Below are 46,570 nucleotides of genomic sequence, written 5' to 3'. Positions count from 1 at the left end.
GTTAATGAATTGAAGATTCGTGGCTCGTGGGGACGGCTGGGTAATCAGAATATTCCCGGCGGGAATTACCCATTCATGTCATCGCTCCAATTCGGATCTTATGCACTTAACAAACAGATTGTCAACGTAGTAGCACTTAATACGTTAGCTAATTCTGAAATTTCGTGGGAAACCACCGAGATGAGCGATATTGGTCTGGATGCTACACTATTTTCAAAGCTGTCGATCACCGCTGATTACTATTACAAGCAAACCCGCGATATCCTGCTCCGGCTTGATGTTCCGGCCATCATTGGCCTGGGTGCCCCGTTTCAAAACGCGGGTATCGTTGAGAATAAAGGCTGGGAATTGGGCATCAATTACAAAGGGGTAGTCAATACGTTTCGGTATGATGTAGGATTCAATATTTCGGACGTAAAAAATACGGTGGTCGATTTACGGGGCGTAAACCTGACTGGCCTGACGGTTAACCGGGAAGGCTATCCCATCAATTCGTTATACGGCCTACAATCGGAAGGTTATTTTCAGACCACCGACGAAGTTGCCAGCCATGCTCAGCAGTTTGGCGTAATCAAACCCGGCGATCTTAAGTACAAAGATCAGAACGGCGATGGCATTATTAATAACGATGATAACGTCGTATTTGGCAGCACCATTCCCCGTTTCACCTACGGAACAACCCTGAATGGCTACTACAAAGGTTTTAGCTTAAACATTGTGCTACAGGGCGTTGGCAAAGCCGATGGTTATCTGAATGAGCAGGGCATCATGCCATTTTTCCTGGGCGGTACGGTGCAGGAACAGCACAAAGACCACTGGACTCCGGAGAATACGAATGCGGCATTTCCCCGCCTGGCGTTCAGCGAAGCCAATAACGAGAAGAACTCCAGTTTCTGGATGCGAAATGCCGCTTACCTGCGTCTGAAAAACATTCAGCTGGGTTACACGCTCCCGACTGCGCTGACCCAACGGGCCGGTATCAAAACCGCCAGGGTATTTGCCAACGGCCAGAACCTGCTCACCTGGGATAAGTTCTGGGACGGCTACGATGTCGAATCACCAGTGGGTACAGGACGCAGTTATCCGCAGGTCAAAATGATCAGCTTTGGTATCGATGTTAGCTTTTAAAACCGGCTGTCCTAAACCTTTTTTAACGAAATCATCACAATGAAAAAAATACACTACTTGCTTTTGTGCGCTTGCCTACTGCTGAGCACAACCTCCTGCGAGGACTACCTGGAGCGTTATCCGCTGGAAGGCCCCGCCGATCAGTCGTATTTTGCCAACGCCAGCGAGTTGGAACTAGCCGTCAATGGCTGCTACAAAGGCATGACCTTCTCCCCCAGCGATGGCATGTCGACTCAGCTTTTGCTCGACGACTGCACCGATATTGGCTGGGACCGGAACAATAGCACCTTACAGCAGATCGGCAAAGGCAGCCACGATAGCAACAACGGTTTTTCGAAATCGGTCTGGACCGAATCCTATAAAATTATTGGTCGCTGTAATTTCATCCTGGATAATATAAAGAAGCTGGATGGCAAAATGGACGCGGTTCTGTACGCCCGTTATCAGGCCGAAGCCCGTTTTGTGCGTGCCTATATGTATGGGTACCTGATCGAGTTATTTGGTGGTGTTCCGCTGGTTACCAAAACGTTGGGCTTATCTGATGCTCAGGTTCCGAAGAGTACTAAAACCGAATGCGCGACTTTTGTCATGAATGAACTGGACGAAGCGGCAAAAGCTTTACCCACCAGCTACGACGCTAAGAACACAGGCCGGGCTACCAAAGGGGCAGCGTTGGCAGCCAAAGCCCGGACGGCTTTATACAACGAAAAATGGGAGGTTGCCTCTACAGCCGCCAAAGCCGTAATGGATCTGAATATCAACAAACTGCACCCAAATTACGGCGAGTTGTTTTCGTACAAAGGCCAAACCTCCAGTGAAATTATGTTTGCGTTGCAGTATCTGAAAGGAACACTGACTCACAGTACACCCCAAAATTTCCTGTCGCGAAATGCGCAGGGAGCCTCCAACAAAGTGCCGGGCCAAACGCTGATCGACTCCTATGAGTGTGCGGACGGGCTATCGATTGACAAATCGCCCCTCTACAATCCTAAAGATCCGTTCAAAAACCGCGATCCACGACTGGACTTTACGGTAGCCGTACCGGGTTCCAACTATTTCAACTTCAAGTTCGAAACCCACAAAGACAGCGTTAAAACGATCAACTACGCCACCGGCGCACGGGTCGACAATCAGGATGCCATTCACGCGTTTGCCACCTATACCGGCTATTGCTGGCGGAAATACACCGACCTGACCGATAAGGACGACCGGAGCAATTCAGAGATCAATACCATTCTAATCCGCTATGCCGAAGTGTTATTGATCTACGCCGAAGCTAAAATCGAAGCCAACCAGATCGATCAGTCGGTCTATGATGCCATCAATGCCGTGCGGCAACGACCTACGGTGAACATGCCCGCCATCAAATCGGGTAAAAGTCAGGAGGAACTTCGGTCAATTATCCGCAAGGAACGAAAGTATGAACTGGCCAATGAAGGCTTTCGCTTAATGGACATCCGTCGCTGGAAACTAGCGGACAAATTGCTGAATGGTAATTTCCTGGGCCGCATTCCGAAGGGATTACTGGCCACGGCACCGGTTATCGATGCCAATGGAACGCCCGATTACAGCACGGTTCCCAACAAAGCCGACATGCGGGTAGTCGAAGTTCGCATTTTCAAACCCGAGCGGGACTATCTGTGGCCGATTCCGTATATCGAAACCGTGACCAACAAGGCCCTTGTACAAAACCCTGGCTATTAATAGATTCTGTTTATTCTAATCGTGGTAATCGTGGTGTCAGTTTCTTAAAACTGACAGGCGAGGTTTCTCAAAACCGAGTGCATTAACCAGTTTGACAGATTAGGTTTTAAGAAACCTAATCTGTCAGTTTTGAGAAACTGACACCACTCCAGAACACAACAACAGAATTCTCAGAATCAAATTTTGATCTTAAATCTTCGTTGCCGTAAAATGCCCACAACCCGACGAAAATTCCTGAAACTATCCAGCCTGAGCGGAATTGCCCTCACCGCAGGACTCCCTGAATGGCAAGCGAGCCGAACAAGACCACTCGCCGAAAATGAATACGACCTCATCATTGTGGGTGGTACGCCCGGCGGCATTATGGCAGCCGTGGCCGCTTCCCGGCTAGGCAAGAAATCATTGATTCTGGAGCGGACAGCCCACATCGGTGGGTTACCCGCCAACGGCCTGGGGGCTACGGATATTGCCACGCGGGGTGCCACTGGTGGGCTATTCATTGAGTTTGTCCAACGCATTAAAGCGCACTATGTCGAGAAATACGGTGCCGATTCGCAGCAGGCGAAAGACTGTTCGGATGGCTACCATTTCGAACCATCGGTAGCGGCCAAAATCTTCGATGGGTTCCTGAAAGACAGCCCCAATGCAACCGTCTTGACCATGCGCCAATTCGACTTTGAGCCCGAGAATCTGACGATTCAGAACAATCGGATTCAGGGCATTCGGGTAACGGATCGAAATACGAAAAAGACGGAAACCTACAAAGGGCGCTTTTTTATCGACGCCACCTACGAAGGCGATCTGATTGCGGCTGCGGGTGTACCGTTTTTTCTGGGACGCGAGGGCAAATCTGATTATAACGAAGTCGGTGCCGGACGAGTCTATAAATACTGGGCAGGGCCGGAAGGGCCAGGTTCAACATTCCAGGGCGATAACGCCGTTCAATCCTACAACTACCGCCTTTGCGTGACCAACGACCCGAAAATTCGGGTCAAGATTCAGAAACCGGCTCGGTACAACCGCGAGGAGTATGTGTCGATGATTGGCGATGTGACAACGGGGAATTACACCGGTGTGGCCATGACGAAAGTGACCGATGCCCAGAAGGCTGAAAATCTGCGCCGGGCCAAAGCCGGTCTACCCCCCGACGTACCCGGTATGCCCAAAGGCATTGCCTGGCTGACGAACATGGTGAAACTCCCCAATGGCAAAAACGACGGCAACAACCAGCACCATTCGTTTCTTTCGACCGATTTGCCGGAAGAAAACTGGCCCTATCCAACCTCCGGCTGGGAATGGCGCGACCGCTTTGCCCAACGGCTTCGGGAGTATACCGAAGGCCTGTTCTACTTCGCGCAGAACGACCCCGAACTCCCGGACTGGTTCCGGAAAGAATGTTCCGAATGGGGTTGGGCCAAGGACGAATACACCGACAATGGCCATTTTCCCCGGCAGCTTTACGTTCGGGAAGGCCGCCGGATGAAGGGTAAATACATCTTCAAAGCGCAGGACGCCCAACCCGTCAAACCCGGTGAACGCCCTCCCCTCCACGCCGATAGCATCACGGCCAGCCACTACGCCCTCGATTCGCACGCGGTTCGAAAACGGGAAGCAGGCCGGATTCATCTGGATGGGTTCATCAGTTATCCGTCCGCCGTGTACACCGTACCCTTTCGGGTAATTGTGCCCGATTCGCCACTGGAAAATCTGCTGGCTCCGGTTCCGGCATCGGCCACGCACATTGGTTTCTCCACGCTTCGGATGGAGCCTTGCTGGATGGCGCTGGGTCAGGCCGCTGGAACGGCTGCGGCCCTGTGCGTACAAAAATCGCAATCGGTGCATGCGTTAGCCATTCCCGAATTGCAAAAAGCGCTGCTTCAGCAAAAAGCAATTCTGGTCTATACCAAAGGCATGACAACCACCGATCCGAATTTCGACGCCAACCAGTTGGCTGCCTTACATGGGAAATGAGTTATTGGCTATTGGTTATTAGTCGTTCGACAAATCTCTAATAATCAGCAATTAATAGCTAATAACGAATCACTAATAACCAATAACTATGCGATACACACTCACCATTTGTCTTAGTCTCTTACTAACGTGCTCAACTCTTGCCCAGCAGCAGGTCGACATCTGCGTATATGGTGGCACATCGGGCGGGGTCATAGCGGCTTATACCGCCCGGAAAGCCGGGAAAACCGTGCTCCTGATCGAACCCGGCAAGCACCTGGGGGGCATGACCTCCGGCGGGTTGGGCCTGACGGACATTGGCAACAAATACGCCATTACGGGCATCTCCCGCGATTATTATCGACGCATTGGTCAGCATTACGGTAAGTTTGAACAGTGGATCTTTGAGCCGCATGTTGCCGAAGATCTGTTCAAGGATTACGTCAGGCGCGGCAATGTCGATGTATTGTTTTCTCACCGGCTGTCGAGTGTGAAGAAAACCAGTGGCCAGATTCAGGAAATCGTTCTGGAAAATTCGGATAAACCGTCGGCCAAACGGACCATTCGGGCCAGGATGTTTATCGACTGTTCGTACGAAGGTGATCTGATGGCCAAAGCCGGGGTCTCCTATACGGTTGGCCGGGAAGATAATTCCAAGTACAATGAAACCATCAGTGGGGTGCAGTTGATGACCGGCCACCAGCTTCCCGATGGGATCGACCCCTACAAAACGCCCGGCAATCCGTCATCGGGTCTGGTTTGGGGCGTCAGTCCGGCAAAGCTGGAGCCTAATGGAACGGGCGATGGAAAGGCCCAGGCCTATAATTATCGTATTTGCCTCTCGTCTGACCCAGCCAATCAGGTCCCGATCACGCGTCCGGCGAGCTATGATTCCACCCACTACGAATTGCTCGTACGCCTGATGGCGGCCCAGCCCCAGAAACAATCGCTCAACGACTATTTCATCTGGAGTGGCATGCCCAACAAAAAAACCGACATCAACAATCGGAATGGTTTTTCGACTGATATGATCGGGATGAATTATGAGTATCCCGATGGAAGCTACGACAAACGGGCACAAATCATCCGCGATCATGAGCTGTACACCAAGGGCTTACTGTATTTCGTCGGGCATGATTCCCGCGTACCCCAGGCGCTTCGGGAGCAAATGCTGAAGTGGGGTTACCCCAAAGATGAGTATACCGATACGGGCAACTGGTCATCGCAACTTTATATCCGGGAAGCGCGTCGGATGGTAGGCGCTTATGTGATGACGCAGGCGAATTGCCAGGGGAAAGAAGTCGTGACAGACGGGGTTGGCATGGCGGCTTATACGATGGATTCGCACAATATTCAGCGCATCGTGATCGAGAAAGACGGTAAGAAAATGGCCAAAAATGAAGGCAACGTAGAAGTTGGTGGGTTTGGTCCGTACCCCATCTCCTACCGGGCGCTGATTCCCAAAGAAAGCGAATGTCGGAATTTGCTGGTGCCGGTTTGTTTATCGGCGTCGCACATTGCGTACGGGTCGATTCGGATGGAGCCGGTGTTCATGGTGCTGGGTCAGTCGACAGCGTTGGCGGCAGTGATGGCAATCGACGCAAAAACCAGTGTACAAAAAGTGGATATTGCGAAACTGCAACAGGAGCTAAAAGCCAACCCACTGGGTGATGGTAGCACGCCTGAAATTCTGGTCGATAATGAAAACCAGACCCTGACGACGGTAACCGGTCCGTGGCGTGTCGAGAGCAAAAGCAAAGGCGGGTACGGCCCGTCCTACCTGATTTATGAAGGTCAGGGGGGCGAAGCAGCTTCCGTCCGCTTTAAACCAGACATTGTAAAAGCGGGCAACTACAAGATTTACGCCTACTTCCCCCGATTAGCCAAAACGGCCTCCGAGTTGGGCATTACGGTATCGGACGGAAAAACGAGCAAATCCCATCCGATCAAACCCGCCGATATTGTTGTGGTTGGGCAAACATCCGGCGAATGGGTTTCGCTGGGCGAGTATGCGCTACCCAAAGGCCAGACCTCATCGGTCGATATAGCCGTCAAGCAAGCCGATGGCCCGACAGTGGCCGATGCCGTTTTATTCGTTCCGGCGTTCTAACGTCTGGTTTATTTTCAATTAATGATAACGTGCTATTTTACAGGATCAGGTAGAATGGCGATTCTTACTTTACGATGTCAAGTTTGAACAGGATTATCAACCTCAAACCAGATAATGTACTCGATACTGAACTCCTGCGTACAAATGCCCAAAAAGTACCCCAGCATGTCAGTAGTATACGAATTCACTTCCCGAATAGCTGTTTACGGTGATTAACACCCCAGGCATGCAGTTCCATCATCACCCGTTTTAGCGTACGTGAATACTCCGTAGCGACATATTCAATTAAAACAGGCGAGCTGTCATGGACGATTCGCTGGATCAGCTGATGCTCCTCCATATCTTTCAATTCTTTGGAAAGAACCTTGGGATTGATTTTGGGAATACTTGCCTGTATTTCCGTAAAACGCCGGTTTCCCTGCATGACGGACGTCAGGATCAGCACTTTCCATTTGCCGCTTATCACATCCAGCGCATCACGGATGGGCAGCATCTGGCCAATACAATCAATAGTCTTTGTGTCACCCTCTGTTAAAATCATGCTGTCGCTTACGTTCAGGTAACTGCCGCATCGGCAGTCTGACTACTTTTTCAAAAGTAAAAGTACTGACCTTTGCCAGACCAACCAACTATGTATTAATCAGTATGGCAAGTCAGCAAAGGCCCTCCAAAACTCTTTCTATTGCCTTGTGGATCGTCCAGGCACTACTGGCCCTCGTCTTCATAGGCACGGGATTAGTTAAGTTAGTAACCCCTGTTGCTACGGTGGCCAGGATGTGGCCATGGGCAGGCGAATACCCGAACCTGCTTCGGTTGACAGGCCTCTTCGATTTAATGGGCGGCATCGGTGTCGTTTTGCCCACACTTACCCGTATCAGGCCAGGATTGACAGTACTGGCGGCATTGGGTTGCGCTGCACTCATGGGAAGCGCCATTGTCTTTCATGTATCTCGTGGCGAGGGAGCCAACACACCGTTCAACGTTGTCATGCTGGTACTTGCTCTTTTCGTTTTCTGGGGACGCCGGATGAAGGCCCCGATAAACACCCAGGACTGAATAAGACTAAGGGTTTGTGATTGATAAGGCGGCTTGACTGGCTACTTCTTCCGTTTCATCGAACTACGCATTGAGAATTGTTGCTGGAGGGATGACCTTTGAGCAGGTCAATAAACCCTCAAACACAACAAATACAATGGACTTTACGTACCCGCACACGATTAAGAACTGCATTGGAGAGCAGCTAATTTTCCAGAAAGTAGTGCATGAACCGGATGGCGACCGGCTTATTGTTGAAAATTTTGTGGCACCCGGCAGTGGCCCACCTATGCATGTGCATTGGCTACAGGATGAATGTCTGACGGTCGTTAGCGGACGGATCGGCTACCAGGTTGAAGGGCAAACCGAACAGTTTGCGGGAGAGGGAGAAACCGTTCTGTTCAAACGTGGTGTACCCCATCGCTTCTGGAACGCGGGTTCCCAAACCCTTCACTGCACAGGCTGGATCAATCCGGCTAACTCGGTTGTGTTCTACCTGTCGGCCATCTATGCGGCTCAAAACAAATCGGGGAAGGCACAGCCAGAAACCTTCGACGCGGCTTATCTGCTGACGCGCTATGCGAGTGAATATGACATGCGGGGAATCCCTGGTTTTGTCCGAAAAGTTATCATTCCACTAACCTATCAGCTTGGCCGGGTGCTGGGTAAGTACGCACATTTCGAGGGTGCCCCGGAGCCATTGCGCGTCGGTGACAATGGCTAAGAAGTAGTAGATTATGGCATTTGTTTGTTTAGCTACGTACGTAAATTGGCAATTGCCATACTGTCTTAATTTAGCCGAACACTAATGAGCAAATCCAACCCACCCGCCTATTTAGCACGAACCGGCGACAGCCAGAATGTACCGTTTAATGGAGCCGAAGTCTCCCTGATTGCCTCCCGTAGTCAAACCGGAGAGTTGATTGAAGTGGCGGAGGTTTTAGCCCCGAAAGGCTTTAAGTTACCGCCCCATAAGCATACAAAAACGCATAAAAGTCTCTTTGTGCGCTCGGGCGAATTACTCCTGTCTTTCCCGGATAAAACCTATCACCTCAGGGAAGGCGATTTTGGGCATATCCCTAAAGGGATAGCTCACCAGATTGAATGCATCGCCCCGGCAACCAAAACGTTGTACTTTTCGGGGCCAGGTGGTTTGGTTTCGCTAGTCACCGAATTATCGCAACGAGAAAAAAACGGAGATGAGTCTGTCTTTACTGTTTCCTCAACCGTAGATTTTCAGCTGGTTAATGGCTTTGACCCTACGCTTCCCGTTGAGCAGGTTACTTCTGTAGAGCGGCCCGATGGCCCCATACCCTACGTCATTCGGAAAGGCGGGGGCGAGCATTTGATCGTGGAAGATCAATTACAAACCTTTCTGGTCAGGCAAAACAATACAGAAGGTCAGTTTCTGGTTGTTTTAACCGAAGGGCCCAAAGGACACGCCATTATTCAGCACTATCATAAGCTCCATACCGAATGCTTTTTTTCGCTGGAAGGGAGTATGACCATGTGGAATGAAGGACAGACGGTATCACTGAATCCCGGTGATTTTTTGCATGTTCCCCCTTACACAAAGCACTCCTACCGGCTGGATAGTCCGTACACCAAATTTATTGGGATGTTGAGTCCGGGTTTGTTTGAGCCCTTCTTCGATGCCCTATGTACACCGTACCCGGCCCAAACCCTACCCGATAAACCGGGTCCTGCCCGATTCGACCGGTTATTAAAGACGTACGGTAGCCTGGATTTATATTTTGTGTCGCCCCCACCCGATAACTCCATGAATCCCCTACAGGCAACCATGGTTCGGTTTTCCTTTTGGCTGGCCGGTAAACTCGCATCAAAAAAATAAGGAAAGCGCTTAGCAACCAATGGAAAATCAGCCCTACCGACTCCATAAAGACCTCTCCTACCTGCCGAATGGTCATGAACGTCAACGCCTGGATTTGTATCTGCCTCTGGCAGGAAGTTCATTTCCGCTGATCATCTGGTTCCATGGCGGGGGATTCGTTCGGGGTGCCAAAGAGCCCAGTCAGAAAAATCAGATTCCGTTAGACTACCTGGAAAAAGGGTTTGCCATAGCTGCCGTGGGCTATCGACTGAGTCCCGACACTCGTTTCCCGGGGGCTATTCATGATGCGAAGGCGGCCGTTAGCTGGTTAAGGCAACAGGCGGAGGTATATCAATTAGATAGCCAGCGATTTGTAGCCTGGGGGCATTCAGCGGGTGGTTACTTAAGCACGATGGTTGGCCTTACAGCCTGGTGCCAGCACCTGCTGGGCGTGGACTACATCCCCCAGCAAGCGCAGGTTTCAGCGGTAATCGATGAATCGGGGCCCATTAACTTTTTGACCATGGATGATCAGAAACTGGACGATGGGTTACCACATAATACGCCGGACTCACCGGAATCTCTATTCATGGGCAACCCAATTCAAGAGATACCCGAATTAGTCAAAACCGCGAATCCGATTCAGTACCTGAATGCCGCCTTTGTGCCCCGGTTTCTGGTGGTTCACGGAAATCAGGACAAACATGTGCCCTACCAGCAAAGTGTGGAACTGGTCGATGCGCTAAACCAATGCGGTGCATCGGTGGCTTGGCAACTGCTCGACGCTGTGGGCCATTTTGATATTGACCGGACTAAGAATACGTCGCTGATCGATTCATTTCTGGGAAAGCGCTGAGTTTTGCTAATGCTGATAGAGTAGTGCATATATCATCAGATTGGGCTTGGGCGTATTATAAAAAAATGGTGTGGATAGAAGTCAAAAGCGTGCAGACTCGCTACTTTTCTAATGCATCAAAGGTGGTCTGTTATCAGTCTATGCGCTTTCATATTCGGGGCAGATGTCGTCGAATTCGGGACAGTTTGGGCGCGGGAAGGGAAAAAGTACAGGAATTAGGCGATTTTCTTCTGGTAGGTAATGAACTCGGGCCAAACTAGTTGTTGGGCTTTATGACCCAATGTCCTAGACAGGGGCTGTTATGGGCGCCTTCCTTTACGATGAAAACCCATTGGTAGCCCGATCCCACTGAGATGAGCGAACCGTAGACAGCGTCAGTATCCTGTAATGATTCAGGCGGTGCATCAGTCACTGGATCGGCAGGTTGCTGGGGGAATGATTTACTCAATCGGCTGGCCTGCAAAACCGATGAACAGGCTACTAAACTGCTGAACGAAGCCAGTAGTAGCGAACGAGACAGTACACTAAAGGATGTTTTCATGGTTGAAAGGGGTACAAAAAGAGGTTGGGTAATACTAAACGTACATCGGAAGGGAAATAACAAACGTCGTCCCTTCTCCTTCCTGACTTTCCACCGTCAGGCTTCCTGCGTGTCCCTTAGTGATAATGTCATAGCTCAATGACAAGCCTAGCCCCGTTCCTTCGCCCGTGGGCTTGGTGGTAAAAAAGGGCTGAAAAATCTTGGCTTTGACCGATTCGGGCATGCCCATGCCGTTGTCGCTGACACGGATTTCGATCCGGGGGGCGTCCACTCCCGTGACACGTGCGCCTATCACGCCCGTTCCCATCACACGCGTTCTCATGATATTCGTTCCCACGACACCCGCGCCCGTTCCCAGCCCGTTGGACTGGGCTATAGATGTGACCCCTTCAGGGCGGTTCGACGGTTCGACTTTTTGGCGGATGAGTTGGGTGCTGATGATTAGTGTGGACTGGTAGTCAGGTGGGGCAGCTTTCTGTTTTTCTTTAACGGCGTAAAAGGCGTTGTTGTAGAGGTTCAGCAACACCCGCCCGATCTCTTGTGGCAAAACTTCTATTCGAGGTAAGTCCGGGTCGAAATCCGTTTTCAGTTCGAAGGTCAACTCTTTGTCTTTACCCCGCAAACTCTGGTAGGCAACCTTGAGGTATTCATCGGCCAGGGCGTTGAGGTTGGTGAGTTGCTTATTCCCGGTTTCGGTACGGGAGTGTTCTAACATGCCGCGTACAATGGCCGAGGCACGACCGCCGTGGTGCGCGATTTTCTGAAGGTTTTGTTTCAAGTCGACCAGGATTTCAGTTTCCAGTTCGGTGTCTCGGTCGGGTTTTAGTTGTTCCTCTTCGAGTTCAATGACTAGCTCGGCACTCACTTCCGAGAAGTTGTTAACGAAGTTGAGGGGATTCTGAATCTCGTGGGCAATGCCTGCCGTTAACTCCCCCAGGCTGGCCATCTTCTCTTTTTGGATGAGTTGGGTTTGGGTGGCTCTGAGTTCTATAAGGGCGTTTTCGGCTTTGGTACGTTGGGTATTGATTTCCTCTTTCTGCTGGTGCAAAACGAGATTGGCTTTTTGTTTCTGAGCATACCCATACACAATGAGGCTCAGCAAAGTCAGCAGCAATCCAACGCCACCCAGCAGATAGGTTCGTTGCTGTTTCTGCTGTTGGAGCTGGACGGCTGATAGCTGCTGCTCATAGCGGAGGGCCGTTTCTTTTTTGTCGAAATCATATTGAAGAGTGGCTGCCGCAATATTGCCGGTGTTTTGCTGGTTGATGATCAGCTCTTTTGTTTTGATAAAGTCCTGATAACTGGCTAAAGCGGCCTGTGGATCACCCAGTGCGTCCTGTATCTGACTCTGGGTTTGATAGGCTCGATATAAGGCTATTAAATCGCCCCGTTCTTTGGCCAGCACTACGGCACTGTCGGCATAGGCGTTGGCTTTTTGTAACGTATGAGCTTTATCACTTCTTAGTAGCGTCGTTAAGAAGGTGGCGTTGCTGTCAATAGCAATTTTCAAATACAGTTTACCAAGGTTGTTATAACTTCTTACTAATATTTGTTTATTTCTATTGGCTTTACTCAGCTTCAGCCCTCTTTGCAGATAGGTGAGCGCTTTGGGATAATCGGCTAAGTTGAGATAGGCCTGTCCCACGTTGTCGAAGTTGTATTCACTGGCCGGACCTTGAACCCTGCTTAGTTTCAACGATTTTAGCTGGTAGTCCAGCGCTTTGGCATACTTACCTTGCTCGCTGTATACTTCACCTATAAGATTTAACCAAAGTACCACTCCGCTTTTATTTCCTAATTCCTCATGACCTTTCAGGGCTTTTTCATAATAGGTTAAGGCCTGCGGATAATTGGCCAGGTTAGAATAAAGGTAACCTATATTGCCTTTTATGCCAACAATCTGGCTTTTGTCTTTTATTTCTTCCGCTATTTTCAAGCCACTCAAGTAAGCCGTCAGGGCTGGAGGATTATCAGACTTAATTGCGTAAATATTTCCAAGAACTTTATACGCGACTACCATGCCTTTTTTCCACATCAACTGCCTGGCCAGCGTCAAGGCTTGATTAGCATAGTTGATACTTTCGTTAAAGTTACTGTTACTATAACCATAATAAGCATAGCTTATATCGATGAGGAGATTGACGCGATTGGTGTCGGGTTTAGCACGGGGCAATTCGGCCAGTAGCGAATCCAGCAGAGCTTGGCCTGCTTTGGGTTGGGCAAAGGCGGGAGCTACGGTTATAGTGCATAGCAGGCAAATCAGTTCAAGTCGGGACATGGGTGGAGGTTACGTTACAGGAAGTGATCTGGCCTTTTTGAATCGAGTGCTTTAGTTGGGCAAAGATGGGTTCCTCACGACCGATGCCCTGTCAGATTGGGGGCAGATGTCGTCGGATTTGGGGCATTCTGGCAATGGAAATGAAAAAAGTGCGAATCAGGCCTTTGTCACGCAGTTGGCCATGAATTCGGTCGGCGTTTGCTGGTAGAATTCATTAAAGACAGTCGTGAAATGAGAAGGTGTGTTGAAACCAACCAGGTAGGCCGTTTCGGTCACGGTATAGCCCGCACCCAGCAACTTGACGGCTTTCTGTAGGCGAAACTGACGGATCAGCTCGGTTGGCGAGCTTTGAATCCGGTGCTTCAACTGGCGATACAGCGTTTTTCGATTTATACCCAGTTGGTCGGCCAGCCAGGCAACATTGACCGAGGGATCTTCCAGATTTCGCTCAAGCAGACCATAAATCCGCTTGAGAAAAGCAGTTGGGCTTCGGCTAGGTGGCATACGGCCAGCAGCCATCACCAACGACGGGCGATCGTGATGGCCAGTTTTCAGTCGACGAATCATTTTTGTAAACTGAGTTAGTTGGTGGCCGGTTTTACGTCAAGCAAGTCCACCTCAAAAACAAGGGTACTGTTGGGGTAAAACCAAGAACTATTCGTCGCTATATTGTAGGCGTACAAAGACGGAATAACCAGCTTGATTTTGCTCCCAACCCGACACAAGGGTAGGCCAAGCTGGAACCCTTTGATTAATTTGGAGAGTGGATACGTGGCAGGCTTGTCGAGTTGCTGCATAAACAAAGCCTTGTTATGAAACAGATACCCATTAAGGAACACGACAATAGAATCTGTCAGGCTGACCTGTTTGCCCGTGCCTTCCCGCATGATGGCGTAATATATACCGTCTTTATAGGTAAGCTTTTCTGATTTACCTTCGACAATGGCGTTCTCAATCTGCTTCGTTTCCCGCTTGTACTGCTCATCGCTGTCAACGTAAGCATCCTTGAAGGTAATTACGGGTGCTGGCATAGCGGTACTCAACAGATTTTTCCAGCTACGATTGGTCCGCCGGAGCCATACCTCTGTGAATCGGGCTACTGAATCCGTTTCGTCGTTACCTGAAGCAAAGGTGGCTGGGTTTTTAAGGGTAGTGCGTTGTCCGTTAAGCAGGCAACTACCAATTAGTTTCCACTTATTCTCGTCCGGTAGAAACAGGTAGCCTGAGTACAGCATTTTTTTGTCAGTCGTGTCAGAAAGGGCTACTATCAGCATGAGTTGATAGGTAGTATTGGGCTTCCAGGCAAAATTCCAGGATAGTTCTCCCCGGCCTGATTCCTGTACATTGATTCCTTTGGCTACAACCTGCGCGCCAACCGGAAAGCTAAAGGAAACGTTTTTCTGTTGACCGCTGCCCTTTAATGAGAGAGTGCCTAAGGTGGATCGAAGGCCAACTTCAAGAGGTTTGCGACTCTGAAAACCGCCAACTGATACTTTTGCCAGTAAATGGCTGATTTCAACACTGTCTGGCTGGGGATACTCAGTCACTGACGGGTTGGGCTGCGATTGGGCCACCAATTCTGTAGTTAGAAAGGTGAGCAGACAGAGGGTAGCGAGTGTGAATGATTTCATTGGGTTTGTGGCCACAATGGTCAGCACTAAACTGGTCTGCCTGATTAATCGGGGAATGAACATGGTGATTTGGGAATAACTAGTGATTTGAGGGTAAGAGGATGCGAAATGAGCGTCAACGCTATTGATTGGGCTTAACGACCCAATTTCCGAGGCCAGGACAGGCACTTAGTGGCTTACCAGACCTTAATCCGCTGGTCAGGAGCCTTGTACATTTTATCGCCCGGTTGCACATTGAAGGCTTTGTACCAGGCATCAATGTTGCTCAGCGGGCCATTGCAGCGGTATTGAGTGGGTGCGTGGGGGTCGACCAGTATCTGCTGAGCCTGGGTTTCGGGTAGTATATTTCTACGCCAAACCTGCGCCCATGACAAAAAGAACCGCTGGTCGGGGGTGAATCCATCAATCTCGGTTTTACCTTGACCCTGTTTGGTTTTCTTAAAGGCATCATAGGCAATGGCCAAACCGCCGAGGTCGGCGAGGTTTTCGCCCAGCGTCAGTTGCCCGTTCACTTTCAGCGAATCCAGTACCTTAAATCCAAAGAACTGCTCTTTCACTTTATCGGCGCGTTGCTTGAAATTGGTCGCATCATCTGTTGTCCACCAGTCGCGCAGAGTACCGTCGGCATCGTATTGGCGGCCCTGATCGTCGAAGCCATGCGTCATTTCGTGGCCAATTACAGTACAAATACCGCCGTAGTTAATAGCGTCGTCGGCTTCGGCATCGAAGAACGGGAACTGCAAAATAGCCGCCGGGAATGCAATCTCATTTTTTACCGGGTTGTAGTAGGCGTTTACCGTGGGTGGAGTCATGCCCCATTCCGTTTTGTCTACGGCCTTCCCAAATCGGTTAAAATTGTCTTTATACCACCACTTATCGGCGGCCTTCATATTGCCGTAGAAATCGTCGCGCCGGATGGTTACACCGTCGTAGTTTTTCCATTTATCGGGGTAGCCAATCTTGCGTTTGAATGAGGTGAGTTTGGTCAGTGCACGTTTTTTGGTGTCAATGCTCATCCAGTCGAGTGAGTTGATGTGCTCTTTAAATGACGCTTCGAGGTTATCGATCAGTACGAGAATCCGTTGTTTGGCTTCCGGCTTAAAGTACTGTTGTACATAGAGTTGGCCTAACAGGTCACCCAATGATCCGTCGATCAGCATACTCATGCGCTGCCAGCGGGGCGTTAGTTCTTTCTGTCCCGACAGCACTTTGTTGAATGCAAAGTTTTGGTTCACAAACGAATTGCTCAGATATGGAGCTGCGTTTTTAAGCAGATTCCAGCGCATATACGTTTTCATATCCTCAACCGACGTAGCGGTCAGCAAACTATCCATAGAGCGGTAGAATGCAGGGTTTTGTACGAGCACTGTGTCTTGTCCACGAATACCCATTTTAGGCATCAAGTCACTCCAGTTTATACCGGGAGTCTGCTTCGAGAAATCGGCCACCGTCAGTTTGTTATACGTTTTGATTGGATCACGCAATTCCACTCGGGCCATTTGCGCGTTGGCCAGTGCCGTTTCAAGCCGTATAATCAGGTCAGCGTTTTGCGAAGCCTTGCTGGGTTGCTCGCCAATCAGGCCAAATAGTTTAGTCAGGTAATCGCGGTAGGCCTCCCGGACTTTCTGGCTACGCGGGTCGTTTTTGAGGTAATAATCACGGTCGGGCAGCGTAGTACCTCCCTGAACAAATTGACCTATATATTTGGTGACGTTTCGGCTATCCTGGTCCACAAAAAAAGGAAATAGCATACTGTTACCCTGAGTGCGCTGGTAGGCAATTTCGTTCAGTACATCGGCTTTGCTATGCACCTGTTCTACGCGGGCAAGATCGGACTTGATTGGATCGAAGCCTTTTTGCTCAATAGCGATACTATCCATCCCGCTGGCGTAGAAATCGCCCACCATCTGGTATAACCGTCCTTTTTTGGTGTTTTGAGTAGCCTCTTCGAGCAGTGACTTCATGGCATCGAGGCTTTTCTCACGTAAGACGTTGAGGCTACCCCAACTGGTTTTTGAAGCCGGTATGAGGTTTTTCTTTAACCATTCGCCGTTGGCATACTGGTAAAAATCATCGCCGGGTTTCACGGCGAGGTTCATATTCTGCCGGTTGATGAAGGGCGTTTTCGGTACTGGGGGTTTAGGGTCAGGTCGGATTGCGTTTGGCTGGGATACGCTTGGCTGGGGCAGTGGTTTAGCTAGTTTGCCTGGTGGGGGCGTAGCGGCCATCAGGCAACTCATTAACATGACCGAAGTAAGGAACGTAAGTTGTTTGTTCATTGGAAAATCTGGAATGAGTCGGCAAGTTTTGCCAGCTCAAAAGTCTCTCAATATCTGCGGATCCCCTGTCAGATTGGGGGCAGATGTCGTCAGATTCGGGGCATTTTGGGCGCAGAAAGGGAAAAATGCAGGAATCAGGCATTTTTGCGAACTGGAATCGTTATGGTAAACTCGGTGAACTGGCCAGGCACACTGTCTACCCTTAATTCTCCACCATGCCCTTTGGTGACAATATCGTAGCTTAGGCTTAGCCCCAGGCCGGTGCCTTCGCCAGTGGGCTTGGTGGTGAAGAAAGGCTGAAATATTTTGGATTTGACTGATTCGGGGATGCCCATGCCATTGTCGCTGACGCGTATTTCGGTTTGCCCGTTGACTTGAGTGGTGCTGACCGTAACTGTGGGCTGATAGCCTGACGGGGCCATTTTCTGTTTTTGATTTATAGCGTAAAAGGCGTTGTTGTAGAGGTTCAACAACACCCGCCCTAGCTCCTGAGGCACTACTTCAATCAAGCCTCACTTAGTCGAGAAATCCGTTATTAGATCGGCGTTAAAGTCTTTGTTCTTCACTCGTAAGCCCTGATAAGCCAGCTTGAGGTATTCATCGGCTAACGCATTCAGATCAGTGGGACGTCTTTCGCCGGTTTCGGTACGTGAGTGTTCCAACATGCCGCGTACAATGGCCGAGGCCCGCCCGCCATGTTGGGTAATCTTCTGGAGGTTTTCTTTTAAATCGACCAGGAGTTCGGCTTCCAGGTCGGTGTCTCGGTCGGGTTTTAGTTGCTCCTCTTCGAGTTCGGTGACCAGCTCGGCACTCACTTCGGAGAAGTTGTTGACGAAGTTCAAGGGGTTCTGAATCTCGTGGGCGATACCGGCAGTTAGCTCACCCAACGAGGCCATTTTCTCTTTCTGGATGAGTTGAGTTTGAGTGGCGCGAAGTTCAGCCAGGGCGTTTTCGGCTTTGGTACGCTGCTCGTGGATTTCATCGCGCTGGCGTTGGAGCAGGGCATTGGCCCGTTGTTTCTGCCGGTTATTGCGGTACAGCACTAGTGCTATGGCTCCCAGAACGGCTAACAGCCCGATGAAGATGTAGCTGCGGACGGTGCTGCGGTATTCGGCTTTGGCGGCTTCGATTTCCTGGGCCTGTTGTTTTTCGTCAAACGTCAGCGACAGTAACTGCTTCATTCTGTCCTGACTATAGAGACTGTCTTTGGCGGCCACCGCAATCTCATAGTACCGCAGGGTTTCTGCGTCGTTTTTGCCTTTGTAAAGTTTGGTTAGTAATTGGCTGCTTTTCAGAACGGCTTTGGGAGATGCACTTTTTTGGCCATATAGCAAGGACAGTTTGGCATAGTGAAGGACAGAGTCTTTTTGAGCAGTTTTCTGATAAAACGTTGCCAGTCGATAATAAACCTCATTCAAGTGTGTATAGTTATCCTGTTCAATACAGATCGCAATGCTTTGTTTGTAGAGGGAAAAGGCTTGGTCAGGCTTGTTTTTAGCCAAGGCCACATCGCCTAATAGAAAAAGGATATGAACAAACGATGCCGTATTGTCAATTTTAGCCAAGGGCAACGCCTGATTTAGATAGACACTTGCGGAATCCAATTGCTTCAATTGATAAAAACACTCTCCAATGTTTGCAAGCATAGTAGGTTTCAAAGTCCCGCGTTCGGGTTGCGCTATGGTCTTATACAAGGCATAACATTCCTGCATTAACGCCAAGCCTTTTCGCCATTCACCCTGTAGCATGTAGGTGTCAGCGATGTTATTTAAGCTAACGACTACCCTATAGGTATTTTTCAATCGACTATAAAGTTCTTTAGCCTGGTTATACGCTTTTAACGATTTAGTATAATCGCCCCACTGGTCGAATGCTAACGCAATACCAGTAAGTGATCGTGCTTGGCCTTTTGGGTAGTTAAGTCTGCTGGCAAGTTCGTAGGCTTGTTGAGCTAACAGGTAAGTAGTATCTGGTTTGTTGAGATAATACTGAAAGGCTAATGCACTGAGTACGTTTACCCGCGTGGTATCGTTGGCCGTAACAGGTAGCCTGCTGAGTTTTCTCAGCAGGCTGTCTCGTACAACAACAGATTGCGCCAGAGCGTCACCAATCGTTAGTCCGCATAACAGGCAAATCAGTACAAGTCGGGGCATGGGGTGGCAGTCAAATGAGGAGTAACGGCCTGACTTTTGTGGGTCGAGTCGTTTGATCGGTTAAAGGTGCCCCCTTTCCCACCCATACACGTTCAGATTGGGGGCAGATGTCGTCGGATTCGGGGCATTTTAGGCGCAGAAAGGGGGAAAATGCAGAAATCAGGCGTTTTTCACGCGGCTGGCAATGAATTCGGAAGGCGTTTGCTGGTAGAACTCTTTAAACACAATGGTGAAATGAGAAGGTGAATTGAAGCCGACCAAATCGGCGGTTTCGGCTACATTGTTCCCCAATCCCAGCAATTCGGTCGCTTTCCGAAGTCGATACTGACGAATTAGATCGGCGGGGGATAATTGGATGAGTTGCTGCACTTTTCGGTACAGCGTCTTTCGGTTCATGGCCAGTTGGTCGGCCAGCCAGTCGACACTGATCGAGGGATCGTCCAGATGCTGTTCCAACAGGGCATAAATCCGCAACAGAAACGGATCGGCTATCACTTCCTGGGCTTTTACATTGGACACGGGGCTACTGACAGGCAAAGCAAACTGCTGCCGATAGTGCTCACCCAGTTTCTGCTGACGGGAAACCAGATTACGCAGGCGTAGATGCAGTTCGTCCAGACTAAAGGGCTTGGACAGGTAATCGTCGGCTCCCTGCTGTAGCCCGTCAATCCGGCTCTGGGGGGCCGTTTTAGCCGTTAACATCACGACCGCAATATGGTCGGTATCGGCATGGCTCTTGATCAGGCGGGTGAGTTCAATCCCATCCCGTCGGGGCATCATCACATCGGTCAGCACCATATCGGGTAGTTCGGTTTGAACGAGCGCCCAGCCAGCTTCTCCATCTACTGCCTGGAGCACATGGTACAACGATGCCAGCTCCCCCATCAGGAATTCCCGCAACTCGTCATTATCTTCTACGATCAGAATACTCGGAAGCGAAGTCCCCTTCACAGCAAGCGAATTACTAAGGCGGGGGGGCAGTGACGTTCGTTGATCGAGGGTCTCAAGTTTAGGAGTTACCAATCTAATTTTAGGGATCTCGCCCGTTGCTGCCGATACAGGCTGCACAGGAAGTAGCAGGTGAAACGTAGTTCCCACTGTCAACTGACTCTCTACGGTAATGGAGCCACCCAGTAAGCCAACGAGCTCGTGAACCAGCGCCAGCCCAATACCTGTACCTTCATAAGCGCGGGTACTGGAGGTATCGGCCTGATAAAATCGGTCGAAAATATGGGGAAGCTGCTCTGGCGCAATCCCGATCCCCGAATCGACCAGCCGGATAGCCAGCGCATTCATCTCACTGCCTGTCCAAACGGGCGTACCCGTAAGCGTTACCTGGCCACCGGCGTCGGTGAACTTGAGCGCATTCGACAACAGATTGGTCAGAATTTTTTCCCACTTATCGGCATCGAATACGTACTCCTGAGCCGGTAAACCAGCCACCTCACACGTGAGGGTTACCCCTTTTTGCTCCGCCATCCGCTGGAATACGCCAACAATCGGGTCAATAAACTCCAATACGTTCCCCTGCATAAGCGAAACAGCCATGTAGTTCCCTTCCAGCTTAGACAAGTCTAAAAGCTGGTTGATGAGCCGCAGCAGTTGCTCGGCATTACGGTGAACCAGCGTCAGCATCGGTCTATCAAACCGATTTTCCTGAAGCAGTTTTTCCACCGGCGATAGAATCAGGGATAAAGGCGTCCGAAACTCATGGGTAATATTGGAAAAGAAACGAGTCTTCAGTTCATCGACAGCTTTGAGTTGCTCAGCCTCCCTCCGATTGAGCTCAAGCTCCTGTCGTTGCCGGAGTCGATTGGTATAAAACCGGATGTAGCCCCAAATAGCCCCTCCGGCCAACAACACATACAGCCCATACGCCCACCAGGTAGCCCACCAGGGAGGCATAACGATCACCTGAACCGACGCTTCATTTTTGGTCCAGAATCCACTGCTATTAGCGGCTTTTACCCGAAAAGTGTAGGTGCCTGGCGCCAGACTGGTATAGGTAGCTACGCGCCGGTTTCCAGTCTGAACCCAGTTCGGATTGACCCCAACGAGTTGGTAGGCATACTGGTTTTGACCGGGCTGCTCATAGGCCAGAGCCGAAAACCCAATCGACAGCATGGTCTCGTCGTGTTTCAGGCGAATTATGTTGTCAGTGATGACTCGGGGCTTATCCATGACGGTCAGGTCGGTGATATAAACCGGGAACGGGCGGGTATCCGTCAGAATTTGATTGGGATTGAATTGAACGATGCCGTTCTCGGTCCCAAAAATCAGTTGGTTGGCTTGCCGAAAGACGGCGTTATGCTTGAAGTCATTACTGGGCAATCCATCCGAAACCTCATAACTATGAATGGCTCGGGTTATGGGGTCAACCTGACAAAGTCCCTCATTGGTACTCAGCCAGAGTTTGCCCGTCCCATCACTGGTAATACCGACAATGCTGGTTCCCGGTATGCCCTCTTCGCGAGAGATTACCGAAAAGATACCCGTCCGCCAGTTAAACCAGTGCAAACCGCCCAGATGGGTACCAATCCAGATGGTACCTTCCTTGTCTTCGTGAATGGACAGCACGTCGTTGGTGGTCAGTTTGCCTTTACCCCCCGCCATATAGCGAATAAGCTGACCCGTTTTCGGATTCAGCCGACAGATACCCAACCGGTTAACCAATATCCACACCTCTCCGAACTGGCTTACCATAAGCCCATAAATTGCCTTATCGGGAATGCCGCCCGTATCACCGGGCTTGTATTTATAATAGGTGTACTGATGCGTGCGCGTGTTGAACGAGGCCACACCGCCATCCCCCCCGATCCAGAGATTGTCTGCTGGCTTACCATCAAGATACTGAAGATCAATAAATTGGGCCGGAATGTCGGATGGATACCGGGTGTACTGACCAGATGTCTGATTGAGGTGATATAGCCCGTCGTTAGTACCGAACCAGATGCCATCCGCCCCGTCGGACAGGAAACTAGTTACGGGATTTGTATGGGTTCCAACCCATCCCAGCTTGTCCATCTGGATACGGTCGAGCTGCTGCCGATTAGGCGATAGTCGGTAAACAGTGGATAAGTTGCTAAACCAGAGCTGTCCCCGCTTGTCCCTGAATACCGCGTTGGCTCTGTTCTCAGGCATTGTGGCCATGCGCTCATTTGGCCTTACCCGATACGTCTGAAACGGTTTTGTGTTGACCGCCTGCCGGTCAATTCCGTTATCGGTCCCTACCCAGAGCATGCCCGCCCGGTCGTGGTATACAGCCTGCGCGTTGCTGCTGCCAAGTCCCTTCAACAGGTTTGGATCGGTCTGGTACGTAACAACTTTATCCGTAGTGGGATCAATTCCCTGAAGGCCATTGGTGGTACCCACCCACACAATCCCCGACGAATCCCGATGGATTGTATTTCGCCAGATATACGGGTTAAGCTGTCCCCCCGGATTATAGGGAACCGGGTGCCAGGGCTGGTGACGAAGGTCCAGTTTAAACAGACTGTACCCCGCCGTGGCCGCACCAATCCAGAGTACGTCTTCTTTATCGAGGTAAAACGAAAGAAACGAAGGCTGAGGGCCTGCCAGCTCAGGAACCGGTACCAGCGTATAACGCCCGGTTGCCCGATCAAGGAGGTACAGACCCTGATGGGAGGCTACCCAAAACCGATGCTGTCGATCTTCAAATGCCGTTTTAATCGGCATTTCCGCTTTGGGTGAAGGATATAATCTGAAGTTATGGCGCGCAGGATCATAGCTGGCCAGCCCTGCAAACGTCCCGATCCAGAGCAGGTTCCGGCTATCTTTATAAATGGTAATCTGGTTATTCCATTGATTGGCCCTTGCCGCTTTAATAGGATGTGGCGTAACAAGCCCGGTTTTCGTGTTTAGTTCATGCAAGCCTCCCCCTTCCGTAACCGCCCACAACTGGTTGGAATCGCCCTCGCACAAGCTCGTAATGATACTATTTTGGAAACTATGGGCTGGCTGTTGGGGATTGGGTTGAAAGACGGTAAAGGTAGCGCCGTCGTATTTAGTCAGGCCTTCGTGGGTGCCAAACCACATGTAGCCAGCCCGATCCTGAAGAATACAGTTTATTGAATTACTGGATAAGCCGTCTTTAATCGATAGATGTTCAAACTGATTAGCGATGGGGTATTGAGGAGACTTCTTTTGATACCTATCTGGAGAAGGATAGGACTGAGCTAGTGCCTGCATAAGTGGAATGAGCAGGAACGCTAGAAAGTATGGGCGCATTCTAAATGTTAATAGTAGGTTAAGCTTCTCTAAAACTAAGTATATTTACTTAACTACCACCTGCGTTCATATTTATTTATTAATATTCTATAATTTATCCAATATAACCCTAAAAAATATACCTTTTTCGATATATAGCGTACTTAAAATATAGCGTATATGGGACTGTTCGTGTAGTGAATACCCTCGCCAAATTTGAATGGCTGTTACGTCAGCTACAATTGATACGGTAAACGTTTCCCCAAAAAGCCTTTTCCTCAATAAGCTTTCGGCATCTGTTCAGGAGAAATTGGCTCCGCTGCTGCTGCCAATGCCATTGGCTGAGCTTTCGAATGATTCCAGTGTAATCCAGAATTCCGGCCACGAAGCCATAGTATCCTCATTATCAACGAAATGAAAAATATCATTCTGTTAGTACAAGCATTTATTATCACAGTAGTAATCAGTTGGGGCTGTCAAAAACCCCTGTCAACGAGTAGTACACATCCTTCAAAAAACAGCTCGATGGGGATTCCCGAATTTCACCAGCGGGTTGGTTTACCAAACTTCTTTCAGAGAATTAATGAAGGGCAGGACGTTAAGGTAGCCTACTTTGGAGGCAGCATCACCGAAGCGGGCGACGGTTGGCGGAGCCTTACCTTTAACTGGCTCCGCATCAACTACCCCCATACACCGTTCACCGAAATCAACGCAGCGATTGGCGGTACGGGCTCTAACCTGGGCGTCTTCAGACTGGAACGCGACGTGCTGGCCCAGAAGCCCGATCTGGTCTTCGTGGAATTTGCCGTCAATGATTTCGGGCGGACTACCCCGCAAATTCAGCAGTCCATGGAGGGAATCGTTCGGAAAATCTGGAAAGCAAACCCTACTACCGACATCTGTTTTGTGTATACCGTAGCCGAAAACGTATTACCCGATCTGCTGGCGGGCAAATTTCAGGCATCAGCCCAGGCCATGGAAGCCATAGCCGAGCACTACCAAATTCCCTCTATTCACATGGGCGTGGAAGTAGCCCGGCTGTATAAAGAAGGCAAGCTGGTGTTTACCGGGAAGCCAGACGAAAATCCCGGAAAAATTGTGTTTACAACGGACAAAACGCACCCCTTGTCCCGGTCAGGCCACCCCATTTACGCGAGTGTGGTACGAGGCCATTTTGAGGAAATGCAACGAGTTTCTGGTGCAAAACCCCATGCGCTACCAATCCCGCTGGTTGCCGATAATTGGGAAGGCGCTCAGTTAATTTCCCTCTCTGAACTGCCTTCCTCAGCGCATTGGCAGAAACTCCCGGCGGAGAACGAGCTTGCCCGATCGGTTTCTAAATTCATGCCAGCCCTCTACAAAGCATCGTCGCCAGATGCGGTCCTGCGCATTAAATTCAAGGGAACCACCCTAGGATTTTATGATGTGGTAGGGCCGGGCGTAGGGATTCTGGATGTAACACTGGACGGAGACAAAAAGGAAGTTCAACGCTTCGACCAGTATTCTCACTATTACCGAAAATTTAGCTTTTACCTGGAAGGACTACCGGATATAACCCATGAAGTAACCATCCACGTATCGGGAAAAGCATTCGACAAAGCAAGTATTCTCCAAAAGCGAAACATCAAAATCGACGACCCCAGCCGCTATGCCGAAACGAGCTGGTATCTCAGCAATTTACTACTGGTGGGTACGTTAGAATCCATTCAATGGAATTGAGTGTGGTTCCTTAAAGGGCTACATACGCCATATCTTGGAGATATGGCGTATGTAGCCCTTTAAGGAACCACACAATAACTAACTCATTTTTAATAAATTATCACCAAACCCAATACTCCTCCTCATGCTTTCACCTGCACAGCTCTTTCCAGTATCGCTTAGCCGATTTAGCCGAAACTGCTCGGTAATTATCGGGCTGGCAGGCCTTCTTATTGTCCTTCCTGGCTACCGAAAACCCGCAAAATTCCCACAGGCGGTGGTGCAAAATGCCGAGGTGCGGCACTCCGATGTGATCATTTACGGCGGTACATCGGCGGCTGTGATTGCGGCTGTCCAGGTGAAGAAAATGGGTAAATCAGTTATTGTAGTTTCGCCCGATAAACACCTGGGCGGACTGTCGGCGGGTGGGCTTGGCTTTACGGACACGGGCAACAAAGAAGTTATTGGCGGCCTATCCCGCGAGTTTTATCAGCGACTCTACCAGCACTACCAAAACGACAAATCCTGGCCGTGGCAGCAACGAAGTGAGTATGGTAACAAAGGTCAGGGAACGCCCGCTATTGACGGCACCAACCGAACCATGTGGATTTTTGAACCCCATGCTGCCGAGCAGGTATTCGAGGACTTTGTGAAGGAAAATAAGCTGACCATTTATCGCGACGAATGGCTGGACCGCTCGGCAACGGGCATTCAGAAACAGGACGGTGCCATTCGTTCGTTCCGAACACTAAGTGGTACGGTATACGAAGGAAGTGTATTCATCGATGCCACCTACGAAGGCGACCTGATGGCGGCTGCGGGTGTTCGTTACCACGTGGGTCGGGAGGCCAACAGCGTGTATAATGAGACCCATAATGGTGTGCAGGTAGGTATTTTTCAGCACGGCCACTTTTTCAAAAAAGATATCAGCCCTTACAAGGTGGCGGGCGATGCAAAAAGTGGACTCCTGCCCGAAGTATCGGCTGATGAACCAGGCCCGAACGGCACAAGCGACCACAAAATTCAGGCCTATTGTTTCCGTATGTGTCTGAGCAATCATCCTGACAACCGGGTTCCATTTGCTAAGCCTGCGGGCTACGACCCCAATCGCTATGAACTGCTGGCACGTGTTTATGCCTCGGGCTGGCGCGAAACCTTCGATAAGTACGATCCCATCCCCAATCGTAAAACTGACACCAACAACCACGGCCCGTTCAGTACCGATTACATCGGCAAAAATTACGATTACCCCGATGCTACCTACGAACGCCGGAAGGCGATTATTCGGGATCATGAACTATATCAGAAAGGGTTGCTCTATTTTTTGCAGAACGACACACGCGTACCAGTCGATGTCCACGAAGCCATGCAGCAATGGGGATTACCTAAGGATGAGTTCAAAGACAATGGCGGCTGGCCGCACCAACTCTATATCCGCGAAGCCCGCCGGATGCTGGGTGAGTTTGTTATGACCGAAGCAGACGCACTTGGGAAAACCAATGTACCAAATCCGGTGGGCATGGGCTCCTATGCGCTGGATGCTCATAATTCCCAGCGATTCGTAAAAAAGGACGGCTTTGTCCAGAATGAGGGCGACATCGGCGTTCATCCCGACAAGCCTTATTCCATTGCGTATGGCTCTATTCTGCCGAAGGCAGCGGAATGTACTAACCTGCTGGTACCGGTTTGTGTATCGAGTTCACACATTGCCTACGGTTCCATCCGCATGGAGCCCGTGTTTATGATTCTGGGCCAATCGGCCGCAACAGCCGCAGTGCTGGCCATTGACGGTAAGACTTCCGTTCAACAAGTCCCTTATGATAAATTGAAAGAGGTGTTGCTCAAAGAAGGTCAACGGCTTACTTTGTGAAGAAATCAAGTATTATTAACCACAGAGCGGTCCGCCGTTGCGGCACAGAGTACACAGGGATTGAAAAATTAATAATAAAGAACCTGTTTAAACTTATTTTCTTATAGCTCTAAGCTTTTGCTTAACCGCAGAGAACGCTAAAACAACTCCGCAGAGGTCTCAAAGAAATTCACTCAACTACTTCGCGCACTTTGCGGAGTTACCTTTGCGTTCTTTGCGGTTAAATTGAAAAGTTTAAACAGACTCAACTATTCATATCCGCACTGGTGATCCAGTCTGTGTTCTCTGTGCCGCAACGGCGGACCGCTCTGTGGTTAATAATTTCACCAAACAACTATGCAAATTCACTCCCATTTCTGCCGTACCATGAAATTCAGTTTTTCTATTTTCCTACTGACAGTAGCTGGTACGGTTACAGCTCAACAAATTATCCCCTTGTATTCAGGAGCCATCCCGAACGCTACGTCGTATACGATGAAGGAAATAGCGTCGGAAAAAGACGGTAAAGTTTCCTGGTACCAAAAAGTGTCGAAACCCACAATGACTATCTTTTTGCCTCCTAAAGAAACAGCCAGTGGCGCGGGGGTGGTTATTTTTCCGGGTGGGGGTTATTCGGGGGAAAGCTACGAGGGAGAAGGCATTTTAATCGCTGAAACCTTTGTCAAACATGGGGTTGCTGCCTTTGTGGTAAAATACCGGTTACCCAGTGACTCGATCATGGTCGATAAAAGTATTGGCCCGCTCCAGGATGCCCAGCGAGCCATAAAAGTAGTGCGGGAGCGAGCAACAGAATGGGGCCTTAAACCCGACAAAATAGGGATCATGGGGTTCTCGGCGGGTGGCCATCTGGCGTCTACCGCCGGAACGAAATTCGGTGAACCGCTTATCGACAATACCAACAAAACCAGCTTGCGACCCGATTTTATGATTCTCATTTATCCCGTCATTTCCATGAACGAGACCCTGAGTCATAAAGGGTCAAGAACGAATCTGCTAGGGGCCAAACCAACTGCCGGGCAAATAGAACGATTCTCCAATGAACTGCACGTAACCAATCAAACCCCGCCCACCTACCTCACCCATACCGGTGATGACAAAGTTGTGGATGTAGACAATAGCCTAACGTTTTATGAAGCCCTCCGCCACCATAACGTACCCACCGAGCTGCACCTATACCCCACCGGCGACCACGGCTTCATCCTAAAACTCCCCACCGAAGAATGGATGCAACCCCTGTTTGTCTGGATGGTCAAAAACAGCTGGGCAACCCGGTGATCTCCCCTAAAAATAAGCAGACCGAACTGACGTCAGCCTAATGCTGGGCCGTGAATTGATACCCTCCCGAGCCAGCTTCCAGCTGTAAATACCCGTCTTTAAACTCCTTTACGGTAATACCTGGGCTCATCTTTATTGCTTTCTTGTTGACCAGAACGGTAGCTGGATTTGTGGTCGGGATGAACACACTGGCAACGGTATTTACGGGTACTTTAATGGTCAGCGTAACCGTTTTCCCGGACTTTTTCCAGGCTGATTCAATAGGCCCGTTGATCGAGTGATAGGTAGCTTTTACGTAAGTCAGGCCCATGTTGGCTATTTCCGGTCTGATCGTGAATGTTCTGTACCCGGCTTCCCCAACTTTGAGGCCTGCCGCATTACCAAACAACCATTCATTTACCGCGCCAAAAGCGTAGTGGTTGAACGAGTTCATACCGGCATTATTTTCAAACCCTTTTCCCTTGATATAGCTGTTCCAGCGCTCCCAGATTGTATTGGCTCCATTAACCACTTCAAATCCCCAGGATGGGTATTCTGTGCTCAGCAGTAATGTATAGGCTTCATTGCTATGCCCCGTACTTGATAACGCTGGCAATAAGGGCTTTACGCCCAGAAAGCCCGTTGAGAGTTTATTATTGTTTGCCTTAATGAGATCAACCAGCCAGTTGCCTGCCTGCTGGTACTGATCAGGTTTGAGCATATGCATGTAAATGGCATTGGCATAAGCCGTTTGAGTATGCCCCTCAAAGCCCATTTCCCCATCTACATAGCCGTTTCCATCGCCGTAGGCCGCGCTATTCGTTTTGAACTTCCCGGTTGCGTCGGTATAGTGCGCTAAACAGGCCTGTTTAACCTTGCTAAAAATGGCTTCGTAATACGCCGATTCCTCCTGCTTACCAATCGCCTTGGCCATGTCGGCCATCATGGAAGCCACATAGCCATAATAGAGAGTTGCCAATAGATCGGGGGGTGTTTTTTTACCAACAGAGAGCCAGTCGCCAAATCCACCTTTCGGTGAAATATCCTCGAAACTGGCCTCTTTATAGACGTACTGGCCCTTGCTCTTGTCCTCCATAAACTTCAGATAGGCAACCATATTTGGCCAGAACTCCCGAATCACACGCGTATCTCCATACGTTTTGTAAATCGTATAAGGACAAATGATACCAGCCTCCGACCAGCCCGGCGAGTACGTATCCGTTTTCCGAACGTTGGGTGCGGGCGCATAAATCGGGTACGACTTATCAGCGCGTTGGGCATCATTCAGGTCGACCAGCCATTTTGTAAAAAAGGCTGAGATGTCGTTGTTGAAGGTGGCGGATTGAATATAAGCCTGCGCATCGCCTGTCCAGCCGAGCCGTTCATCCCGCTGTGGGCAATCTGTAGGCACATCGAAATAGTTGGACCGTTGCGTCCAGACAATATTTTGGTAGAGTTTATTCACCAGTTTGTTATCTGTTTCGAAAGCACCGGTTTCGGGGGTGGCCGACGTTAACACGATACCCGTAATGGCATCCAGGCTGGGGGCTGTTCTGAACCCGGATACTTCCACGTACTGAAACCCGTGATAGGTGAATTTAGGCGTCCAGGTTTCACCCTGTTTGGCTCCTTTCAGTATGTAGGTGTCGGTGGCTCTGGCTTTCCGAAGGTTTTCCGTCATGATGTCTCCATTCGGGAATAACACCTCGCCAAACCGCAGTCGAATGGTATCGCCTTTATTTCCTTTTACCTTAAGTTGTACGATGCCGGCAAAATTCTGGCCCAGGTCAAAAAGGTATTTCCCGCCTGATTTTGGCGTAACGGATTTAGCTTTTAACGCCTGAAAAACCTGAATTGGATTACCAGGATAAGCGTCAAGCCGACGGTCTGCCTTATCGGGAAAAATGCGGCTCGTCTTCCAGTTCGAATCGTCAAATCCAGCTTTACTCCAATTGTCAAACTCCAGATTGGCGTTATAGGTTTCGCCATTCAGGATATCCGCTTCAATGATCGGTCCGTGATTCGTTTTCCAGCTTTGGTCGGTCGCAATCGTTTGTTTTTCGCCGTTGGTATACTCAATGTCCAGTTGGGCTTTCAGCAGGGGAACAGTACCATAGAAATTTTTCACGACCGGGTTCCCCACCAGCAACGCATAACCCAGATACCCAGCGTACCAGCCATCCGAAATAATGGCTCCAAAGGCATTTTCGCCCGCTTTTACGTCGGCCGTGACATCATACATCTGGTAATAGACTCGCTTGGTATAATCGGTCCAGCCGGGCGTAAAGTAGTCGTTTCCAATGCGCTTGCCGTTGATCTGAAATTCGTACAAACCTAAGGCCGTCACGTACAATCTCGCTCGTTTAATGGGGCCTTTTAGTTTCGCTTCTTTCCTGAAAAAAGGGGCTGGTGGCAAGTGATAGATTTTCCCTTTCCCCAAGGCAGTCAGGTCATTACCTATCCATTCGGCCTGCCAGTCAGATTTGTTCAGCAGACCCATTTCCCAGCTTGCGGTTGCACTCCATGGGCCAGGCTGGCCGCTTTTATCCCAACTCCGGACTTTCCAATAACACCTTGTTCGAGAGGAAAGGGGCTTTCCGGCATAGTCGATTTGATTGGTGGCATTCCCAGGCACTTTCGCTGAATTCCACAGATCGGCCTTGTCGGAAGCCAGCAAGTTCGGTGATGACGCGACCATGATCTGATAGGCCGTTTGTCGTTGACCGCTTACAGTAGAGGTTAGCTCCCAGCTTAAACGTGGCTTCTGGGCGTCAGTTACTGGATGTGGTTTATATTCCGTCCGCAGGTTAACTGGCTTTATATCCGATGAACTGGCAACCGATTGACTACAGGCGATGGTCATACTAAAAATCATCAGGGCAACGACCTGGGCAATAGACGGGCTAACTTTCATGGAGCAGGTAGTGATTTGAGTAGAAAGACCTTTTCCGGTAAAGTCTAACGGGGCAATGCTCCACGAGCAGGCTATTTCAACATGTTGCTTAAACTTTTGTTACGTATCGTACTACGGTCCACGGTCCGGCAAACGTTTACGATCAAGCCTGTTTTTTCAAGAAATACGTTATCCGATCAATATAAAAATATACTTGTGGTCTTTACCCATTCGTAAACTCATCGTCTAGTCCGTTGGATACGACAACTGGTTATCGGGATTTAGCTCCTCAGGAGCTGTGGCAACGCTTCAAAGCCGGCGACGAACGGGCTCTGGGAGAACTAGCGCGGAAGCACTACCCGAGCCTGTATAACTATGGCCTTCGCTTGACTACGGATTCCGAACTGGTTTGGGACACGATTCAGGATCTGTTTCTGGAATTGTGGGACCGTCGGGAAGCGGTGGGCGACGCTGTTTTCGTAAAAACCTACCTCTTAAAAGCCCTTCGCTACAAATTATTAAAAATTCGGGGGCATCATCCCTCCATTCATCTGGATGAGTCAGAACCGGCGCACATGCCATTTACGGGCTCAATCGAGGAAGAAATTATTGATAATGAGCTGCACTCCGAACAGGAACGCCTGTTACGCCAGTTAATGGCAACCCTGACCAAGCGCCAGCAGGAAGTGCTCTATCTGCGCTTCTACCAGAATTTAGACAACCACGAAATTGCCCAGATTATGGGCATGGAGCGACAAAGTGTGGCCAATCTGTTGCACCGAACGTTCAAAGAACTCCGGAGCCAATGGTCGTCTGATTTGCTCCTTTACCTATTGGTCTTTGTTCTGCCGAAACGATAGTTGACAGAAATTGCACTATAGGCGAAAAAATTTTTCCTTTTTTTTGAGTATTACCAAATGAAGAATAGCACTATAGGAGTAAAGGTCCTCCTCTGCTAGTTGCTTCGTTATGAATTACAGGATTTACAACGCCGAAGACTTTTTGTTCGACGAGTCATTTCGCCAGTGGGCAAGTGGAAGCGCTCCCCAGTCGGCTGCTTTTTGGGAGCAGTGGCTGGTACAAAATCCAGATCGGGCGGAGGTGGTCAAACAGGCCCAGGAGCTTGTCCGTGCCCTGAATGAGCACTACCGTGATGACGCCACCGATGCCCGCTTTACCAGTGAGCTCAACCGGCTGATGCAACTGGCGACCGAACATCGGGATGCCGAGCTGGAAACCCCAGTCATTCCCCTTCAGCAACAATCCTGGTGGCGATGGGCTGCGGCTGCGTCCATTATTCTGGTGGCAGGTCTGGCAATCTGGCTCTACAGGTATACAACTACCTCAACGTCAAGCCCCGAATCGTATGCTCACCTAACGAAAACGGCCTCCCTGCCACTTCAGGAAAAAGTCAATACCAGCAACCAGCCCATCAATGTCCTGCTCTGCGATGGAAGTCTCATCACCCTGCGGCCAAAGAGCCGGGTAAGTTATCCGAAACACTTCGCCAAGACCAGCCGGACAGTTTACCTGAACGGGGAAGCGTTCTTCGACGTGGCTAAAAATCCAGCGAAACCGTTCCTGATCTATGCGAACCAAACCGTAACCAAAGTACTGGGCACCAGCTTTTTGGTTCGGGCTTTTGAAGAAGAAAAGGCGGTAACGGTAACGGTGCGAACCGGGCGTGTATCGGTGTACACGCGACAGGATTTTGAAAAAGCGCAGCAGTCAGGTTTGCGACGGATAGAGGGAATCATTCTGACGCCCAACCAGCAAATGACGTATAATCTGGAGGAGAAACATCTACTGAAGGCACTGGTAGAGAAACCAACCGCACTCATGCCCGAAGCCGTCAGTCGCGAGCAGGTGTTTGAAGATGCTCCTGTTACAAAAGTCTTTGCCACCATTGAACGAACCTATGGTGTGAAATTAATTTACAATGAGGATGATCTGTCGGCTTGCCTGGTCAATCTCACCTTTTTAAATGAAAATCTGCTGGAGCGGCTGGATATAATCTGCCAGACTATCGGGGCCTCGTATGAGGTACTGGATGGGCAGATCGTCATCAGCAGCAAAGGCTGCAAATAACCCATTGCCAAGACAGTGGATAATGGATAATGGATAATGGATAATGAATAATGAATAATGAATAATGTAAAATGAACAATGTAATTACCTCCTGGACTCACCATTGCCCATTATTCATTAACCATTATCCATTATCCATTGGCCATTATCCATTTACTTATTTAATTCCTAAGCCCACTTTTCTACCAATCGCCTATGCCGCAATAAACCGCTTTTAATAAAAAAAGTCAGTGATGATTCCGGCATCACTGACTTCACTCACACCCTTGTTCGATACCCTCATCCAGGATGAGGCAGGGGGTTTTTTGTCCATTTCTAAATCCAAACAGTCAAAAAACAAGTAAAAGTATGAAAGAACTTCGACAACCGCTTAGCCTGTTGCGCAGCCTTATGAAATTTACTGTCTATCAGTTACTAGTGGTGGCTCTTGTAGCCGGTCTGGCAACCGCCCGACCGGTTGACGCGCAGAAAGTCATGGATCAGCGCATTACGCTCCGCGCCGATAACCTGACGTTAAAAACCGTCCTGAATCAACTGGGACGCCAGGCCGACGTACGCTTTGCCTACCGGTCAGCTTTGGTTCAGTTGAATGACCGGGTATCGCTGAGTGCAACGAACCAACCTTTGGTGGCTGTATTGGATAATCTATTAAGAGCCCACCAACTTACGTATCAGGTAAAAGGTCGGCAGATTATTCTCAATCAGGAACCCCCACCACCAATCATTGAATTACCTTATAATACAGACCTAAACTCTACCGACCGGAATCTGTCAGGAACCGTTTCGGACGAAGGTGGAAACCGACTCCCCGGTGTGAGTATTGTGGTGAAAGGCACCAACCGGGGTACCACCACCGATGCCAATGGCCAGTTCCGGATGACCTTACTCACGGGCGATGATGTACTGGTCTTCAGTTTTGTGGGCTACCTATCCCAGGAAATTACGGTAGGTAATCAGACCGCAGTCAATGTCAGTTTAGCCGTCGACACCAAAAACCTCAACGAGGTGGTGGTAGTTGGGTATGGTACGCAGAAACGGTCGGACCTGACCGGGTCTATTTCTTCCGTAAAAGCAGAAGAAGTGAAGAACCTGCCCGTTCGGAGTGTGAATGAAGCCTTACAGGGCCGGGCTGCGGGTGTTCAGGTAACCCGGAATGATGGCTCGCCAGGTGCCAGTTCCGATATTGTGATCCGGGGGGTTGGCTCCATTGGTGGCATGTCCCCGCTGTATATCGTCGATGGCATCCGAATGTCGGCGGGCAACAACTTCAACCTTCAGGATGTCGAGTCCATTGAGATTCTGAAAGATGCCAGCGCTGCTGCCATTTACGGTGCTCAGGCTGCTGGTGGTGTTGTGCTCGTGACCACCAAGCGCGGAACCAGTGTCGATAAAATGAAGATCAACTTCAATGCCTATTATGGCGTTCGGCAGCCCCGTAATCTGTATAAAATGCTGAATACGGCTGATTACATCACGGCAAAAAAAGCCTTTGGCGTGAACACAAGTGGCTGGGGCGACCCCAGCACATTGCCCGATAATGACTGGGCAAAGGACTTGTTCACCAACGGATCGGATCAGAGTTATTCCTTATCGTTATCAGGAGCTACGACCAAAACCAATTATTATGTTTCGGCCAATTACCAGCGGGAAGGAGGCACCCTGATTGACAACTGGTTTGAGCGGTACGGAATTCGGTCGAATGCCGACTTCAGGATCAATAAGAAACTGAAAGTAGGCGAAACGCTCTATGCCTGGAAAACCGGAACCAATCCCGTTGTTACCAGTACGTTCCCCTTCCGCTCTGCCCCAGTCGTTCCTATCTACGATCCTACCAATTCGTTTGGGGGCTGGGCTAAAACAGGCACCTTTTTCACTGGTCCCAATCTCGTAGGGCAGGAATACCAGAACCATATGCAGAATGAAACCTACGCATTGGAAGGCAACCTGTATGCCGATTGGGAAATTCTGAAAGGGCTGAATCTTCGTTCCACCTTTGGGGCGTCAATCTATAACGTACACAACTACCGATTTACGGAAGCCTACGACTACGGTACCGTTGCCAATCGCAACGCCTTTTTGAGCCGGGACATCAACAGTCAGCAAAACCTGACGGCCAACTTTGTCCTGACGTACGCCAAAACCGTTGGTGAGCATGAGTTTAAGGTATTGGCGGGTTATGAAGCGTATAAATCCGATTTGAGTACGCTACATGCCGAAGCCCAGAGCTTCCCCTACGTTACTTATAACCTGGCTCTGAGCAGCAACCCAAGCAGCTACGTAGCCGCCGGTGCCGAGTTACCTCAAACCCGGTTGCTTTCCCAATTTGGGCGGATCAACTACACCTATGCCAACAAGTACCTGCTAACGGCCACCGTCCGTCGGGATGGTTCGGACCGATTCGGGCCAGCCAATAAATTCGGCGTTTTCCCGTCGGTGTCGGTCGGTTGGAAACTGAACGAGGAGGCCTTTATCCGGGATAATCTGACCTACGTTTCGAACCTGAAGCTCCGGGCCAGTTACGGAAAGCTGGGAAGCACCAGCAACATTCCCCAATATACATACCAGAATTCCTACGGCGGAACGGGTGGCACAACCAGCATGGGTCTGCCTGATGGTTCCCGTTTCAAAGGCTATGCCCTGACCGCTCAACTGGCGAATCAGGACATCAAATGGGAGTCTGTGCTTCAAACGGATATTGGTCTGGATATTGGCCTGTTGAATAACGCCCTGAATATTACTGCCGACTGGTACAGCCGCCAGACAAACGACATGATTTACCAGGTTCCGGTTGCCATGTCGGCTGGTTTTGGTAGTACCACCGTGTTCACCAATATTGGGCAGATGAGCAATAAAGGGCTTGAGCTGGCGGTCGATTATCGGGGCAAAAAAGGTGCATTCACCTACGGCATTGCCGCCAATGCATCGTTTAACCGAAATCTGGTCAAGAAGCTGGATGGCACCAACAACAACCCGATCAACGACGGCCCCGCCGGCGATTACCTGGAAAGTGTTGTGTCTCGCACCCAGGCAGGACAGCCTTTGGGTCAGTTTTATGGTTACAAAACCGATGGAATTTTCCAGACCAATGCCGAGGTACAAGCCCTGAACCAAAAAGCGCAGGAAGCTGCGGCAGCAACGGGTGGCGCCACCACGGGCGTTTATTATCAGGCAGCTGCCACCGGAGCGGGCGACCTGAAATTCCAGGATTTGAATGGTGATGGTCGGATTACCTCCGCAGATAAAACCTTCATTGGCAATCCCTGGCCCAAAATGACCTATGGGGTTACGCTGAACATGGCCTGGAAAGGACTGGATTTTTCGGCACTGTTTCAGGGCATTGCGGGTGTGGATGTGTTCAATGCCAACAAATACTACACCTCGATTTTCGTGGGTGACTACAACACCACCCGCGACATTTTCAATACGTCTTACTTCAATGGCAATGGGCTTACCAACCTGCCTCGCGTAGGGTACACGGATGCGTCGGGCAACTACGTTCGCGATCCGAATGCCAACTATACGCGCATTTCGGATTACGCCGTCGAAAACGGAGCCTTCCTCAAACTGCGTACCATTCAGATTGGGTACACGCTTCCGGCTTCGCTGATGAAACAGTGGAAAATGTCGGGCATTCGGGTGTATGCGCAAGGGCAAAACCTGCTGACATTCACCAAGTATTCAGGGCTTGACCCGGAAGTAGTAGGACGCAGCAGCGGCTCAAATGCAGCCTCTACCGGCCGGGGAATCGATACAATTTACTCCTATCCGCGCACGACGCTTATCTCCATGGGCATTGATGTGACTTTCTAACCTCATTTACTGGCTTCAGTAATACAAAACGATATTCGATCATGAAAATAGTAGTCAAACTTTCCCTTTTTGTCGTACTCCTGAGTCTGGCGGCCTGTAAAGAGAGTTTTGTGAATGTAGACAATCCCGGCGCTATTTCGACCGCCAGTTACCCCGGCACAATCGCTGACCTGGAACAACTCCTGGCAGGTGCTTATTCAACCCAACATGCCCCGAATTTATACGGGCATAACATGCTGGCCAAAAACACCTACCTCTGGGACCATACTACGGATTTAAGCTGGCAGGGAACCACCACCTGGATTCAACTGGCGCAGAATAACTCGCAGGTCAATGATAGTTTCCTGCAAGGGACCTGGCAGGATTTATGGCGGGGTGTCCAACGCTGTAACACCTTGCTGGCGGGTATTGAAACCTTCAGTGCCAAAGCGAATGCTGCCGATGCCGCATCAGCAAATCTGATTAAGGGACAGACCCTTTACCTGCGCGCCTGGTATTACTTCTATCTAACTTCTCAGTGGGGCGAGAGCTTCCTAGTGGATGGGCAGGGGGGCGATAAAATGGGCGTACCTATTATCACCAAAACATCTAGTAGCCTCCCCGAAACACAGGTGGCACGGGCTACAGTCAAACAGTGCTGGGATTTCATTATTTCGGATCTGAAAGCCGCCGAAACGATATTAAACGGAAAAACCTGGACTGGCGCTACGGATAAATACAAAGTGGGCGGCTGGGGCGTCAAAGCGTTTCTGGGTAAAGTGTATGTGTACACGCAGGACTGGGCCAATGCAAAAACGTACCTGGCGGATGTAGTCACCAACAGCGGCAAGTCGCTGGTGCCGTTCGACACTTATAAAACCATGTTCAACGCCCAAAGTGAGTTCAACTCCGAATCATTGATTGAGCTTAATCTGAATATTGACATGACCTACCGGGGTACAGACGATCGATCAATGGGGTCCAGTATCGGGATGGTGATTGCGCCAACCTTTGTTGGGCCAACGGGCGGACAGGCCGCATCGGCCTGGTCCAACGTGTTTCCACATGCCAAAAACATAGCCCGGTTTGGCTTTAATCTGGGGCATTATTTCCCGGCGGGAACCGCCACAGCCAACATCGCCAATGTCGACAAGTCGTACATCACGAAATCGGTGGCGGCCCGAACCAACAAAACCGTGGACCCTCGCTTGTGGGTGTCCTGCCTGCAACCCTACGTCGATTCAATGATTGTACTCGGCGTTAAGCAGCCCATTTCGCACTATCTGGACATTTCGGAAATCGATATGGAAGCCTGGAGTTTCCGAAAATACATTAATCTGGCAGGTACAGAAGGCGAGGTAAACATGGCCAACGGCGACAATATTCTCTGGCTCAGGCTGGCGGACATCTACCTGCTATATGCCGAAACCCTGACCCATACCGGCGACAATGCCACCGCGCTGGAATATGTCAATAAAGTCCGACGGCGAGCGTATGGCTATGCCGTCAATACGGCTTCAGCAGTCGATTATAAAACCCTGACCGATCAGACCAGCGCACCCGACGCAGTACTCAAAAACGACCCACTCAAGTATGAACGATGGGCCGAACTGTTTGGCGAAGGCCATTGGTGGTTCGATGTCTGTCGATGGAAAATCGGCGATAAAGAAGCCGCCTATTACCAGCGGGTTCGTGGGGGTGCCATTCAATGGGAACCAACGGATTACGCCCAACCCATCCCGATCAATGAGATCACCTCAAACGTTAGTATGAAGCAAAATCCGGGTTATTAAGGTTAATTGTCATTTGATGGTCATTGCTGGTCATTTGTAGTCATTGACAGTCATTAATTGAGAATTTATCACCTGTCAGAATTTTACCGCAAATGACCACCAAGACAATCAATGACCACTAATGACAATCAAATGACCACTAATGACTATACTCCTTATGAAGCAGGCATTCGTAATTCTTGGCGTTCTGCTCGGCCTGACCAGCGCTGTTCGTTTGGCTCCATTTCCTCAGGCAGATATCTCCAATGGGGTGATTCAGGCGAAGCTCTACCTTCCCGATCCGGCGCAGGGCTATTATCAGGGCACTCGGTTTGACTGGTCGGGTGTTTTTGCCAGTCTTGATTACAACGGACATAGCTATTTCGGCCAGTGGTTCGATAAATACGATCCAAAACTACACGACGCCATCAGCGGCCCCGTTGAAGAGTTTACACCGATTGGGTATGAAACGGCTAAACCGGGGGAGGATTTTCTGAAGATTGGGGTGGGTTCACTTCGAAAAGCAGCTGATGCACCTTACCGATTTGCTACGCCTTACGAGACCATAAATCCCGGAAAATGGAGTGTTGCCCAAAAAGGTAAAGATGCCATCGAGTTTACCCACGAGCTGACCGACGCTGCGGGTTACTCATACCGCTATCGCAAAACGGTAAAACTGGTCCCCGGCAAACCAACCCTAGTACTCGAGCATTCGTTAACGAACACCGGCAGCAAACCTATTGAAACAACAGTTTACGATCATAATTTTTATGTGATCGACAAGCAGACAACGGGTCCCGATTTTTTCGTAACGTTTCCCTTTCCGTTGCAGACCAAAGGCACACCCAGAGGCATGGGCACCCTGTTTGAAACACGCACGAATCAGATTACCTACCTGCGCGAACTTGCCAAAGGGGAAACCACGCATTGCTACCTGACCGGTTTCGGCGACACGGCTAAAGACTATGACATACGGATCGAAAACCGAAAAACCGGCGCTGGTGTGCGCATCACGTGTGATCAGCCCATCGTACAACTGGCTTACTGGTCAATGCCCATTGCAGTGTGCCCGGAACCTTACATCCAGATCAAAGCCGAACCGGGAAAGGAGTTTAGCTGGAAAATTCAGTATGACTATTACACGAAGTAGTCAAGGGTGGTCAATAAAAGGCCCTAAATTATTTTTTGTCATCCCGAAGAATGAGGGATCTCAAGCGTCAGGAAACTAGAGATCCCTCATTCTTCGGGATGACAAATTCCATCAAATAGAACTACGTACATGACATTTTTTATTCCATGAAGTACATCATCTATCTCGGATCGATTGGGGTATTAGGGTTGCTGTTCGCGGCCATTAGCCCTAATCAAGACGAGACCTATACCGATCAGCCGGGGAATGTCGACTGGGTTCATTATGGGGGCAATAAGGCGGGAAATCGTTATTCACCTCTTACCCAGATCAATCTCGACAACGTTAACCAATTACAGGTAGCCTGGACGTTTGACGCGGCTGGACTCGACGGGAAAACCGGCCGTCAGCCCGAAATTCAGTGCCAGCCGATTGTGGTCAACGGCGTTCTCTATGGCACCACACCGAAGCTTACGTTATTTGCGGTGAGAGCTAATACGGGTGAGAAACTCTGGGCATTTGACCCCTTCAGCAACAAACAAGCCCGCTTTAACCCAAACCGGGGAGTTCTTTATTGGGCAGATGGACCCGACAAACGGATTCTGTTTACCGCAGGCCCTACCCTCTTCGCCATTAATGCGCTAACGGGCGAACCGGTTGCGCAGTTCGGCAAAAACGGGGAGGTCGACTTACGGGAAGGCATGCTGAATGACCCAGCGTTTGATCTTAAAAAACTATCCGTTACGGTAACCAGTCCGGGCGTTATTCACAAGGATTTGCTGGTCATGGGATGCACGGTTTCCGAATATGGCGATGCAGCACCGGGTCATGTGCGCGCTTTCGATATCCGTACGGGCCAGATTCGCTGGACGTTCCATACCATTCCGCAACCGGGAGAAGCGGGGTATGAAACCTGGCCTAAAGATGCCTACAAAAAAATAGGAGGAGCCAACAACTGGGCGGGTATGGTGCTTGACGAAAAACGAGGCATGGTCTACTTAGGCACTGGTTCGCCAGCAGTCGATTTTTACGGAGGAAGTCGGGCCGGGCAAAATCTGTATGCTGATTGCATCCTCGCCCTGAATGCCGAAACGGGCAAGATGAAGTGGTATTACCAGACCGTGCATCACGACCTCTGGGATCGGGACCTACCCTGCCAACCCAATCTGGTTACGGTAAAGCACAACGGCAAATTAGTCGATGCCGTTGAACAATCCACCAAAGATGGCCTGGTGTATGTGCTTGATCGTGATACGGGCGCGTCCCTCTTCCCTGTCGATGAAAGGTCAGTTCCCACCTCCGGCCTTCCGGGCGAACAGCCCTGGCCCACCCAACGCTTTCCGTTAAAACCCGCACCCTTTGCCCGGCAGGTATTCACCGAAGCCGACATTACCGACTGTACTCCCGAAGCGCATGCCTTCGTGAAAGAGCGATTCCAGAAAACGCGGTCTGGCAGTAAGTTTATGCCGCCGAGCCTGGAAGGTACGCTGTTTTTCGGTATTGGCGGTGGCGCAGAATGGGGTGGCAATGCGGCCGACCCCGATGGCATCCTGTACCAGAATTCCAACGAAATGGTCTGGGATTTAACGATGATGGATCTGGCCGCACGAAACGCCGAGATTGCCTCAAAAGGAAAATCGTTATATCAGGCTAATTGTGCCGCCTGCCACGGGGTCGACCGGAAAGGGAGCGGTCAGGCCTACCCTAGCCTGGTCGATATTGGCAAACGACTAACGGGGCAGGATATTCAGGCTATTCTAAAAACGGGTCGGGGACGGATGCCCTCCTTCGAGCATATTTCCGAGCAGGACCGCAGTACACTTGTCCGCTTTCTGCTCAACACCGAAACTAAAGCCAGTGAAACGGGCGATCAGCATAGCGCCGGGGCGCCTACAGCTGTTGTACAGAAAGCGGAATTCCCGTACATCCCGCCCTATATCAATAATGGCTGGACGCGCTTCGTAGACCCCGATGGTTACCCTGCCGTGAAACCACCCTGGGGCACGCTCAACGCCATTGACCTGAACACGGGCGAATACCTCTGGAAAGTTCCGCTGGGTGAGTTTCCCGAATTAACCAAAAAGGGAATACCACTTACGGGCACCGAAAACTATGGCGGCCCCATTGTAACAGCCGGTGGACTGGTCTTTATTGCCGCCACCTACGACGAACGGATCCGGGCTTTCGACCGAAAAACGGGCAGGGTTGTCTGGGAATATCAGCTTCCGGCAGGCGGTTTTGCTACTCCTATTACGTATCAGGTCAATGGCAAACAGTACGTGGTTATTGCAGCTGGGGGCGTAAAAAACGGCCACAAACCCGGCGGGTCTTACATTGCCTTTGCCTTACCTTAACCCTTCAGTAAATTATGTTTAGGTTTCATGTTCCATGTTTAGGATAGGTTGGTATTGAGTAGTTCGCATAAACATGAAACTTCAAACATAGATAGCCCGCAGATTTTTATGATCTATATGAGTTAAGTATGATTTTAATCCATTGGCAACCTAATACAAAAATCATACTTGTTCTTATTACTCATAAAAATCTGCGGGCTATAAATAAATCAGAAACCCTTCAATCCTCATTTCATGAATACAAACCGTGAACCCCACGAAAAGCAACTCGATCACACTCGCCGTAACGCGCTAAAAATGCTTGGTTTTGGCTCATCAGCCGGTGTGTTAGGGCTGTTTGGCGGCATCTCCACCGCCGAAGCCCGCGAACAGCAGAGTAAGCCTCAGTATGCCGTCGGGATGGCTCCCGTCAAGATCAAAAGTGTAAAGGCCATTGCTACCGCTCCACAAGGTTCCAACCTGATTGTCGTGAAAGTGGAAACCACCGAACCCGGTCTCTATGGGTTAGGCTGCGCTACGTTCACACAGCGGGCTGCTACCGTAATTGTAGCCATCAACACCTATCTGAACGAGTTCTGTGTAGGCAAAGACGTGGACAACATCGAAGACATGTGGCAGGCGGCTTATGTCAGCTCCTACTGGCGCAATGGGCCCGTGCTTAACAATGCCCTCTCCGGACTAGATCAGGCACTTTGGGACATTAAAGGCAAGCGGGCAAAAATGCCTGTCTATCAATTATTGGGCGGAAAGGTACGATTTGCTATCCCCTGTTACACCCACGCGGGCGGAAACACCCCCGAAGCCGCTGCCGACAGTGTAAAAAAATTAATGGCCGATGGATTCAAATACATCCGCATTCAGCAGGGCGGCTATGGAGCCGTGGGCGCCACCGCCGATAAACCCGACTTTAAAGTAGCTGGCTTTGGGGGTGAAACCGACAACTACATGAACGAGCGGCTCTACCTGAAATCGGTACCCAAAATGTTTGAAATCGTTCGGAAAGAGTGCGGAGAAGAAATCGAGCTACTTCACGACATTCACGAGCGGGTACAGCCCATCGACGCCATCAACATGATTAAGCGGGTAGAAGAATACCGCCCGTTTTTCATCGAAGACCCTTTCTCGCCCGAGAACATGAAGTGGTTCGCCAATCTCCGCCAGGCAACCTCCGTACCCATTGCCATGGGCGAGTTGTTCAACAACATCAACGAGTTCAAGGAGCCGATGGTCAACCAATGGTTCGATTTCATCCGGATTCACGTCTCGCAGATTGGGGGCATCACGCCAGCCATGAAAGTAGCTCGATTGGGCGAATGGTTCAACATCCGCACCGCCTGGCATGGTCCGGGCGATGTCTCGCCGGTGGGTCATGCAGCCCATGCACATATCGATCTGGCTGTCTGGAACTTCGGCATTCAGGAAGCGGTGCAGTTTTCGGACAAAACCAAAGAAGTGTTCAGCGGTTGCCCAACCATGAATAAAGGGTATATGTCGGTCAATGAAGTACCCGGGCTGGGCGTTGATATCAACGAAAAAGAAGCGGCCAAGTATCCGATTACGACTAAGTCTAACTGGCAGGTTCGCAAGATGGACGGCACAATTATTAGACCATGAAAAAAACAGTAACGCCACCACCACCAATTGTTCCGCAAGCGCCCATCAGCAAAAAGCGGCTGTTGCTGTTTAAAGGAATGGCGTTACTGTTGCCTTTTTTGCTGCTGGGCTTAGTAGAAGGCCTTCTCCGACTAGTTGGCTATGGCCATGATCTGCGTCTGTTTGTGGAAGATCCGCAGCAGAAGGGGTTTCTGGTCATGAATCAGTACACGTCGGAGAAGTACTTTTCGGAAACGGAGAATGCCACGATTGGCAACTTTGAACCGTTTCCAGCCAAAAAAGCTGAGGGTACGTTTCGAATTTTTGTGCTGGGTGAATCAACCACCATTGGCTATCCATACATGCACAACGGTTCCTTCCATCGCTGGTTGCAATACCGATTGATGCACACCTTCCCGGATAAGGAATTTGAGATCATCAACCTGGCACTCACGGCCGTTAACACCTACACCGTCGCCGATTTTGCGAAGCAACTACCCGATTATAGCCCTGATGCAGTGTTGATTTACACCGGCCATAATGAGTACTATGGAGCCCTGGGTGTTGGATCGACAAGTGGCATTGCTCATAACCCATTGTTGATTCAATTGCTGATCAAGCTTCGGAAATTTCGGCTGGTACAACTACTTGCCAACACGATAAATGGGATTCGGAAGGCGGTTTCCGGTCAGAAAATTGACCTGCGCGAAAACCTGATGAAACGAATGGCGGCCGACCAGCAGATCGTTTATGGCTCCGAAACTTATCAGGCTGGCATCGATCAATTCAAGACGAATCTGAATGCTATTTGTTTGCAGTTGAGTGAGCAGCATATTCCGGTTTTTGTCAGTAATCTGGTCAGTAATGAAAAAGACCTGAAGCCATTTATCAGTAGTTCAGGGCAGGGGCCTACTTCAGCCCAGGCCCAGTACCAACGGGCAAATCAGGCTTATGCATCAGGCAAGTTTGCCGACGCAAAAAAGGAGTATGTACAAGCCAAAGAGCTGGATAGGCTGCGGTTTCGGGCACCCGAAGCTATGAATCAACTCATTCAGGAAGTCACGACTACCTATCCTGGCATTACCCTGGTAGACACAAAACGCACGTTTGAAGCGAATTCACCACACGGTATTTTAGGGCAAGAGACCCTCCTGGAGCATGTTCACCCTACTTTATTTGGCTATGCGCTCCTTTCAGATGCGTTTTATGAGGCCTTGAGAAAAAGCCGGCTACTCCCCGATGATCGCACGCGGGAAATCTCGCTCGATGAATTACGCCAACGGATGCCTATAACGACGGTTGATTCACTCAAAGGTGTCTATGAGATGATGATTCTCAAAGAGGGCTGGCCGTTTAATATACCAATGCCCCCCGAAGAGAAACGGACCAAAACAACCGAAGAGCAACTGGCAGGGGCATTGGTGGTCAAACAAATTGCGTGGCCCGATGTCATGAATCAGTTAGTCAGCTATTACCTGACGCAGAAGAATTCCAGCAAAGCATTACAAGTAACAGAAGCCCAATTGCTGGAGTACCCGTACAACGTGGCTCTTTATGACCAGGCGGCAAAGCTTAGTGTAGCTCTGAACAGGAATGAGCAGGCTGTTACGTACCTAAAAAAAGCGTTTCGGCTGGAGAACAGTTTTGAGCGGGCCCAACCGCTTTTTATTACGTTACTTAAACTAGACAGGCCCAACGAAGCCCTACCTTACCTTCAGTATGCGGCTGCTCACAATTCATCCGGATTTAGCCTGAATGAATTACAGACGTTCGTTCAACAGTTAATTGCGGTAAAGAATCAGTTTATGAAGGACAGCACCAACATCAATCTGAGCAATCAACTGGCCGCTGGCTACCTCAAATTTGCGAATACCGCTGCTGCCACGAAGTATATAAACAACAGCTTACGGCTCGATGGACGCAACGCCCTTGCCTTACAATTGAAGCAGCAGATTCAGTCTATCAAAAAATAAGCAAATCAGCCGAATTTGGTTTGTCGTGCCAACCGTCCCGGTCGGTCGTGACACCAACTTGTTCCCTACCGACCGGGACGGTCGGCACGACAACGACTCCTCCACTATTGTCACCAGTGGAGGAGTCTATTTATAAAACCCCTGCCGCGCATAATCTTACCCGAGCTTTAGCGACTAACTCACGGGTTGAGAACAGCTTGGGCAGCTATAGGTCGGCTCCAGGATCAAGACCTTTCTGAATAGCTACCTCTTTGCTTTTGGCACTCAGAAAATCACCTTACAGTGCTAATATTCGGACGATTGCTTCACAAACTGCACACTTCATAGCCACCTACACGAGGCATCATCACATCCAGCAGCAAATCAGGAAGCTCCTGACGAATGATGCCGAAGGCCTCGGCCCCATCGCGGACAATGAATACCCGATATTCTTC

General features: G+C 50.0%; 29 protein-coding genes. 19 read left to right on the top strand and 10 right to left on the bottom strand.

The window, feature by feature from the left end; translation table 11 throughout:
- The 4 genes from ACYVGO_RS14800 to ACYVGO_RS14785 all read left to right on the top strand — a co-directional run.
- A partial coding sequence (locus ACYVGO_RS14800; protein WP_460969928.1) for a SusC/RagA family TonB-linked outer membrane protein occupies positions 1-1,128 on the top strand: 1,128 nt, incomplete at its 5' end.
- A gap of 39 nt (positions 1,129-1,167) precedes the next feature.
- Entirely contained in the window at positions 1,168-2,832 is a 1,665-nt protein-coding gene (locus ACYVGO_RS14795; protein WP_460969927.1) for a RagB/SusD family nutrient uptake outer membrane protein, read from the top strand.
- A 210-nt stretch (positions 2,833-3,042) separates the two neighbouring features.
- Complete coding sequence (locus ACYVGO_RS14790) at positions 3,043-4,803, top strand: FAD-dependent oxidoreductase (protein ID WP_460969926.1); 1,761 nt, start codon at positions 3,043-3,045, stop codon at positions 4,801-4,803.
- Between the two features lie 88 nt (positions 4,804-4,891).
- Entirely contained in the window at positions 4,892-6,892 is a 2,001-nt protein-coding gene (locus ACYVGO_RS14785; RefSeq protein WP_460969925.1) for an FAD-dependent oxidoreductase, read from the top strand.
- A 184-nt stretch (positions 6,893-7,076) separates the two neighbouring features.
- Here the strand turns inward: ACYVGO_RS14785 and ACYVGO_RS14780 are convergent, their stop codons facing one another.
- Positions 7,077-7,433 (bottom strand): winged helix-turn-helix transcriptional regulator, encoded by a 357-nt coding sequence (locus tag ACYVGO_RS14780; protein WP_142774990.1) that lies wholly within the window; start codon positions 7,431-7,433, stop codon positions 7,077-7,079.
- Positions 7,434-7,537: 104 nt separating this feature from the next.
- On the opposite strand from ACYVGO_RS14780, the gene ACYVGO_RS14775 reads away from it, so the two are divergent.
- The 4 genes from ACYVGO_RS14775 to ACYVGO_RS14760 all read left to right on the top strand — a co-directional run bounded on the left by ACYVGO_RS14775 (position 7,538) and on the right by ACYVGO_RS14760 (position 10,614).
- Positions 7,538-7,948 (top strand): DoxX family protein, encoded by a 411-nt coding sequence (locus ACYVGO_RS14775; protein ID WP_460969924.1) that lies wholly within the window; start codon positions 7,538-7,540, stop codon positions 7,946-7,948.
- Positions 7,949-8,084: 136 nt separating this feature from the next.
- Entirely contained in the window at positions 8,085-8,651 is a 567-nt protein-coding gene (locus ACYVGO_RS14770; protein WP_460969923.1) for a cupin domain-containing protein, read from the top strand.
- Between the two features lie 84 nt (positions 8,652-8,735).
- Positions 8,736-9,779 carry a cupin domain-containing protein gene (locus tag ACYVGO_RS14765; RefSeq protein WP_460969922.1) on the top strand — a complete coding sequence of 348 codons (1,044 nt, stop codon included), beginning with the start codon at positions 8,736-8,738 and terminating at the stop codon, positions 9,777-9,779.
- A gap of 19 nt (positions 9,780-9,798) precedes the next feature.
- Positions 9,799-10,614, top strand: a complete 816-nt coding sequence (locus tag ACYVGO_RS14760) for an alpha/beta hydrolase fold domain-containing protein (protein WP_460969921.1) — start codon at positions 9,799-9,801, stop codon at positions 10,612-10,614.
- Positions 10,615-10,870: 256 nt separating this feature from the next.
- On the opposite strand, the gene ACYVGO_RS14755 is transcribed toward ACYVGO_RS14760, so the two are convergent.
- The 8 genes from ACYVGO_RS14755 to ACYVGO_RS14720 all read right to left on the bottom strand — a co-directional run bounded on the left by ACYVGO_RS14755 (position 10,871) and on the right by ACYVGO_RS14720 (position 23,744).
- Positions 10,871-11,155 (bottom strand): hypothetical protein, encoded by a 285-nt coding sequence (locus ACYVGO_RS14755; protein ID WP_460969920.1) that lies wholly within the window; start codon positions 11,153-11,155, stop codon positions 10,871-10,873.
- A 34-nt stretch (positions 11,156-11,189) separates the two neighbouring features.
- Positions 11,190-13,433 carry a tetratricopeptide repeat-containing sensor histidine kinase gene (locus ACYVGO_RS14750; protein WP_460969919.1) on the bottom strand — a complete coding sequence of 748 codons (2,244 nt, stop codon included), beginning with the start codon at positions 13,431-13,433 and terminating at the stop codon, positions 11,190-11,192.
- A 156-nt stretch (positions 13,434-13,589) separates the two neighbouring features.
- Complete coding sequence (locus tag ACYVGO_RS14745; protein ID WP_460969918.1) at positions 13,590-14,000, bottom strand: helix-turn-helix domain-containing protein; 411 nt, start codon at positions 13,998-14,000, stop codon at positions 13,590-13,592.
- A 14-nt stretch (positions 14,001-14,014) separates the two neighbouring features.
- Positions 14,015-15,127 (bottom strand): FKBP-type peptidyl-prolyl cis-trans isomerase, encoded by a 1,113-nt coding sequence (locus tag ACYVGO_RS14740; RefSeq protein ID WP_460969917.1) that lies wholly within the window; start codon positions 15,125-15,127, stop codon positions 14,015-14,017.
- Between the two features lie 113 nt (positions 15,128-15,240).
- Positions 15,241-17,343 carry a M13 family metallopeptidase gene (locus ACYVGO_RS14735; RefSeq protein ID WP_460969915.1) on the bottom strand — a complete coding sequence of 701 codons (2,103 nt, stop codon included), beginning with the start codon at positions 17,341-17,343 and terminating at the stop codon, positions 15,241-15,243.
- Between the two features lie 134 nt (positions 17,344-17,477).
- Entirely contained in the window at positions 17,478-17,852 is a 375-nt protein-coding gene (locus ACYVGO_RS14730) for a sensor histidine kinase (protein ID WP_460969914.1), read from the bottom strand.
- Positions 17,853-17,855: 3 nt separating this feature from the next.
- Positions 17,856-19,496: a tetratricopeptide repeat-containing sensor histidine kinase gene (locus tag ACYVGO_RS14725; RefSeq protein WP_460969913.1), complete on the bottom strand. Its 1,641-nt coding sequence runs from the start codon at positions 19,494-19,496 to the stop codon at positions 17,856-17,858.
- Positions 19,497-19,655: 159 nt separating this feature from the next.
- Positions 19,656-23,744, bottom strand: a complete 4,089-nt coding sequence (locus ACYVGO_RS14720; protein ID WP_460969912.1) for a hybrid sensor histidine kinase/response regulator transcription factor — start codon at positions 23,742-23,744, stop codon at positions 19,656-19,658.
- Positions 23,745-24,137: 393 nt separating this feature from the next.
- Between ACYVGO_RS14720 and ACYVGO_RS14715 the strand changes: the two genes are divergently transcribed.
- The 3 genes from ACYVGO_RS14715 (at position 24,138) to ACYVGO_RS14705 (ending at position 28,566) form a co-directional block, all read left to right on the top strand.
- The gene (locus ACYVGO_RS14715) at positions 24,138-25,442 is read left to right on the top strand and encodes an SGNH/GDSL hydrolase family protein (RefSeq protein WP_460969911.1); all 1,305 of its coding nucleotides are present in this window, start codon (positions 24,138-24,140) and stop codon (positions 25,440-25,442) included.
- Between the two features lie 124 nt (positions 25,443-25,566).
- Positions 25,567-27,291, top strand: a complete 1,725-nt coding sequence (locus tag ACYVGO_RS14710; protein WP_460969910.1) for an FAD-dependent oxidoreductase — start codon at positions 25,567-25,569, stop codon at positions 27,289-27,291.
- A 336-nt stretch (positions 27,292-27,627) separates the two neighbouring features.
- Positions 27,628-28,566, top strand: coding sequence for an alpha/beta hydrolase (locus tag ACYVGO_RS14705; protein WP_246859257.1), 939 nt, complete (start codon positions 27,628-27,630; stop codon positions 28,564-28,566).
- Between the two features lie 37 nt (positions 28,567-28,603).
- Here the strand turns inward: ACYVGO_RS14705 and ACYVGO_RS14700 are convergent, their stop codons facing one another.
- On the bottom strand, positions 28,604-31,459 hold the full coding sequence (locus ACYVGO_RS14700; RefSeq protein WP_460969909.1) for a family 78 glycoside hydrolase catalytic domain: 2,856 nt from the start codon (positions 31,457-31,459) through the stop codon (positions 28,604-28,606).
- Between the two features lie 233 nt (positions 31,460-31,692).
- Between ACYVGO_RS14700 and ACYVGO_RS14695 the strand changes: the two genes are divergently transcribed.
- The 8 genes from ACYVGO_RS14695 to ACYVGO_RS14660 all read left to right on the top strand — a co-directional run bounded on the left by ACYVGO_RS14695 (position 31,693) and on the right by ACYVGO_RS14660 (position 46,136).
- A complete protein-coding gene (locus tag ACYVGO_RS14695; RefSeq protein WP_460969908.1) occupies positions 31,693-32,298 on the top strand; it encodes an RNA polymerase sigma factor in 606 nt (201 codons plus the stop codon).
- A gap of 109 nt (positions 32,299-32,407) precedes the next feature.
- Positions 32,408-33,526 (top strand): FecR domain-containing protein, encoded by a 1,119-nt coding sequence (locus tag ACYVGO_RS14690; protein ID WP_460969907.1) that lies wholly within the window; start codon positions 32,408-32,410, stop codon positions 33,524-33,526.
- A 348-nt stretch (positions 33,527-33,874) separates the two neighbouring features.
- Positions 33,875-37,336, top strand: a complete 3,462-nt coding sequence (locus ACYVGO_RS14685) for a TonB-dependent receptor (protein ID WP_142775005.1) — start codon at positions 33,875-33,877, stop codon at positions 37,334-37,336.
- A gap of 41 nt (positions 37,337-37,377) precedes the next feature.
- Positions 37,378-39,108, top strand: coding sequence for a RagB/SusD family nutrient uptake outer membrane protein (locus ACYVGO_RS14680; RefSeq protein ID WP_460969906.1), 1,731 nt, complete (start codon positions 37,378-37,380; stop codon positions 39,106-39,108).
- Between the two features lie 142 nt (positions 39,109-39,250).
- A complete protein-coding gene (locus ACYVGO_RS14675; RefSeq protein WP_460969905.1) occupies positions 39,251-40,237 on the top strand; it encodes a hypothetical protein in 987 nt (328 codons plus the stop codon).
- A gap of 146 nt (positions 40,238-40,383) precedes the next feature.
- Positions 40,384-42,570 carry an outer membrane protein assembly factor BamB family protein gene (locus tag ACYVGO_RS14670; protein ID WP_460969904.1) on the top strand — a complete coding sequence of 729 codons (2,187 nt, stop codon included), beginning with the start codon at positions 40,384-40,386 and terminating at the stop codon, positions 42,568-42,570.
- Positions 42,571-42,804: 234 nt separating this feature from the next.
- On the top strand, positions 42,805-44,184 hold the full coding sequence (locus ACYVGO_RS14665) for an enolase C-terminal domain-like protein (protein WP_460969903.1): 1,380 nt from the start codon (positions 42,805-42,807) through the stop codon (positions 44,182-44,184).
- Positions 44,181-46,136 carry a hypothetical protein gene (locus tag ACYVGO_RS14660; RefSeq protein ID WP_460969902.1) on the top strand — a complete coding sequence of 652 codons (1,956 nt, stop codon included), beginning with the start codon at positions 44,181-44,183 and terminating at the stop codon, positions 46,134-46,136. The genes ACYVGO_RS14665 and ACYVGO_RS14660 overlap by 4 nt, the downstream gene beginning before the upstream one ends.
- The last annotated feature ends 434 nt before the right edge of the window (positions 46,137-46,570 follow it).

Source organism: Spirosoma migulaei, from assembly GCF_054776855.1.
This window is presented reverse-complemented; position numbering and strand designations above follow the sequence as displayed.

What these genes read in the sequence shown, in the direction of transcription:
- ACYVGO_RS14795 (WP_460969927.1), top strand. Translation starts at nt 1,168, where the DNA reads ATGAAAAAAATACACTACTTGCTTTTGTGCGCTTGCCTACTGCTGAGC.
- ACYVGO_RS14790 (WP_460969926.1), top strand. Translation starts at nt 3,043, where the DNA reads ATGCCCACAACCCGACGAAAATTCCTGAAACTATCCAGCCTGAGCGGA.
- ACYVGO_RS14785 (WP_460969925.1), top strand. Translation starts at nt 4,892, where the DNA reads ATGCGATACACACTCACCATTTGTCTTAGTCTCTTACTAACGTGCTCA.
- ACYVGO_RS14780 (WP_142774990.1), bottom strand. Translation starts at nt 7,433, where the DNA reads ATGATTTTAACAGAGGGTGACACAAAGACTATTGATTGTATTGGCCAG.
- ACYVGO_RS14775 (WP_460969924.1), top strand. Translation starts at nt 7,538, where the DNA reads ATGGCAAGTCAGCAAAGGCCCTCCAAAACTCTTTCTATTGCCTTGTGG.
- ACYVGO_RS14770 (WP_460969923.1), top strand. Translation starts at nt 8,085, where the DNA reads ATGGACTTTACGTACCCGCACACGATTAAGAACTGCATTGGAGAGCAG.
- ACYVGO_RS14765 (WP_460969922.1), top strand. Translation starts at nt 8,736, where the DNA reads ATGAGCAAATCCAACCCACCCGCCTATTTAGCACGAACCGGCGACAGC.
- ACYVGO_RS14760 (WP_460969921.1), top strand. Translation starts at nt 9,799, where the DNA reads ATGGAAAATCAGCCCTACCGACTCCATAAAGACCTCTCCTACCTGCCG.
- ACYVGO_RS14755 (WP_460969920.1), bottom strand. Translation starts at nt 11,155, where the DNA reads ATGAAAACATCCTTTAGTGTACTGTCTCGTTCGCTACTACTGGCTTCG.
- ACYVGO_RS14750 (WP_460969919.1), bottom strand. Translation starts at nt 13,433, where the DNA reads ATGTCCCGACTTGAACTGATTTGCCTGCTATGCACTATAACCGTAGCT.
- ACYVGO_RS14745 (WP_460969918.1), bottom strand. Translation starts at nt 14,000, where the DNA reads ATGATTCGTCGACTGAAAACTGGCCATCACGATCGCCCGTCGTTGGTG.
- ACYVGO_RS14740 (WP_460969917.1), bottom strand. Translation starts at nt 15,127, where the DNA reads ATGTTCATTCCCCGATTAATCAGGCAGACCAGTTTAGTGCTGACCATT.
- ACYVGO_RS14735 (WP_460969915.1), bottom strand. Translation starts at nt 17,343, where the DNA reads ATGAACAAACAACTTACGTTCCTTACTTCGGTCATGTTAATGAGTTGC.
- ACYVGO_RS14725 (WP_460969913.1), bottom strand. Translation starts at nt 19,496, where the DNA reads ATGCCCCGACTTGTACTGATTTGCCTGTTATGCGGACTAACGATTGGT.
- ACYVGO_RS14720 (WP_460969912.1), bottom strand. Translation starts at nt 23,744, where the DNA reads ATGCGCCCATACTTTCTAGCGTTCCTGCTCATTCCACTTATGCAGGCA.
- ACYVGO_RS14715 (WP_460969911.1), top strand. Translation starts at nt 24,138, where the DNA reads ATGAAAAATATCATTCTGTTAGTACAAGCATTTATTATCACAGTAGTA.
- ACYVGO_RS14710 (WP_460969910.1), top strand. Translation starts at nt 25,567, where the DNA reads ATGCTTTCACCTGCACAGCTCTTTCCAGTATCGCTTAGCCGATTTAGC.
- ACYVGO_RS14705 (WP_246859257.1), top strand. Translation starts at nt 27,628, where the DNA reads ATGCAAATTCACTCCCATTTCTGCCGTACCATGAAATTCAGTTTTTCT.
- ACYVGO_RS14700 (WP_460969909.1), bottom strand. Translation starts at nt 31,459, where the DNA reads ATGAAAGTTAGCCCGTCTATTGCCCAGGTCGTTGCCCTGATGATTTTT.
- ACYVGO_RS14690 (WP_460969907.1), top strand. Translation starts at nt 32,408, where the DNA reads ATGAATTACAGGATTTACAACGCCGAAGACTTTTTGTTCGACGAGTCA.
- ACYVGO_RS14685 (WP_142775005.1), top strand. Translation starts at nt 33,875, where the DNA reads ATGAAAGAACTTCGACAACCGCTTAGCCTGTTGCGCAGCCTTATGAAA.
- ACYVGO_RS14680 (WP_460969906.1), top strand. Translation starts at nt 37,378, where the DNA reads ATGAAAATAGTAGTCAAACTTTCCCTTTTTGTCGTACTCCTGAGTCTG.
- ACYVGO_RS14675 (WP_460969905.1), top strand. Translation starts at nt 39,251, where the DNA reads ATGACTATACTCCTTATGAAGCAGGCATTCGTAATTCTTGGCGTTCTG.
- ACYVGO_RS14670 (WP_460969904.1), top strand. Translation starts at nt 40,384, where the DNA reads ATGAAGTACATCATCTATCTCGGATCGATTGGGGTATTAGGGTTGCTG.
- ACYVGO_RS14665 (WP_460969903.1), top strand. Translation starts at nt 42,805, where the DNA reads ATGAATACAAACCGTGAACCCCACGAAAAGCAACTCGATCACACTCGC.
- ACYVGO_RS14660 (WP_460969902.1), top strand. Translation starts at nt 44,181, where the DNA reads ATGAAAAAAACAGTAACGCCACCACCACCAATTGTTCCGCAAGCGCCC.